General features: G+C 39.5%; 61 protein-coding genes and 1 pseudogene (1 of these 62 running past the window's edge). 13 read left to right on the top strand and 49 right to left on the bottom strand.

Annotated features, from left to right (window positions below; genetic code table 11):
* Positions 1-1,107 carry the 3' portion of a heavy metal translocating P-type ATPase gene (locus BMZ22_RS14820; protein WP_090087013.1) on the top strand. It extends 987 nt beyond the left edge of the window, so 1,107 of the gene's 2,094 nt are visible here — the last part of the coding sequence; the start codon falls outside the window, past its left edge; the stop codon is at positions 1,105-1,107.
* Positions 1,108-1,576: 469 nt separating this feature from the next.
* On the opposite strand, the gene BMZ22_RS17485 is transcribed toward BMZ22_RS14820, so the two are convergent.
* The 4 genes from BMZ22_RS17485 to BMZ22_RS14805 form a co-directional block, all read right to left on the bottom strand.
* Positions 1,577-1,657 carry a putative holin-like toxin gene (locus tag BMZ22_RS17485; RefSeq protein WP_425434289.1) on the bottom strand — a complete coding sequence of 27 codons (81 nt, stop codon included), beginning with the start codon at positions 1,655-1,657 and terminating at the stop codon, positions 1,577-1,579.
* 156 nt (positions 1,658-1,813) lie between these two features.
* Complete coding sequence (locus BMZ22_RS14815; protein WP_090087011.1) at positions 1,814-2,410, bottom strand: class I SAM-dependent methyltransferase; 597 nt, start codon at positions 2,408-2,410, stop codon at positions 1,814-1,816.
* Between the two features lie 79 nt (positions 2,411-2,489).
* Positions 2,490-2,810 (bottom strand): thioredoxin family protein, encoded by a 321-nt coding sequence (locus BMZ22_RS14810; protein ID WP_090087009.1) that lies wholly within the window; start codon positions 2,808-2,810, stop codon positions 2,490-2,492.
* 80 nt (positions 2,811-2,890) lie between these two features.
* Complete coding sequence (locus BMZ22_RS14805; RefSeq protein WP_090087007.1) at positions 2,891-3,706, bottom strand: DUF368 domain-containing protein; 816 nt, start codon at positions 3,704-3,706, stop codon at positions 2,891-2,893.
* Between the two features lie 167 nt (positions 3,707-3,873).
* Here BMZ22_RS14805 and BMZ22_RS14800 point away from each other — a divergent pair, with 167 nt between their 5' ends.
* The 6 genes from BMZ22_RS14800 to BMZ22_RS14775 all read left to right on the top strand — a co-directional run bounded on the left by BMZ22_RS14800 (position 3,874) and on the right by BMZ22_RS14775 (position 7,581).
* The gene (locus tag BMZ22_RS14800) at positions 3,874-4,209 is read left to right on the top strand and encodes a PadR family transcriptional regulator (protein WP_090087005.1); all 336 of its coding nucleotides are present in this window, start codon (positions 3,874-3,876) and stop codon (positions 4,207-4,209) included.
* Positions 4,206-4,898 carry a DUF1129 family protein gene (locus BMZ22_RS14795; RefSeq protein ID WP_090087004.1) on the top strand — a complete coding sequence of 231 codons (693 nt, stop codon included), beginning with the start codon at positions 4,206-4,208 and terminating at the stop codon, positions 4,896-4,898. Before BMZ22_RS14800 ends, BMZ22_RS14795 begins: the two co-directional genes overlap by 4 nt.
* An 82-nt stretch (positions 4,899-4,980) precedes the next feature.
* Positions 4,981-5,139 (top strand): YfhE family protein, encoded by a 159-nt coding sequence (locus tag BMZ22_RS14790; RefSeq protein WP_090087002.1) that lies wholly within the window; start codon positions 4,981-4,983, stop codon positions 5,137-5,139.
* Positions 5,140-5,467: 328 nt separating this feature from the next.
* Positions 5,468-6,388, top strand: coding sequence for an ABC transporter ATP-binding protein (locus tag BMZ22_RS14785; RefSeq protein WP_090087000.1), 921 nt, complete (start codon positions 5,468-5,470; stop codon positions 6,386-6,388).
* On the top strand, positions 6,381-7,331 hold the full coding sequence (locus BMZ22_RS14780) for an ABC transporter permease (RefSeq protein WP_090086998.1): 951 nt from the start codon (positions 6,381-6,383) through the stop codon (positions 7,329-7,331). The genes BMZ22_RS14785 and BMZ22_RS14780 overlap by 8 nt, the downstream gene beginning before the upstream one ends.
* A 70-nt stretch (positions 7,332-7,401) precedes the next feature.
* Positions 7,402-7,581, top strand: coding sequence for a hypothetical protein (locus tag BMZ22_RS14775; RefSeq protein ID WP_090086996.1), 180 nt, complete (start codon positions 7,402-7,404; stop codon positions 7,579-7,581).
* A gap of 12 nt (positions 7,582-7,593) precedes the next feature.
* On the opposite strand, the gene arsC is transcribed toward BMZ22_RS14775, so the two are convergent.
* The 8 genes from arsC to BMZ22_RS14725 all read right to left on the bottom strand — a co-directional run bounded on the left by arsC (position 7,594) and on the right by BMZ22_RS14725 (position 16,416).
* A complete protein-coding gene (gene arsC, locus BMZ22_RS14770) occupies positions 7,594-8,022 on the bottom strand; it encodes an arsenate reductase (thioredoxin) (RefSeq protein ID WP_090086994.1) in 429 nt (142 codons plus the stop codon).
* Positions 8,023-8,057: 35 nt separating this feature from the next.
* Positions 8,058-9,356, bottom strand: coding sequence for an arsenic transporter (locus BMZ22_RS14765; protein WP_090086992.1), 1,299 nt, complete (start codon positions 9,354-9,356; stop codon positions 8,058-8,060).
* 195 nt (positions 9,357-9,551) lie between these two features.
* Entirely contained in the window at positions 9,552-9,731 is a 180-nt protein-coding gene (locus tag BMZ22_RS14760; protein WP_090086990.1) for a YkvA family protein, read from the bottom strand.
* A gap of 672 nt (positions 9,732-10,403) precedes the next feature.
* Positions 10,404-10,859 (bottom strand): hypothetical protein, encoded by a 456-nt coding sequence (locus BMZ22_RS14750; protein WP_090086986.1) that lies wholly within the window; start codon positions 10,857-10,859, stop codon positions 10,404-10,406.
* A 91-nt stretch (positions 10,860-10,950) separates the two neighbouring features.
* Positions 10,951-12,072, bottom strand: a complete 1,122-nt coding sequence (locus BMZ22_RS14745) for a PQQ-dependent sugar dehydrogenase (RefSeq protein WP_245745466.1) — start codon at positions 12,070-12,072, stop codon at positions 10,951-10,953.
* A gap of 151 nt (positions 12,073-12,223) precedes the next feature.
* Positions 12,224-14,053 (bottom strand): translational GTPase TypA, encoded by a 1,830-nt coding sequence (gene typA, locus BMZ22_RS14740; RefSeq protein ID WP_090086982.1) that lies wholly within the window; start codon positions 14,051-14,053, stop codon positions 12,224-12,226.
* A 354-nt stretch (positions 14,054-14,407) separates the two neighbouring features.
* Complete coding sequence (locus tag BMZ22_RS14730) at positions 14,408-15,727, bottom strand: sensor histidine kinase (protein ID WP_090086978.1); 1,320 nt, start codon at positions 15,725-15,727, stop codon at positions 14,408-14,410.
* Positions 15,724-16,416, bottom strand: coding sequence for a response regulator transcription factor (locus BMZ22_RS14725; protein ID WP_090086976.1), 693 nt, complete (start codon positions 16,414-16,416; stop codon positions 15,724-15,726). Before BMZ22_RS14725 ends, BMZ22_RS14730 begins: the two co-directional genes overlap by 4 nt.
* 169 nt (positions 16,417-16,585) lie before the next feature.
* Between BMZ22_RS14725 and BMZ22_RS14720 the strand changes: the two genes are divergently transcribed.
* Together BMZ22_RS14720 and BMZ22_RS14715 are read left to right on the top strand one after the other, a co-directional pair.
* The gene (locus BMZ22_RS14720) at positions 16,586-17,920 is read left to right on the top strand and encodes a S1C family serine protease (protein ID WP_090086974.1); all 1,335 of its coding nucleotides are present in this window, start codon (positions 16,586-16,588) and stop codon (positions 17,918-17,920) included.
* A 139-nt stretch (positions 17,921-18,059) separates the two neighbouring features.
* Positions 18,060-18,857 carry a zinc ribbon domain-containing protein gene (locus tag BMZ22_RS14715; RefSeq protein WP_090086972.1) on the top strand — a complete coding sequence of 266 codons (798 nt, stop codon included), beginning with the start codon at positions 18,060-18,062 and terminating at the stop codon, positions 18,855-18,857.
* A gap of 276 nt (positions 18,858-19,133) precedes the next feature.
* Here BMZ22_RS14715 and BMZ22_RS14710 read toward each other — a convergent pair whose 3' ends face one another.
* From BMZ22_RS14710 to BMZ22_RS14690, 5 genes are all read right to left on the bottom strand, one after another.
* The gene (locus BMZ22_RS14710; protein ID WP_090086969.1) at positions 19,134-19,799 is read right to left on the bottom strand and encodes a TraR/DksA C4-type zinc finger protein; all 666 of its coding nucleotides are present in this window, start codon (positions 19,797-19,799) and stop codon (positions 19,134-19,136) included.
* Positions 19,800-19,907: 108 nt separating this feature from the next.
* Entirely contained in the window at positions 19,908-20,357 is a 450-nt protein-coding gene (locus BMZ22_RS14705; protein ID WP_090086967.1) for a GNAT family N-acetyltransferase, read from the bottom strand.
* Positions 20,357-20,689 carry a hypothetical protein gene (locus tag BMZ22_RS14700; RefSeq protein WP_090086966.1) on the bottom strand — a complete coding sequence of 111 codons (333 nt, stop codon included), beginning with the start codon at positions 20,687-20,689 and terminating at the stop codon, positions 20,357-20,359. Before BMZ22_RS14700 ends, BMZ22_RS14705 begins: the two co-directional genes overlap by 1 nt.
* 1 nt (position 20,690) lies before the next feature.
* The gene (locus tag BMZ22_RS14695; RefSeq protein ID WP_143069991.1) at positions 20,691-21,377 is read right to left on the bottom strand and encodes a class I SAM-dependent methyltransferase; all 687 of its coding nucleotides are present in this window, start codon (positions 21,375-21,377) and stop codon (positions 20,691-20,693) included.
* Between the two features lie 86 nt (positions 21,378-21,463).
* Positions 21,464-21,664, bottom strand: coding sequence for a cold shock domain-containing protein (locus tag BMZ22_RS14690; RefSeq protein WP_177183461.1), 201 nt, complete (start codon positions 21,662-21,664; stop codon positions 21,464-21,466).
* Positions 21,665-22,249: 585 nt separating this feature from the next.
* Between BMZ22_RS14690 and BMZ22_RS17175 the strand changes: the two genes are divergently transcribed.
* Both BMZ22_RS17175 and sda read left to right on the top strand, forming a co-directional pair.
* Entirely contained in the window at positions 22,250-22,420 is a 171-nt protein-coding gene (locus tag BMZ22_RS17175) for a hypothetical protein (RefSeq protein ID WP_218144066.1), read from the top strand.
* A gap of 42 nt (positions 22,421-22,462) precedes the next feature.
* Complete coding sequence (gene sda, locus BMZ22_RS14685) at positions 22,463-22,615, top strand: sporulation histidine kinase inhibitor Sda (RefSeq protein ID WP_090086964.1); 153 nt, start codon at positions 22,463-22,465, stop codon at positions 22,613-22,615.
* Positions 22,616-22,808: 193 nt separating this feature from the next.
* On the opposite strand, the gene BMZ22_RS14680 is transcribed toward sda, so the two are convergent.
* The gene (locus tag BMZ22_RS14680) at positions 22,809-23,264 is read right to left on the bottom strand and encodes a hypothetical protein (protein ID WP_090086962.1); all 456 of its coding nucleotides are present in this window, start codon (positions 23,262-23,264) and stop codon (positions 22,809-22,811) included.
* A gap of 86 nt (positions 23,265-23,350) precedes the next feature.
* A complete protein-coding gene (locus BMZ22_RS14675; RefSeq protein ID WP_090086960.1) occupies positions 23,351-24,373 on the bottom strand; it encodes a DUF3231 family protein in 1,023 nt (340 codons plus the stop codon).
* A 400-nt stretch (positions 24,374-24,773) separates the two neighbouring features.
* Between BMZ22_RS14675 and BMZ22_RS14670 the strand changes: the two genes are divergently transcribed.
* Positions 24,774-25,778, top strand: coding sequence for a DUF3231 family protein (locus BMZ22_RS14670; protein WP_090086958.1), 1,005 nt, complete (start codon positions 24,774-24,776; stop codon positions 25,776-25,778).
* Positions 25,779-26,189: 411 nt separating this feature from the next.
* On the opposite strand, the gene BMZ22_RS14665 is transcribed toward BMZ22_RS14670, so the two are convergent.
* The 29 genes from BMZ22_RS14665 to BMZ22_RS14520 all read right to left on the bottom strand — a co-directional run bounded on the left by BMZ22_RS14665 (position 26,190) and on the right by BMZ22_RS14520 (position 56,178).
* Complete coding sequence (locus BMZ22_RS14665) at positions 26,190-26,447, bottom strand: hypothetical protein (RefSeq protein WP_090086957.1); 258 nt, start codon at positions 26,445-26,447, stop codon at positions 26,190-26,192.
* Positions 26,448-26,666: 219 nt separating this feature from the next.
* Positions 26,667-26,972, bottom strand: coding sequence for a hypothetical protein (locus BMZ22_RS17170; protein WP_090086956.1), 306 nt, complete (start codon positions 26,970-26,972; stop codon positions 26,667-26,669).
* 803 nt (positions 26,973-27,775) lie between these two features.
* A complete protein-coding gene (locus BMZ22_RS14650) occupies positions 27,776-28,702 on the bottom strand; it encodes a Kiwa anti-phage protein KwaB-like domain-containing protein (protein WP_177183460.1) in 927 nt (308 codons plus the stop codon).
* Positions 28,703-28,948: 246 nt separating this feature from the next.
* A complete protein-coding gene (locus BMZ22_RS14645; RefSeq protein ID WP_090086950.1) occupies positions 28,949-31,918 on the bottom strand; it encodes a type III restriction-modification system endonuclease in 2,970 nt (989 codons plus the stop codon).
* A 1-nt stretch (position 31,919) separates the two neighbouring features.
* A complete protein-coding gene (locus tag BMZ22_RS14640) occupies positions 31,920-33,875 on the bottom strand; it encodes a site-specific DNA-methyltransferase (RefSeq protein ID WP_090086948.1) in 1,956 nt (651 codons plus the stop codon).
* A gap of 371 nt (positions 33,876-34,246) precedes the next feature.
* Complete coding sequence (locus BMZ22_RS14635; RefSeq protein ID WP_090086946.1) at positions 34,247-36,067, bottom strand: LPD25 domain-containing protein; 1,821 nt, start codon at positions 36,065-36,067, stop codon at positions 34,247-34,249.
* 61 nt (positions 36,068-36,128) lie between these two features.
* Positions 36,129-36,545 carry a hypothetical protein gene (locus BMZ22_RS14630; protein WP_143069990.1) on the bottom strand — a complete coding sequence of 139 codons (417 nt, stop codon included), beginning with the start codon at positions 36,543-36,545 and terminating at the stop codon, positions 36,129-36,131.
* 61 nt (positions 36,546-36,606) lie between these two features.
* Positions 36,607-36,834: a hypothetical protein gene (locus BMZ22_RS14625; RefSeq protein ID WP_090086943.1), complete on the bottom strand. Its 228-nt coding sequence runs from the start codon at positions 36,832-36,834 to the stop codon at positions 36,607-36,609.
* A gap of 81 nt (positions 36,835-36,915) precedes the next feature.
* Positions 36,916-37,275 (bottom strand): hypothetical protein, encoded by a 360-nt coding sequence (locus tag BMZ22_RS14620; RefSeq protein WP_090086941.1) that lies wholly within the window; start codon positions 37,273-37,275, stop codon positions 36,916-36,918.
* 384 nt (positions 37,276-37,659) lie between these two features.
* Positions 37,660-39,789: a type IA DNA topoisomerase gene (locus BMZ22_RS14615; protein WP_090086939.1), complete on the bottom strand. Its 2,130-nt coding sequence runs from the start codon at positions 39,787-39,789 to the stop codon at positions 37,660-37,662.
* Positions 39,786-40,247 carry a restriction endonuclease gene (locus tag BMZ22_RS14610; RefSeq protein ID WP_425434288.1) on the bottom strand — a complete coding sequence of 154 codons (462 nt, stop codon included), beginning with the start codon at positions 40,245-40,247 and terminating at the stop codon, positions 39,786-39,788. The genes BMZ22_RS14615 and BMZ22_RS14610 overlap by 4 nt, the downstream gene beginning before the upstream one ends.
* A 77-nt stretch (positions 40,248-40,324) precedes the next feature.
* A complete protein-coding gene (mobP2, locus tag BMZ22_RS14605; protein WP_090086936.1) occupies positions 40,325-41,569 on the bottom strand; it encodes a MobP2 family relaxase in 1,245 nt (414 codons plus the stop codon).
* Between the two features lie 3 nt (positions 41,570-41,572).
* Positions 41,573-42,034, bottom strand: coding sequence for a hypothetical protein (locus BMZ22_RS14600; protein WP_090086934.1), 462 nt, complete (start codon positions 42,032-42,034; stop codon positions 41,573-41,575).
* Between the two features lie 14 nt (positions 42,035-42,048).
* Entirely contained in the window at positions 42,049-42,357 is a 309-nt protein-coding gene (locus BMZ22_RS14595; RefSeq protein ID WP_245745464.1) for a hypothetical protein, read from the bottom strand.
* Between the two features lie 272 nt (positions 42,358-42,629).
* Complete coding sequence (locus BMZ22_RS14590) at positions 42,630-43,652, bottom strand: hypothetical protein (RefSeq protein WP_090086929.1); 1,023 nt, start codon at positions 43,650-43,652, stop codon at positions 42,630-42,632.
* 22 nt (positions 43,653-43,674) lie between these two features.
* Positions 43,675-44,802: a M23 family metallopeptidase gene (locus tag BMZ22_RS14585; protein ID WP_090086927.1), complete on the bottom strand. Its 1,128-nt coding sequence runs from the start codon at positions 44,800-44,802 to the stop codon at positions 43,675-43,677.
* Positions 44,799-45,479: a hypothetical protein gene (locus tag BMZ22_RS14580; RefSeq protein ID WP_090086925.1), complete on the bottom strand. Its 681-nt coding sequence runs from the start codon at positions 45,477-45,479 to the stop codon at positions 44,799-44,801. The genes BMZ22_RS14585 and BMZ22_RS14580 overlap by 4 nt, the downstream gene beginning before the upstream one ends.
* Positions 45,479-47,407: a VirB4 family type IV secretion system protein gene (locus BMZ22_RS14575; protein ID WP_090086923.1), complete on the bottom strand. Its 1,929-nt coding sequence runs from the start codon at positions 47,405-47,407 to the stop codon at positions 45,479-45,481. The genes BMZ22_RS14580 and BMZ22_RS14575 overlap by 1 nt, the downstream gene beginning before the upstream one ends.
* Positions 47,408-47,421: 14 nt before the next feature.
* Positions 47,422-48,048: a hypothetical protein gene (locus BMZ22_RS14570; RefSeq protein WP_090086921.1), complete on the bottom strand. Its 627-nt coding sequence runs from the start codon at positions 48,046-48,048 to the stop codon at positions 47,422-47,424.
* Between the two features lie 29 nt (positions 48,049-48,077).
* Positions 48,078-48,386: a DUF5592 family protein gene (locus tag BMZ22_RS14565; protein ID WP_090086919.1), complete on the bottom strand. Its 309-nt coding sequence runs from the start codon at positions 48,384-48,386 to the stop codon at positions 48,078-48,080.
* Positions 48,358-50,286 carry a pLS20_p028 family conjugation system transmembrane protein gene (locus BMZ22_RS14560; protein ID WP_090086917.1) on the bottom strand — a complete coding sequence of 643 codons (1,929 nt, stop codon included), beginning with the start codon at positions 50,284-50,286 and terminating at the stop codon, positions 48,358-48,360. The genes BMZ22_RS14565 and BMZ22_RS14560 overlap by 29 nt, the downstream gene beginning before the upstream one ends.
* Positions 50,287-50,359: 73 nt before the next feature.
* Positions 50,360-50,965 carry an exonuclease/endonuclease/phosphatase family protein gene (locus BMZ22_RS14555; protein ID WP_090087069.1) on the bottom strand — a complete coding sequence of 202 codons (606 nt, stop codon included), beginning with the start codon at positions 50,963-50,965 and terminating at the stop codon, positions 50,360-50,362.
* A gap of 48 nt (positions 50,966-51,013) precedes the next feature.
* Positions 51,014-51,268, bottom strand: a complete 255-nt coding sequence (locus BMZ22_RS14550) for a YdbC family protein (protein WP_090086916.1) — start codon at positions 51,266-51,268, stop codon at positions 51,014-51,016.
* A 21-nt stretch (positions 51,269-51,289) separates the two neighbouring features.
* Positions 51,290-53,572, bottom strand: coding sequence for a VirD4-like conjugal transfer protein, CD1115 family (locus BMZ22_RS14545; RefSeq protein WP_090086913.1), 2,283 nt, complete (start codon positions 53,570-53,572; stop codon positions 51,290-51,292).
* The gene (locus BMZ22_RS14540) at positions 53,556-54,596 is read right to left on the bottom strand and encodes a toprim domain-containing protein (RefSeq protein ID WP_090086911.1); all 1,041 of its coding nucleotides are present in this window, start codon (positions 54,594-54,596) and stop codon (positions 53,556-53,558) included. The genes BMZ22_RS14545 and BMZ22_RS14540 overlap by 17 nt, the downstream gene beginning before the upstream one ends.
* Positions 54,574-55,284 carry a hypothetical protein gene (locus BMZ22_RS14535; protein WP_090086909.1) on the bottom strand — a complete coding sequence of 237 codons (711 nt, stop codon included), beginning with the start codon at positions 55,282-55,284 and terminating at the stop codon, positions 54,574-54,576. Before BMZ22_RS14535 ends, BMZ22_RS14540 begins: the two co-directional genes overlap by 23 nt.
* 166 nt (positions 55,285-55,450) lie before the next feature.
* Positions 55,451-55,636: a hypothetical protein gene (locus BMZ22_RS14530; RefSeq protein ID WP_090086907.1), complete on the bottom strand. Its 186-nt coding sequence runs from the start codon at positions 55,634-55,636 to the stop codon at positions 55,451-55,453.
* Positions 55,637-55,648: 12 nt separating this feature from the next.
* Positions 55,649-55,882, bottom strand: coding sequence for a pilin (locus tag BMZ22_RS14525; RefSeq protein WP_010529064.1), 234 nt, complete (start codon positions 55,880-55,882; stop codon positions 55,649-55,651).
* Positions 55,883-55,887: 5 nt separating this feature from the next.
* A complete protein-coding gene (locus tag BMZ22_RS14520; RefSeq protein ID WP_090086905.1) occupies positions 55,888-56,178 on the bottom strand; it encodes a hypothetical protein in 291 nt (96 codons plus the stop codon).
* Between the two features lie 385 nt (positions 56,179-56,563).
* On the opposite strand from BMZ22_RS14520, the gene BMZ22_RS14515 reads away from it, so the two are divergent.
* The gene (locus BMZ22_RS14515) at positions 56,564-56,767 is read left to right on the top strand and encodes a hypothetical protein (protein ID WP_090086903.1); all 204 of its coding nucleotides are present in this window, start codon (positions 56,564-56,566) and stop codon (positions 56,765-56,767) included.
* Between the two features lie 710 nt (positions 56,768-57,477).
* On the opposite strand, the pseudogene BMZ22_RS17165 reads toward BMZ22_RS14515, so the two are convergent.
* A pseudogene (locus BMZ22_RS17165) lies at positions 57,478-57,671 on the bottom strand (group II intron reverse transcriptase/maturase); the annotation flags it as partial.

The following is a 57,671-nucleotide window of genomic DNA, read 5'->3' as shown; positions in this document are numbered from 1 at the left end:
GCTGTCATCCCGCCACTAATCGGCGGTTCGTGGGGAACATGGGTCTATCAGGGGCTTGCCGTTCTCGTTGTCGGCTGCCCGTGCGCACTGGTCGTATCAACACCGGTAGCTATCGTTACAGCAATTGGTAATGCCGCCCGCAACGGGGTTCTGATAAAAGGTGGCATTCACCTCGAACAAATCGGTGCCATCAATAAAATGGCGTTTGATAAAACAGGCACATTGACGAAAGGAACACCACAAGTTACAGACGTCCACTTTTTCACCGATCAACGTGACAGAGCACTCAGTTGCCTGAAGGGGCTTGAAGCTAATTCGAATCATCCGTTGGCAAAAGCAATCATGACTTATATGAATGATACGCATCAAACGATTCCAAAAGCAGATGTTCAATCTTTCCATACCGTTCACGGGAAAGGCATTCAAGGTGAGATTAATGGCGAGACCGTTTACGCCGGGTCGCCTGATTTCTTTAAAAACGTGCCTGCCGATCAGATCAAGGACTATCAGAAAGCCGGCAAAACCGTTATGGTATGCGGGACAGACGACGAACTGCTGATGGCTGTTGCCCTGCGCGACGAACCGCGGACCGAAAGTAAATCAGTCATTCAGAAATTGCACGCTCTTGGAATCAAACAGACGTATATGCTGACAGGGGATCATCAACAGACGGCCGAGGCATTAAAGAATGACTTGAAGCTGACCGATGTTAAAGCAAATCTTTTGCCCGAAGATAAACTAAGCTTCATTAAGACACAAGAAAACGGAAAGATCGCCATGATTGGAGATGGCATTAATGATACACCGGCACTCGCAGCATCCGACGTCGGCATCGCCATGGGCTCAGCTGGAACCGACAGCGCCCTGGGAACAGCTGATGTTGCCCTGATGGGAGATGACTTGGATAAATTACCCTACACCGTTAAATTGAGCCGCAAAGCACTGGGCATCATTAAACAAAATATCGGCTTTGCAATCGGTATAAAAATCCTTGCTCTCCTGCTCGTTATCCCCGGCTGGCTGACATTATGGATTGCCATCTTTGCCGATATGGGAGCAACACTGCTCGTGACATTAAATGCATTAAGACTCATGAAAATAAAGTGAAACTTCATTCAGCGGGACGCTTTTCCCGCTGAATGTTAGTTGAACAGAATCGGGCATTTAAGGCCAGTTAGCCGCCGTTCTTTGGCGGGTTACCGGCCTTTAGATGCGGGGAAGAGTGAAACTTCATTCAGCGGGACGCTTTTCCCGCTGAATGTTAGTTGAACAGAATCGGGCATTTAAGGCCAGTTAGCCGCCGTTCTTTGGCGGGTTACTGGCCATTAGATGGGGGGTGAAATGGAAGCATGCGCTCCAAAACGCAGCCACACACTCTCTATATTGTGTCTTATATATGTTTGTGTACAAAAGGGGCTTTTGTGGTATACTAAACATAGAAAAGGGGCAATCCCCATATAATAAGAAAAACCGCCGATAAACACCGGCGGTCAACAATAGACCGAACCCCATCAAAGGGGGCGGCTCTTGGAAGGTGTGTGAACCTCCCACCTCGAGCGACCAACTCAGGGGAGGTTTACTTCTTGCTTGGATAAGCAAGAATCGCAACCATTGTTCCAAATGAAATCATTAAAGACAACACCTGAAAAGTGGTCATAAGGCATCACCCCCTTTCTACCGGGGACGAGCCGCCCTCCCATGAGAAGTCGGTCTATTGTTTCTTTATTTTATCACACTTCCCTTGCTGTTTGCTTTCAGTTCACCAGTTATCATTCTCAACATATAAGCTGATCATCCGCAACGGGTGATCAGCTTATTTTGTGCCAAGCGCACATACCGTATCATTCGGTTTTGTCGGTTTCAGGAAAAATTCCACATCATTAAATCCGGCGTGGGTCAGCAATGCTGACAACTGTCCTCCGATCAGCTCGCTCGTTTCATCAGAAGCGCCTTTTTCGTGCGGCCTGATCGTTAAAGCAATTTTTCCGCCAATGTTCATCTGACTGCGAATGTTTTCAAGTGTCCCGACCGGGGCCTCCCAAAACGTGACATTGTTGATAACAAGCACCTTATCAATTTTTTGCGGCAAATGCGGCATGTTTTCCGCTTTCCCTTCAATTAAACGGATTTGCCCATTGATCAAACGTTTGTTTAATTGCCTTAGTGCCTGATAAACCATCACACCAGACGGGTCCATTCCTGTTATTGTCAGGTTCTCTCCCTGCTCCAGCACATATTTCATCGCTTTGCCGGAACCAAAGCCAATTTCGAGGATGTGCTCGTCATCCTGGATACCCAAAAAATCAATTGTCCATTTGTTAATCGCCTTATTTTCTTTGGACATAAACCAACCGGCCAAATACCCTGTTTTGCCATGCGGCTCTGCGAACTGTGAAAAAAATGTTCCCATGTACATCGACTCCTTATGGGAACGTTATTCCCCATAAAACAAAAAATAATCACCCTTAAAACAAGGGTGATTAACTATTCTACGCCAGTTGCTGATGAAGAAATTTGGTCACCGATTCCGGCGTTTTTGTATCAGCACTATGCTGGTGTGCAAGCTTCTCGCCATCTTTGAAAAGCAAAATACTCGGGATACCCATGACTTCATATCGCTGCGCAATGCCTTCCACTTCATCACTGTTAATCTCATACCAGTCATAGTTGTTGAACTCCTCCATGACATCCCCGATGAACATATCCATGCGTTTGCAGTCCGGGCACCAATCAGCGAAAAATTTCACAATCACAGGTGCATCCGATTGAATAATCTCATTGAATTGCTGTTCAGTTTCAATATGCTTCATTATCAAAAACCCCCCCTCATAACGTTTCTATTTACATTGTATCTATTTTAACCCGGTGTGTCTTTTACTTTGTTTACGCTTTACGCCTTATATTCAACTTTTCCAAGCAGATAAGCTCCAGCCAGTCCTGCTGCGAACGTCACAATACTAACTAACACGCGTGAGACCTCCGCCGGCCAGCCCGGAAACACGACAAAAACAGATCCGATTACCATGCCGATAACTACAGCAAACGTCCCGGTATAATAATGATTTAAAAAGAAATTAACAAGCTTGCTCATGAAAACAATGCCAAGGATAATTCCGGCAGCGGTAACAGCAATGATATCAAGCTGCAGATTGCTGATGGCACCTATAATCGTTGTATACACGCCCAGGATCAAAAGCATTAATGAACCGCTGATTCCGGGCAGGACCAACGCGCTGCTGGCAATAAACCCGGAAAAAAACAACAAAATATAAGTCGACGAGGTCATGTTTTCAATTACAGGTCCCTCACTGGCCTGCAGAAATGCCATCGAACCAACAATAACGGCACCTATTAAAAGCAATATAATATGTTTAGTCTTGAATTTATTCGTTGCATCAGCTTTATGGAACAAATACGGCAAGACACCCAAAATCAGCCCCAAAAAGAAAAATTTTGTCGGTCCCGGATAATTTTTAAACAGCCAATCGATCACATTACTTAACAAAAAAATTGCTGTAATGATTCCAATGCCAAGCGGAATCAAAAAGCCTAATTGTTTTTTCCACTCCTTACTTACAAACCCGTTGATGGCAGCAATAAGCCGCTCATAAATCCCGAGCAGAACGGCGATCGTTCCCCCGCTTACGCCAGGCACAACATCACTCGCCCCCATCAAAATGCCACGGTAAATATTTTTCCATTCCATTATTAATTAGCTCCTTTTTTCCAGCGCTCTTATAAAATCATAAGAACATCATATCAAATTATGCTTGTAAATCACATTGAAATTTTATATACTGCAATTAAGCTATTTTGTTATACAAGATAGCTTGATTATTATATAGTATCTTGCATAACAAGGCAGGTTGGATTATGAAATTACGAAGCCAGTTATTAAAGGGGATTCTCGAAGGCTGCATTTTATCTATCATTAGTCAGCAGCCCACATACGGCTATGAACTTTCCGTGAAATTGCAGGGATTCGGATTGGATGATGTGAGTGAAGGGTCCATCTACCCTATTTTATTGCGGCTGCAAAAAGAAAAACTGATAAAGGGTGAAATGAAAAAATCTGAATCGGGGCCGAAACGCAAATATTATTATTTAACCGATGACGGGCTCGAATCATTGAGGCTATTTATCCATCACTGGACAACCATTAAACAGCCAGTGGACAATATTATTGAAAAAGGAGGCCACCGGTTATGAACACAAAAGACCTTATCCAGCTCAACAATGAAAAACGAGAGCAGTTAACCAAAGAAAATAAACAATACTATGGTGATATGCTCGTCTATATCCGGACGAACTTTACAAAATCAGAACGTTATATCGAAGAAGTGCTGATGGAGTTACTCGACCATTTATTGCAGGCCCAGGCAAACGGCAGAACGGCCAAAGACGTTTTTGGGGATGACCCAAAAGCATACTGCAACGATATCGTCGGGGAAATTCCATCGGAGAAAAAGGCCAATCGTCTTTCGTTTATTTTTTACCTCGTCATGAACCTCGGTGGTCTTGTCAGTTTAACTGCCGGAACCGTTGGACTTGTTTTATTTTTCATTTTCGGTCTCGGAGAAGGAACGATAGCCTTTCCGCTGGGGTCTGGAATTCTGGTTATCCTTATCGACCTTATACTTTTATTGTTATTTGTCATGGCTATTTTAAAATGGGTCAAAAACTCAACTTTTAAAGAAAAACAACCCAGGAAATGGGTTGAATTCTTACTGCTATGGGCTTCGACTGCATTGTTCATCGGCCTTTCACTGCTCGTCCCACGGTTCATGCCCGATATCGGTCATGTCATACAAATTTCGTTTCCAGTTTTTATACTTACTGGAGCTGTGATGTATATCTCTTCGGTTGTAATGAACAAAAAAATGCAGCTCGTAAAGTGATGAGTCCTTTCTTTATCAATGTTTAATTTGATTCATACAGGGAAAAGTTTATTAAAACTTTTCAAAAGAAAGGAAATCCAATATGCGAAAAGCACAATATCAGCCAGCACAAGATCAGCAACTGACGGATGCTCAAGAAGTACATTTCGCAAAAGAATTTAAAAAAGCCGACATTGCCGGCGGATATCGCAGACCCAATGTCAGAGAAGCAAAACGCGAAAACCCCGACTTAAAAAGGTAAAGTGAAACTTCAATCAGTGGTGCGCTTTTTCCCACTGATTAAGATGAACAAAGGCTAAAACCGCAACGTCCGTTGCAACGCCTTTGTGACCTGCGTCCTGCAGGCCCGAACAGAATCGGGCATTTAGGGCCAGTTAGCCGCCTTTCTTCGGCGGATTACTGGCCGTTAAATGCGGGATAAAATATAGTTTTACCCTGTCCATAACGGTTGGACAGGGTATTTTTGTGTATTGCACTTCTTTCCAGTTTATGTAACGATGGAAATCATTTGAAACTTACCCGCATTCTTTTCGTAGTTAACTATAGTTACATATATTGGGGGACTATTTATGTCAGAAACAGCCATGGAATTAATCAATGTCAAAAAGACACTAGGAAACAAAGCGATTATTAAAGGGGTCTCATTCGAAATTCATAAGGGAGAAGTGTTCGGGTTTATTGGACCCAACGGCGCCGGCAAAACGACAACCATCCGCATGATGGTAGGGTTAATGGGGCTCTCAGGCGGCGATGTCCGCATTCAAGGCGCAAGTATTAAAACAGACTATAAAGAAGCTATCAGAGAAGTTGGGGCGATTGTTGAAAACCCTGAAATGTACCCATTCTTAACGGGGAAACAGAATTTAAAGCATTACGCCCGTATGATGCCTAACGTTCCGCATAGTCGAATTGAAGAAGTTATTAAGCTTGTCGGACTGGAACAAGCCATTAATGAAAAAGCCGGCAAGTATTCGCTGGGAATGCGGCAGCGGCTCGGTATAGCCCAGGCTCTCCTGCAGAAGCCTTCCGTGCTCATTCTGGATGAGCCCACCAACGGATTGGATCCCGCCGGCATCAAAGAAATCCGGCAATACATACGAAAGCTGGCACAAGAAGAAAATGTTGCTGTCATCATCTCGAGTCATTTGCTGTCTGAAATCGAGCAAATGTGTGATCGGATTGGTCTGATTAAAAATGGCGAAGTGATCGCAATTCAGGATGTTAATGCAGCAGCAGATGAGACTGAAACCGCAGAAGTTCAAATGGAAGTAACGCCACTGAGCACGGCCTGTGAGGTACTTCGAAACGATTACAATCTTGATGCAGATGCTTCTAACGCCACGCTGACAATTCGTACGGAACGTGAAATGATTCCCGATATTGTTGAGACATTTGTCAGGCACGAGATAAAGATTTACCAGATAAGCATGACGACCTCTACGCTTGAAGATAAATTCTTTGATTTGATTGGGGAGAATACGATTGAGTAACTTTTTTCAGCTGCTCATTAACGAGCAGATTAAATTGTACATACGCAAATCAACATGGATCATGTATATTCTCATAGCCGTTCTTGTCCTTGGTCTGGCTTTTTTATCTGATTATACTGTTGAACAAGCCGCGAAATATCAGGATGACAATTGGCAAGAGACACTCGAACAGGAAAATGCCGACCTGCAGCAGCAAATGGAAGAGGACGATATGATGCAAGGCTTTAATAACACGCAGATTGAGAAAAATAATTTCTATCTTGAAAATGATGTCCAGCCGCGCAGTTACGATGCCTGGCAGTTTGTCATGGGAAACGAATTTTTACTATCGCTGGTAAGTCTTTTTACCATCATAGTTGCTGCAGGGATTATCGCGAATGAGTTTAAGTGGGGAACGATCAAGCTATTGTTGATTCGCCCGATTACACGAACTAAAATTTTAGCTGCGAAATACGTATCCGTTTTATTATTTGCGTTGTTCACACTCTTATTTGTCTTGATTTTCTCATGGCTTTCCGGTGCACTATTTTTCGGTGTCAACGGAATGGATCCGTACATTGTCCTAAATGAAAGTGATGGGTTTGCCCACGTTTCCATCATTGGAGAAATCATCGAAGGTTATGGCTTACAGCTTGTGACACTTGTAATGATGGCAACGTTTGCCTTCATGATTTCTGCGATATTCCGGCAAAGCTCGCTGGCTATTGGTGTCGCTATTTTCCTGATGCTTTCGGGAAATGCGATTGTCTCATTTTTTTCCGAGTACAGCTGGGCCAAGTATATTTTGTTTGCCAACACTAATATGAACCAATATATAAACGGTTCACCTATGTTTGAAGGCATGAGCTTAGGGTTTTCATTAACTGTGTTGGCTGTATACTATGTTGTTTTCCTTAGCCTGGCATGGCTCTTTTTCACAAAACGGGACGTCGCAGGACACTAATTTTTCAACAGCATATAATTGAAACATATATTATAATAGGGTTAGATTGAATATACCGAGGTGTGAAATCATGAAACGTTATTTAACGGCCATTTTCATAGGCATTAGCGCTGTTGTGCTGATTATTGGCCTTGGTGTGGATCTTTATTGGAGCGGCATTGCTGCATGGGGAATAACGGTTATTTGCCTTATTTTCGCCGTATACTTCACAAAATATATTCCAAATGATGAAAATGACGAGAAACATTAACCGGGGAGCCGATCAGCGCCCCCGGTTTTGTTTTTGAAATTGAATAATGCGTGCTTCAATTTCATCACGTACGCGTTCGAAAGCTTGCCAGCGTTCGGCTTCTGTCCCTTCAGCTTTGGCAGGATCATCAAATCCCCAGTGCTCTTTCTTCACATGCGGCGGTGTCATCGGACAGTTTTCCCGTGCATCGCCGCAAAGTGTCACGACCATCTTAGCGTTATTCAAAAGATCAGAATCAATCGTGCTTGATTCCTGTTCAGAAATGTCCATCCCGGCATCTTCCATGGCTCTCACAGCCAGCGGGTTCAAACCGTGGGCTTCGATTCCGGCGCTCCTGACATCCCATTTATCACCGAGATATTTTTTCCCAAATCCTTCCGCCATCTGACTCCGGCACGAATTTCCCGTACAAAGAAAATAGAGGGTCGGTTTTTCAGCCATAATATTCCTCCTTAATGGTTTGTATTCCGAGAGGTTCACAGCAACAGCAACGTCAGATACAGCCCGAACAAGGTGATAAACAGTGTCGGGACAGTAAGCACAATGCCGACTTTAAAATAATAGCCCCATGAGATGTTAACACCTTTCGTCTTTAACACATGAAGCCACAACAGTGTTGCCAGCGAGCCAATCGGGGTGATTTTCGGACCAAGGTCGCTTCCGATAACGTTGGCGTAAATTAACCCCTCTTTTAAAACCCCGGTAGCGCTTGTATCAGCAATCGCCAGTGCATCAATCATGACAGTCGGCATATTATTCATAATCGATGATAAAATCGCCGCGATGAATCCCATCGACATCGTTGCTGCAAACAAGCCCTGATCAACGGCCGCATCAAGAACACCTGCCAGCAGATCTGTCAAGCCGACATTCCGCAAGCCATAGACAACGACATACATGCCCAGCGAAAAAAACACGATATCCCATGGCGCGCCTTTTATAACTTTACCGGTTGCTACTGCACTGCTTTGCCGCCCGAGAAGCAGAAAGATAATCGCAATTGTTCCGGCCACAAATGACACTGGGATTCCGAAAAACTCGCTTGTAAAATAGCCGGCTAAAAGAATGCCCAAAGCCAGCCACGACAAGCGAAACATTTTTTCATCCTTAATGGCGTCCCGTGGTGTCTTTAAGTCACTGACCTCATAGCTTCCCGGTATATCTTTCCTGAAAAATAAATACAATACCAGAATGCTGGCAAGAAGCGAGAATATATTCGGTATGATCATGCGCGTTGCATATTCCAAAAACCCGATCCCAAAGAAATCGGCTGAGACAATATTAACCAGGTTACTGACAACGAATGGAAGTGAGGTTGTATCCGCAATAAACCCGCTCGCCATAATGAATGGCAGTATGAAGGCATCCCGAAAATTCAACGCCCGGACCATCGCCAGTACAATCGGCGTCAGAATCAGCGCTGCCCCGTCGTTGGCAAACAACGCCGCAACAATCGCACCCAAAACCGAAATATAAATAAACATTTTAACGCCGTTGCCGCCTGCAAGCCGCGCCATATGTAAGGCAGCCCATTCAAAGAATCCGATTTCGTCGAGCACCAGAGAAATGATAATAATCGCAACAAACGCCAACGTCGCATTCCACACAATATCGGCAACAGCCATCACATCATCAAATGTGACAACACCGACAAGCAAGGCTATCAGCGCAGCAAAACACGCTGTATACCCTATCCCGAGATTTTTAGGCTGCCAAATTATAAGTACAAGTGTCGCAAGAAAAATAATGATTGCTAAGATTGTTTGTATGTCCATGCGTGTTCCCCCTAAGACGGATTAACATTGGTTTAATTGTTTAGCTTTATTCATTTCCTGGTATAATGGTTCTTGAACCGGGAGAGATTCCACGATTTGTTACCAATGTATAAAACGGTGCCTCACGGTTCAGAGGATAATAAATCCACTGACCGCAATGGTCTTCTGTTATAACTATTTGACGGAAAGATGCAATCATCTAAAATCATGTTTTTCTTTCAATGACGCCGGGGCAGCTTTTACCATTTGTTGAAGCAGAAAAGCAGCGACCGTAATATCATCCACGAAACCGAAAAAATAGAAGAAATCAGCTATAAATGGAATGGATTTATGAAATGTGAATAAAAACTTAAACCGTTTAATCAGTTTCTTCATCAGCAACACCCGATTCTTTAAGTCTCTTTTCGTAAAGTTTGTAGCTCTTTAACTGTCGCAGTTCCCATAAACTGCGAACTAGTTAGTGCTCCGTGCACCGCTTCGGAAATACAATTGAATGCTTAAAGCCGCCCCGGCAATATACTTCGCTTTCCATGGGCACGGCCTCGGGCCAACACGATGTTGGTCACAAAGGCGTTGGCTATTGACGCGGCGTTCTTAGCCTTTGAACCTTTCTTGCGGGGTCTTCGGACACGTGCGCATCCCTTGGAGTCTACGCATATTGCCTGCGCTGGGGATACTGCTGCTTCTGTGGTGCTATGCGATCCAACCATAGCGCAGGAAATACACGGAGACTCCAGCGGGAGCATAGGCATAGGTGAGACAACGAAGTGCCTTGGCACGAGTTGGCTCACCAGCCGCCCGCGGAAAGCGGAGTGTATTTCCGAAGCGGTGGTATAGCACTAACTGAAATTAGAATGAGAATTTTCACTACTTCGCAGTTTACATCAAATACGGAGCAGATAACAACCGTCTATGCGGAAGCAGCTTCCTTTAAAAAGAATAACATATAATTAACGACCGACGCTGAAAAAACCACCCTTTCTGCCGAAACAAAATATGCGTTAGTTCAGCCGCTATTCAGCCGAACTAACGCATTCACTCTTACTCTTATGTTGTAAGTTCACTTTTAGCTTCTTTGGCTTTATTCCCAGCTGATTTTAGCTCTTCCTTCGTTTCATTTACCGTGTGCAGCGCCTTTTCGGAGTCCTGCTTAATCTCCTTTGCGGATTGAACAGCCATTTCAGAGTCCTGCTTAACATTGCTTACTTCTTCTTTAAGCTCATCATTTGTTCTATCATAGATTTGCTGCACGCTGTTTGCTGCTTCTTTCAAAACACTGGCCGCATTTTTTGCTTTCGCCATTACTTCATCTTTGGTCTCCCGAGGGTTTTCTTTTATAGTGCTGGTAGTCTCAGCGATAGTCCCTTTGGCACTTCTTAAATTACGTCCCATTTTGCGGCGCGTATTTTTGTTTAGTAACGTAGCTGCTCCACCTGCTGCAGCGCCAATCACTGCACCTTTCAGAAACAGACTCTTTCCCTGTTTTTCCTGAGCTTCTTGCATCAAGGATCCTCTCCTTCGCGATTTAATCATTTAAAATTCATATTCTCTATACTCGTTTTGTACCACCCGCGCTTTTAAATTAAACGTTTCCCTATTTCAATAAACGGTTTGGCATAAACAACATTCTATCATCGTTTACACCAGGAGCGCCCCGGCCATCCGTGTTGTTAGTTAGAAAGTAAATTCCTTCTTCGGTCGAATAGACATCACGCACACGCCCCTCATCCGAAACAATGCGCTCTTCTGTTTCATTTTCCGGGTCAAAGCGATACAGACCTTCCCCGGCCAGTCCGCCAAAATAGAAAAAGCCTTCATGATACACCATGCCGGATGGTGCCCACGTATTGTTTCCGGAATGAATGAGCGGTTCTGTCATATCTGCTTCCGTTTCATCGCCCCGGATGACCGGCCAGCCGTAATTATTACCGGCTGCAATCTGATTTATTTCATCCTTTGCATTTGAACCATGCTCAGTCGCGTATAACTCGCCATCACCGTTCCAGGCAAGCCCTTGCGAATTACGATGACCATAAGAATAGACATACGAGCCCTCAAATGGATTATCGTCAGGAATCGTACCATCCAGATTCATACGCAGTATTTTTCCTGCTAAACTGTCAAGGTCTTGAGCCGAATCTTCCATAGTGGCATCACCCGTCGTTACATAAAGCTTTCCATCAGGTCCCACTTCAATCCGTCCGCCCTGGTGGACTTGTCCGCCCGGGATTTCATCAAGAAGGACTGATGTTTCTTCCCATTGATCCCCGGACTCTTCAATTGTTGCCACCCGTTGATAATAAGCTTCGTTTTCTTGATATGAATAATAAGCGATGGCTTCACGCGTCTCAGCAAAACCATCTGGCAGGAGGACACCCAATAGTCCTGCTTCAGGCTGATTTGAAAGATCTTTTGAAAATTGCACCGGTTTACGGGTCTGTTCCGCATTATCGATTGTCACGATGCTCCCTGTCCGTTCACTTACATAAAATTTGCCATCAGCGTGCTCGATTTCCCAGGGCTCCTCTAGATTTTCAGCAATTGTTTTTTTCTCCGTATCCTCATCTGCCGTTTTTGTTTCAGTGTCATCTGCTTCCTCTGCCTGTTCACTGTCTGATGGTGCCTGTCCTTCATCTGACTGTTCCGGACTGTCATCCTGGGAGCAGGCAGTCATCAGTATGACCAGGCTTGTGGTAAACGTTAGAAGATAGCGCATCATCATCACTCCCGTTGGTTATCTTATCACCATTTTAACATCTCAGATGAGGACAGCACCCAATTTATCTCCTGCTGCAGGCTCGTTGGGCTTGTTAATAAAATATGTAAAAACCGGCAAAAGCATTACCTGCCATTGCCGGTTTAATCCGTTAACCTAATTTTGCTTTTTTAGCTGCTTTTTCACGTTCATTTTGGTTCAACAATTTCTTCCGCAAGCGAACTTTTTCCGGTGTCACTTCACAATACTCGCCATCATTGAGATACTGAAGCGCTTCTTCAAGTGACATGTCACGCGTTTTTCTGATTGTCGCTGTCTGGTCTTTTGTTGATGAACGGACGTTTGTCAGATGTTTTTCTTTTGTGATATTAACCGTTAAATCGTTCTCCCGGTTATGCTCACCGACAATCATGCCGGCATAAACTTCGGTGCCCGGCTCAACAAAAATCACACCGCGGTCTTCAAGCTGCATGATACCATAAGTGGATGCTTTGCCATTTTCCATGGCTACAAGCACACCTTCGCGACGTCCGCCGACTTGTCCTTTGACGAGCGGTTCATACGTATCAAACGTATGATTCAGGATGCCGTAACCGCGTGTCAATGACATAAATTCAGTTGCATAGCCAATCATACCGCGTGATGGTACTTTAAATTCGATACGAACCTGGCCATTTCCTTGATTGACCATATCAATCATTTCACCTTTGCGTTCGCCAAGCGATTCCATCACAGGTCCTGTATAATCTTCGGGCACATCTACCTGCACATGTTCCACCGGTTCATATTTGACACCGTCAATTTCTTTAATAATGACCTGTGGTTTTGACAATTGCAATTCAAAACCTTCGCGGCGCATATTTTCAATTAAAATGGACAAATGCAGCTCACCGCGTCCTGAAACCGTCCACGCATCAGGTGAATCGGTCGGCTCAACATGAAGACTGACATCTGTTTCAAGTTGTTTCATTAAACGTTCCTCAATTTGTCTGGACGTGATATAGGTACCTTCACGCCCGGCAAAAGGGCTGTTATTCGTCAAGAATGTCATCTGCAGTGTCGGCTCATCAATACGAAGCCATGGCAAGCCCTCAGGATGATCCTGCGGGCAGATTGTCTCCCCGACATTGATGTCATCCAGTCCTGCGATTGCTACAATGTCGCCTGCCTGTGCTTCTTGAATTTCGACCCGCTTCAGACCGGTAAACCCGAACAATTTACTGATACGGAACGATTTCTGCGATCCGTCTTTTTTCATGACGACAACCTGCTTTCCGACACTGATTTCCCCTCGAACAACGCGGCCGACACCAATGCGCCCCAGATAATCATTGTAGTCCAGCAGCGTAATCTGAAATTGCAATGGGTCGTCTGTTGTATCAGGCGGTGCCGGGATATGGTTTAAAATCGTTGTGAATACCGGATCCATCGTTTCCGACTGTTCCTCCGGCTCTTCACCGGAAGTACCATTCAATGCTGATGCAAAGAGAACCGAAAATTCCAGTTGTTCATCATCTGCACCAAGTTCAATGAACAAATCCAGCACTTCATCAATCACTTCATTCGGACGGGCATTTGGCCGGTCAATTTTATTTAATACAACAATCGGTGTCAGCTTCTGATCGAGTGCTTTTTTCAAAACGAACCGTGTCTGTGGCATACAGCCTTCATAAGCGTCTACCACAAGCAGGACACCATCAACCATTTTCATAATACGTTCAACTTCCCCGCCGAAGTCCGCATGACCCGGTGTGTCGAGTATATTGATCGTTGCTCCATCATGTTTTATTGCTGTATTCTTGGATAAAATCGTAATTCCACGTTCACGCTCAATATCGTTTGTGTCCATAGCACGATCATCCACTTGTTCATGTTCGCGAAATGTTCCCGAGTATTTCAGCATCTGATCGACAAGTGTCGTCTTACCATGGTCAACATGGGCGATAATAGCAATATTACGAATGTCTTCTCTTAATTGCATAAAAAGTACGCTCCTCTATCATTTAAGAATGACTCAAAACTATCCAATTGTATCACAAAGCTAAATTTCGTGCAACGAAGGCTTTTCCCAGACTTTTATGTGTTTTGTTATGGTGTATGAGTCCCCCGGGTGCGCGACACGCCCGGCAAACGTCTTTAGTCACGTGGGGACGAACCAATATCGCGTGATGTGCGGCGGATTCCGCGTGGTCCACTTCACATTTAGCGTGAAGCTCACCGGATTTCGGTTGGTCCTCTCCGGATTTCGATTGGTCCCGCTCCCCTTTCGCGTGGTCTGCCAAAACAGCGCTGTTTCCACCATATGAAACATCATGTTCCGGGAAAAGTGGATATGCTATTCGTGAAACGTGATAATAAACTTTGCGCCACCAAGCTCTGAGTCTTGCACTGTAATTTTGCCGCCGGACTGCTCAACAATTGCCCGTGCAATTGCAAGCCCAAGACCGGTCTCTCCAGTTTTACCTTTAACAAACCGATGAAAAATATGCGGGATAAGCTCCTGTGGTACCCCTTCCCCGTCATCTTCAATTGTAATCATATTCTCCCCGGCTTTAATCGCCACTTGCGAACGGGCATGCCTGATCGCATTAAAGGTGATATTCGACAGCGCACGCAGCAATTTTTCCTGATCAGCGTAAAAGATGCTATGCTTATCCGCCGAATGATGCAATTCGATTCCTTTGTCACTCACTAACGGCAAAGCCCGGTCCAACACCTGTTCAATCAGTTCAGCTCCATTAATTTGTTCAGGCTGGTACGTCGTCTGCTCACTGTCGAGTTTTGCCAGTAAAATCATTTCATTGATGATGGTCTTCAAACGGCTGACTTCCGTTACCATCATTTCCAGCCCTTTTTCCCGGTCATCATTGTCAAAAACACCATCACGGATCCCTTCTGCATAGCCCTGAATTGTCATAAGCGGCGTTTTCAATTCGTGACTCGCATTCTGGAAAAACGCCTGTTGGGATTTCATATACCTTTCAAGCTCAGTTGCCATATCATATAATCCCTGTTCAACTTCTTTAATTTCACCTGTTGCTTTCACGCGTTCAATTTCATTAAATTTTCGTTTCTCAATTATTTTCAGCTGATGTTTCAACTTTGTCAGTGGGGTTACTAATTTATTCGTCAACAAATAGCTGAGCAAAATTGCCGCTATCCCCCCGATAATAAAAACAAGAATCATCCGCTGAAAGAAATCCTGCTGGACCGAATGCAGATCGGTCATTGGCGTCAACAACACCAATTCAAGCCCCGTTCGCTCCGGATAAATTAGTATCCTTGAGGTTACAAATTTACGATTACCAGCTTCCCATAATTCTTCCTGTTCATTGGCAAAATAATTGTTAGCTGAAAAATTCCGGACAAACTGCTGGGGCATCGTTGACAACATAACCTGGTCCTGACTGCGGTCATAAAGAAACAACTGCAGATCCTGTTCCTGCAAAAAAGTGCTGAACTCCTCCATGTTATCAACCGATCCATCTTGCTGGTTCAACACCTGGACGAGCAGCTCTCCTTTTTGCTGTAATTCGGTCCGCTCATTATCGATCAGCATGCCAAGGATTAATGAATAAACGACATAGCCTGTGACAGTGAGGATGACCAGCAGCAGAGCGGTAAAAGCCAGATTTAGCTGGGACTGAAGTTTCATGAAGATTCCTCTTCACTGCGCAGGCGGTAACCATAACCCCATACCGTCTCCAAGGGGAGATCGCTCATTTTTTTCCGGATACGTTTAACAAGGTCATCTACAGCGCGATCGCTGCCGAAATAATCTTCGCCCCAAATTTTTATCAGCAGCTCTTCACGGGAAAAAGCTCTGTTTACATTTTTAGACAACAGTAAAAGCAGATCAAATTCTTTCGTTGTTACATCCAGCTCCTCTCCATGCCAAAAAATCCTGCGTTCGGTCTCATGAATGAGTAATTGATCAACTTTAATATGTTCATTTGCCTCTTGACTGATTCCCGCAGGAGAACTGGCACGTTTGAATAAACGCTTGACTCTTGCTACAAGCTCTCGCGGGCTGAAAGGTTTTGTCAAATAATCATCGCCCCCCAGTTCAAGCCCGAGGATTTTATCAACTTCATCGTCTTTTGCGGAAATTATAATAATCGGGACATCACTTTCCTGACGAATTTTTTTGCAGAATTCATAACCGTCCATGCCGGGCAGCATGATATCCAGCACCCACATATCAGGCCGGCGTGTTTCCCAAAGTTTCCAGGCTTCTTCTGCAGATGCCATTACCGTAGCCTCATAACCTTCTTTTTTCAGGTAAGCTTCAACAATATTTTGGATATTCGTGTCATCTTCAACGACTCCGATATGATGTTTCACAAAGGACGCCTCCATCATTTATTTGTTATGATTATTATGAATAAGTACCGGGAATGTCAATAAAAGAATGCAATTTACACATTTTTGCCGTATTTTCACCAAATTCTTACCAAGTAACGGCAATATAATAAGAGTTGACTACATGATAACGTAAAGGGGTGAATTATTCATGGATTATAACAATCAGAACGATCATGAAAATAGAGACAATATGAATCAGGAATTTCCGGACAATCAGTCAGATCGTGAAACAACTTCTGCAGAAGAGGGCGGGATCGCACAGACAGCCAGACAAAACGCTCAAGCAAATCAGGATAAAAAAACAAACAACAGAAAACCCGGAAATTTGCTCAGTGGTTTAATCGGCGGTATTGTTTCAGCAGTCATAGTCGTGTTGTTATTTACGACAAATATTATACCAAATGATGGAACCAACTCTGGTTCTAATGGCAGTTCAAATGAAAATAATGACAACCAATCATCCAACACACCTGAAGTTACTGAAACGATTGCCTCAGACAATGCTGATACCGCTTCTAACATGGAAGAAGCCTCAAAAGCAGTCGTTGGGGTCACCCGCATACAACAGACAAACATATGGGAACAAGAAAGCTCGGAATCCGGCACAGGTTCAGGTATTATCTATAAAAAAGAAAATGGCGATGCTTATGTTGTAACCAACCAGCACGTTGTTGCCGATGCCCAGGAAGTTGAAGTAGCACTCAATAATGACGAGCGGATTGATGCTGAAGTGCTCGGTACAGATCAATTGAGTGACCTGGCTGTATTAAAAATTGACGGATCCAAAATCGATACCGTCGCAAGTCTTGGTTCTTCAAGTGATGTCGAGGTCGGCGAAACAGCGATTGCAATCGGTAATCCTCTCGGAATGGAATTTGCAAATACGTTGACCAGGGGCATCATCAGTGGCGTCGACCGTTCCGTTAATATGGATACAAATGGTGACGGACAGCCTGACTGGGTAACAGAAGTTCTCCAGACTGATGCAGCCATCAACCCCGGCAACAGCGGGGGTGCCCTTGTGAATTCCGAGGGAGAGGTCATTGGCATCAATTCGATGAAAATAGCCCAGACAGCTGTAGAAGGCATCGGCTTTGCGATTCCAATTGATACCGCAATGCCAATTATTGAGCAATTGGAAAAAGACGGCACCGTATCACGTCCATTTATTGGCATCAGTTCTGTATCAATAAGCCAAGTACCGCAGCAATACAGGGATCAAGTCCAAGTCCCTGAAAGTGTGGAAGGCGGTATGGTAATTGCCCAGACTGAAGAAGGATCACCTGCAGCTGAAGCCGACCTGCAGCAATTCGATGTCATAACCAAAATTAATGGCAATGAAGTAAAATCAATCGTTGATCTGCGTAAATATCTTTACAATGAAGCTGAAGCCGGCGAGACAGTTGAACTTGAAATATACCGCAATGGTGAAGCTCAAGCTGTTTCACTCGAACTCGCCGAACGTGAACAACCGTCTCAGTAAAGAAAGCAATTTGCTGATTAGAGGCCTGCAGTTTATATAAGCTGCAGGTTTTATTTTTAGGTTAGGATATTCAGGTGATGAAAAATACAACAAAAGCCTTTATACTTTTATTATAAGGTTTATAAGAGGATGTGATTGAATGGTATGCCCGTCATGCGGCAGGCAAACTTCTGAAGGAAAGTTTTGCACAAATTGCGGTGCGCAATTGGCTGTTGAAGAAAAGAATGAAGGTGTAACAGGCCAGCAGCATGAACAAACGCCTTCACAAAGCGATGATGCTGCTACTGCCAATTCCGGAAAAACAGCAAAAACGAGGGATTTACAGGAAAAAATAAAAACGGCAGGAGAGGATTTTGGTCACTTTTTCACAACACTGGTCAAAACGCCGAGTGAGGCCAAAAAAGCAAATCACACAGATACAATCTCCGGCCTTACAACAATTATCATAATGGCCTTGTTGCTTTCGGTCAGCTATTTTGTTGCGTTCAATAGTATCCCGGCTAATTTTTACGGAAGCATTTCACTTATTGATGGTTTAATTCTGCCATTTATATCATTTATATTGCTGCAGCTCTTGATCGCGTCGCTGACGTTTGCGGGGGCGAAATTGGCCGCCCAAGCTTTCTCATTTCCTGACATCATAGCCAAATATGGCGCTTATCTCATTCCGTTTCTTCTTTTATATGCAGCAGGACTTATTTTTTCAATCCTTGGGATACCGGTGCTCGCTGGTCTGTCGATTGTCATAAGTATACTCGGATTCCTTCTCTTTGTTCCGGCATTTATTCTTTTAGAGCAGCCTTCAGAAGGATTTGACATCATTTATGTTTTGCTCGGATTAAATATTATCATCGTTCTGGCGTTTGGATTCTTCAGTCAATCATTTGTAACGTCAATCGTCGGAAACATGATGGACACCATGTTCGGCGGATTTTAAAAGAGACTGAGAAAAAAGGTTTAAAAGTAAATGAAAAGACGAACGATTACTAGGAAAGGAAGCGGGATACACCGCTCCGGAAATATGCTTCGCTTTCCGCGGGCGGCTGTTGAGCCAACTCGTGCCAAGGCACTTCGTTGTCTCACCTATGCCTCTATTCCCGCAGGAGTCTACGCATATTTCCTCCGCTAACCTTGATTATCGTTCGTCTTTTATATTGGATATATAAGTTATGTCCCAACCTCTTCGTTCAAGCTAGAGGCTGATGTTCGCATGCTATTCTTCATATTTTTTGTGATTCGGCGTCACACCGGTGAAATTCCCTTCACGGTCAGCAGCTAAAAAGCTTTCCTCATCGGTCACGCTTCCGACGTTCTCATCGCTGTTCGGGTACATTTCATCGTAGTTATCGCGGTCGCCGTAAAAATCGGATGCTGTTTCCGAGGTACCATAACGGCTAACTTCCTGCCACGCGTCCTCTGCATCATAACCGGTCTGTTCCTCATCTGTTGCCTCATCAGGATTTATATTCGGGCTGAAAACACCTTCTTCAATTGGTCGATCGCTTTGTGCCATGTCGTCCCCGGTTTTAGCATGGTCAAAACAGCGGTCCGCTGTCGGGACGGCTTCCAAGCGCTCAAACGGAATATCCCGTCCGCATTCAGTGCAGATCCCGTATGTGCCATCGGCAATTGCGTGAAGTGCCGTGTTAATATCCTCCAGCTCGGTTTCGGCATGTTCATTCAGTGCTATATCTTTTTCGCGTTCAAACATCTCTGTGCCCATATCTCCGGGGTGGTTATCGTAATTAGACAGCTCATCCACTGATTGCTTCGTCATTTCTAATGAATTTCCAAAATGATCCTTTACCTGCCCGATTAGTTCATCTTGTCGCTGCTCAAGTGCGTTTTTGCATTGTTTAAGCTGCTCGCTTGTCATCATAGATGTCAGCCTCCATTTTAAAAATGAATCGCTAATCATACTATGTGCCGATATGGATGATTGATACTTCATTTCAACTTCCATATCATGTTAATCGGCAGAACAGCATCAATCCGAATTCTTCCAAAGCATATCAATATGTGGGATGCCGTCATCTAAATATGATTCGGAAACTTGCCGGAAACCCAAGTCTGTATAAAACTTCTTGAGGTGCTCCTGTGCTTCAATCTTAATTACGGTTTCGTGCCATTCATCCGTAATATAAGCAATGGCTTTTCGCATAATCTGCCGTCCAAAGTCACGGCCGCGGTATTTTTTGGCCACCGCCACTCTGCCTATCGAGACTTCATTAAACACCGTATTGGCCGGCAAAATACGCACGTTGGCCGCTATTTCATCACCATTTTTTAAAAAGTAATGAATCGCCTGTTTATCATAACCGTCCAGCTCCGGATATGCACATTCCTGCTCAACGACAAAAATCTCGACTCGCAGTTTCAGCAGCGCGTAAAGATTGTCATTTGACAGTTGCTGAAATGATTTTATAGACCAATCCATTAATCGTCCGCTCCCTCATGACTTCTCCCGCCATTCCGCTCAGCTTTGTCGATTTCCTCTTGGACAACAAAAGCGAGATCATTATTGCCAAACACTTGAAGAATATTAAGTATTGTCTCGTTGGGAATATGCTCTGATTCCTGCTTGGAAACCGTTAATTCCAGGGCATCTTTTAAAGCTTGATTATCAAATTGTCCAGGATATGCCTGCTCATATAATACCACTGGGTCAATATTATGATTGATGCACCACTGGGCGTATACGAGGATCATCATTTTTTCATCCTGTTGGTAGCTTTCAATTACCTTTTGTTCCATTTCATTTTTATCCATCTTATTCCGCCTTTCGCAGCATAAAAACCCACATAAACGTCAAAGCTTGCTGCAGATCCAGTGGCAAGCCTTTATAGTGACGCTCTTTTACATCTTTTTTATACACTCCGAACCCATCGGCATATTTAAATTTATTTTCGGCAGCAAGTGTTTGAAATTCCCATGGCATAATCGTATTGCAGATAGTCGTCTCACCTTGAAGCCGCGGATAACTATTCACTCTGGGGCCAGCTGTCGGTCCTAGAATCCCGGCAAAAAGTAAACCGTCTTTTTTCAGCACCCGGCTAAATTCTTTTAATGCTTTTTCCGGGGATGCCGTCCATTCAATGACATTAATCGCCATAATGGCATCTTGACTATTATCAGTTATCGGCATACTGGAAATATCCCCCTGTTTAAACGACATAGACGATTGAACAGGCATTTCATTTGCCCGCCTGATCATTTCGCCTGAAATATCCACGCCAGTCACATCGTATCCTGCCCGGGAAAGTTTATAAGATCCATAACCATCGCCGCATCCAGCATCTAGAATTGTTTTACCTTTTTCCAGGTTTTCTTTAATAAATGGGACTATATCCTTCCTGCTTCCCGTATCCCACATTGCCATACTCCGTTCATTCCAGAATTCCGCACGATTATCCCACTGCAGTTGTGCCTCTTGATGCCAATCGAATTCGCTTGGCACATGAACGCCTCCCGTCCGCCATAATAGCAAATAAAAAAGGCTTACCTCACAAATGAGATAAACCTTTTTGTTAATTTTTTAATGGATTATACAGCTGATACGTTAGCAGCTTGCGGTCCACGGTTGCCTTCAACAATTTCGAATTCAACGTTTTGACCGTCTTCAAGTGTTTTGAATCCTTCTGCGTTGATTGCTGAGAAGTGAACGAATACGTCGTCTCCTTCTTCGCGCTCAATAAATCCAAAGCCTTTTTCTGCGTTAAACCATTTTACTGTTCCAGTCATCATATTAAATGACCTCCTTATACAAATTGTGCAAAGTAATTGAACCATAAATACTTACACCACTTGTTAAAGAGATCGTAAAGTATTACTAATTTCAATTTCATTTGCTTAAGACATAGTCTACTATGGTTTCGGGAAAAACGCAAGGAGTTTTATAAAATTTTTTTAAAAGAATTTCGTTGCTGGAAAAATCAATCGAAAAATGATAAAATACCCTTCTGCAAGATTTAAATAAGCTACCCACTGCATTTGTATCTTGCAAATATTAATTGTACCAATAATAAGCAATGTTGGCCTATCTATGTTATTTATAAACTCATTGAACAGGCAATTTTAGGTAACAAAAACTTAAATTAGCATATATACAAACATGTATAATCCGTTGAATTTTCGTGGGCAACGTTGACAGATTGTGGACAAGACCAAAACCACTACCCAGCGAGTTAGCCGGGTAGTGATTTGTTTTTCCCTCCCCCTAATGGCTTCATTTATTCCATTAAATCGCCCGTTAGCAGAACAATGTAAATATAGCGTTCTAAGACCAACATAGGAAATAATACCCCCTTGCGAAAATATGTTATTATTCGTATGAACAATTATTTAGGAGAAACGCCACTAGGAGGATTAGTGATCACAGAAGTCGAGAAAATCCGCACAAGGCTGCTCAAAGAGTTTGAGCAGAAGTTGGATCGTACCTTAACCAAAAAAGAGTACGAATTTATTGATTGGATGGTTCGACAACAAGTGTCTGAATCCTGAATTAGAAAAATTTTAAAAAATAAAAGGGGTGTTTTATGAAAGATGAACGAGCTGTCGGATAAGCTTTTGGTTCAAGCCTATATCGAGGCAAAAAGACGCCATTTAAACACTGAATTCCTTTTAATACTTCAAGAGGAAATAGAACGGCGACATCTGCAAATTGATGATCAAAATACACTGCACGAAGAATTTTAAAAATGGCGTTTCTCCTATAGTCTTGCTTGAGGTAATCTCTTTCAGATCCTCCTTATACCCCTGTACATGTAACTGATATGCTTCCTCGGCACGCATTTCACCGATAAGGCGCATATTGCCATTACTTATTTTGTCATCGATAAGTGCATGGATTTTTTGTTTGAGGATACTTAAGAAAAAGCTGATTAAATGGTCAGCTTTTTCTTAGAATTCTTTGTAATAAAAATCCCACAAGCAAACCTGGTATGACACTTAATATTGGAAGCCAGATCGGACCGAGTAACACCCCGAAAATTTTTAGACTTGATGAAAAGATGGTTCCCACGGTCACAAAATAGGCTGAAAATACAAACGGCAAAAACGAATAAGGTTTTTTTCCTCCACCTGCATCTTTATAGGCATCCCACATCGCAAAAAAGTATAAACAAGGATAAAACATGAGCCAGTGGTAATCGGTTTGTTGAATGGCCTTTTCAATTTCTCCATGGAAACTTAGGAGGATGACCTCGTTAAAATTCCCCTGGACATTAACCAAAAACTCTAAAAATATTAATACAATTCCTTTGATATATTTTGCGTTTAACAATTGACCAAACCCAGGCAATGCAATACTCCAAAAAAGTTTTTCATACTTATTATTTTTGTTCATATTACCAGTCCAAATTTATCGTAGATGCTATTTTTGTACACTGCTTTTCTTTGTGCAATACGAAAGCATTGACAAAGATTTTGTCTTTATTTGTTGGTTTGTCCTTTTGATAATCTTCTTCTGTCCTGTGCTTGAGGGGGTTCTTCCATCCATCCATTTTTGATCATGACCTGCCCGCTATTTTTAGAAAAAGTGAATATGTCTTGTACGATTTTAGCCATTTTCAAAGGTAAATCGCTTCGTAAACTGAAGGATGAACCAATAGCATTGCTTGTCAGACCGAAGCTGGAGAATACACTGGTTTGGTACATCATCAATTTATCTGAAAAGGGAGCGTTAGTCGAATCAGTTGCTGTACCTGCCCACATAGAAGGGGTGTGTATATCACTTTGACGCAAAACGTCACTTAATTTGGTTACGATTTGTTTCGCAAGTTCCTTTCCATCAAAGAAAACTTTCGCTGCATCTTTATTATTGGCTGCTTGGGCGAATCCGGTCATGAGTGTCATCCCTATTGTGTTTGCCTCTATCGGTTGATAAAGATGAGCAATTTCAACTGAATTTAAAGGTCTTTTGTGAGTTAACAGATTAAATCCAGACATATATTGTTTATTTTTTGCAAATTCAACCTCTTTTGGCATCGTGACATAAGGAGGACGAGGGATTGCTGAGTGCTTTAAAAGAAAACCTGTTGTTTGGTCATAAGCTTCTTGAGCATCGGCTGTAAAACGCTGGTACAATTCTCTTATGTCTTCTCTATAAGCCATGGATAGATGTACTGTGAAAAGCCCCATATTTATGGCTGTAATCATACGCAAGTGCATGGTATCAAACATTTCATCGTACAAACGAGGTGCTCCCGGAGTAACATCTTTTTCGGTAAAACCTACAGGCAACACAGCCCCCTCGTCCTGAAATATTTTTATCAGTGTTTCTACATGTTCACTTTCCTTGTTGTAATAGGATTCTAAAATATCTTTGGCTTCCGGATTCTCTGCTTTTTCAATGTAATATTCCAAAAACCGCATGTTCATCGTCTTGTTTTGATACGCCATCCAAAGTGTTCCTAACTCTGCCCCTGAAATTGACAGATGGTCTGAAGTTGTCATGTTTCAATCCTCCTAATTTCACCTAGTTTATCTTTAACCTTCCTCTAACTTTTATTTTTATTATTTTAAAACAGCATTGTATATATTTGTTAAAAGTTAAAAGTCCATATATCAAAAATGTCCAAAGTTTAACTATGTTGAAGTGGTTTGATCCTTCAAATCAAAAAGATGCCGGGAGTATCCCCGCCGGCATCTTTTTAGTGATATTTTTCCACAGTGATTCCTGATCGAACGCACAGTACTTAAAGATTGTTCTTCCACAAAATGGCCCTTATATCCAAGTTCGGACGCTAATACTTATTCTTGATTAGCACCCGATCGTATTGCCTAAATGCTTCTTTTAACAATATTCTTAAATAAAATGAAAACATTTTGGGAAACATAAAGACGAGGTGATTATATGAGTAAAGAGGATTTAAAACTCACATCCGCTGAAATAGGGACATTATGGGGAGAATATGTAAATGGAACAGCTGTTGATATTATAAACAAATATATGTTGTCCATCATAGAAGATGAAAAAATAAAAACGCTTTTTGAAGAAGCAATACATATATTTAGCAATCAAAAGAAACAGATATCGATGTTCATTGAAAATGAAGGATTTCCAGTTCCGATTGGATTTACAGAATCGGATCTTAATAAAGGTGCAAAAAGATTGTTTTCTGACACTTTTTGTCTACACTATTTGCACATTATGACATTACATGGATTATTAGGGCATACGGGATCGCTCAGTTCCTCGGTAAGAAAGGATCTAAGGGATTTTTATGACGGGTGTGATGATAGTGGGAAAAAAATGTACCACCAAACGACTGAATTACTATTGGAAAAAGGGCATTTCCAAAGAGATCCATACTTTTATCCTGAATATAATCCTGAGTTTATATCGGGGCAACAGTTTATCGACGGCTACTTTGGTGATCACCGTCCATTGACCGCGACAGAAATTATCAGCCTATCGCTTAACATGAAGAAAAAGATAATGGAAAAATCCCTTTCAATTGGATTCAGTCAGGTAACGGAATCAAAAGAAGTTAGAAAGTTTTTAAAGTCGACAGAAAAAGCTTCGGATAAACAAATTCAATCATTCGGAAAAATATTACACAAAGATAATTTGCCTGTACCAATGTCATGGGAATCAGAAGTGACAACTTCTCAAGATCCCCCTTTTTCAGATAAGCTGATGTTGTATCATATAGGATTCCTATTGCAAACTGCACAAGCATTCCATGGGACAGGTCTTGCAACCGCAATGCGGACAGATCTTGTTGTGAATTATGAACAATCCATCTTAAAAAGTCTAACGGTTACGAAAGAATGGTTTAATATTATGACGAAAAATAGATGGTTAGAGCAGCCCCCTCTTGCTCCTGACAGGAAAAAAATTGCAAAAGACAAATGAAAATTATAGTGCCCTTTCAAACAGAGGGCATTTTTCACCTCAAATCCTTCATCAACAACTATTTTGATTCTATAATTTAAGTACATTTTCTTCACAATTCCATTATATTTTTACATAAATATCCAAAAACTTTTAAGAGTGATCTTCAACAAACTGGCCCTATTCTGGAATAGTAAATATCACCAAAAAATGAAACGGACAAATACTATCGGGCGACATAATTACATCATGCCGCCCATTCTCCATCAATATTTTTAAGCATTTACTTACCTTCGTACACCTTTAATAATTAGTGTTATTTCTTCAATAACAGAACAATTGTTTGTTTATGTTTGTTGTAAACTAGTAAGAATGTGGTCATTTAAGTGGTCAAATAATTTTACGTTATTCTGAAGCACACGCTACAGACTATTAATCGATTAATAGATTAATATTGGAACGAATAACTTTAACTAAGTTTTCTCTATAATGCGGAAACGCAAAAATGTTTAATTCCAAAAGTGCTTTATAATCATCTACACCAGATATATAACACGAAAAATTAACACTTGGAATTGAAACAATATATTCATCAGTGTCGTTAAGCTCTTCTTTAGTTATATACATAGATGCTGGCATTTCACTCTCGAATACAGAATCAGAAACATCAATAGTAATTGTTTTCAACATTGTATAACCTCTCTTATTAATAGGTTAAAAATTGTTTCCAATAGTTCCACTCAAACCTGACAACACTTAACACCTAAAACCAATAACCCATTTTTTAACTCTTCTTAATTCATAATGTTTTCTTTAGTCTTATCAAAAGTACGCTCAAAAGCTACATGTCTTGTATAGAACCTTCTCAAGTTGCTTTCTCCCTTGCTAGAGTATCTTGAGTTATACTACTCAGTATTTTCTCTTGTTTGGTTTAATCTTTAATCTATAACCTCTCCTGAGTATCCTATGGAGTTCGTCATTCGCTTTACCGTTAATGACTGATACAGCATATTCTCTACTGAGTGGCTCACCTTTAACAGTAAAACTTTCTGAGTTAGCTTTTTCTACTACCTTTTTAATGCTATTGGTATAAGCATACTCTTTAATAATCCACTTATTAAGAGTATCTGACTCGTAGGACTCAACAAGATCTATGAAATGTTGCAACCTCTGTATTTCTTTCTTGGCTCGTTCAACTGTAATAAGTTTGACCACAACGCACCAACAACTCTCTGATTTGTATTGTAGTAATTATTCGTAAGGGGGTGAAGAGTCAGCCTATTAGATAAGCTCAGGAGATGGACTAGCTCTAAGCATTGTTAAAAAGTAGCTTTAGTTGAGTTTTATTTAAGGAACCCAACATGCTGAAATCCGATATTTTAAATATCCTTATTCCATTAAAGTTTCGATTACAATAGTGGATTAAAGATAAACATTCCGTCACTGAAGTGCTTACTTTTTAGTATTGATAATATATATTTTATGCCCGACTTTTTTCACTTTCACGAACCTTCTGTTATTAATCTTATCTGCACTTTTCTTTGAAATAATTATTTTATTATCATTATCTGTATAAACATTAAACCCTGATAAAGTGAACAATACGTTTAAATAAAATAAATTACTCTTAACATAAAAAATTCCTATAACTATAAATAAAAGGATATTTACCAAGATTGAATTAATATTATTAACATTTAATGTTGTTAGTGGAACTATATAGGTCACGAAATAAGTGAGTATTTCACTATTTTTATTTTCAATTCCATAAAATGACTCTTCATGGTTTAGTTCACATGAATAAAAATACAAAAAAGTAATAATCGAGATAATAATAAGTAGTAAAAGAATAATAAACGCAACCTGGTTTGCCAGAAGATTATATCTAATGCTTTTATCAAAGTCGTAAAACTTAACAATAAGAATTACATAAAGAGGCAAAAACGAAGATATAAATAAAAACGTTTTATAAGTATTTGTAAGCATTAAGTCTTGCCTCCTTATGGCCTTAATGAATTTTAGATATTGTAATCATCGACGCCTTTTCTTTCAGCAAGAACCGTTCTATAATATGCGTCTCTCATCAGCATTGTTATATGCGTTAATTGTTCTTTGTCATCGTAAACAATTTTTGATTTATCTTCATTAAAAGAAATATTAAGGTCAAATAGCTGAACTACCTCTGGTGCATTATGAAAATGCTGATGAAATAATTCAATTATTTGAGGGTTAGATTGTATTTTAGTTAATCTTCTGATGATTCTTGCATCTTCTAAACAATCGTCCTTGAATTGATTAAAATTGGCAATTCTTTCACCTTTTTCTACTTCTCCAAGAACCACTCCTGCATTTTCCTTGAATTTTTCCCTCAAGTTAAAGATACGTTCAGCAGAAATGTGACTGAAGAAAAAAATCGTTCTCCCATCAGATACTGCATCTATACCACCATCTATCCCCATAAGCTTATTACCTTCTAGAATGTTAAAGGTATTACTGACTTTTCGCATCCAAAAACCTTTCCGTATATTTTTTAATTTATGGTTTTTTCTAAAGAAATACAAATATTTTTCAGTCTCATCATCATTATTAACCCTAAGTCTAAAAATCAAAAAGTTGACATTATCAGGTTCTATTTCTTCCTCCATATTTGGATTATCAAACAAATTAATTACTTCTTCAAAATTACCTACATAGTCAGTGCTGCATTCGGAATATTGATCATTTTCTTGGCCGCTAGGATTGAAAGAAATTCTTTCTAAATCTAAGTTTCTTTTTATTGATATAGTATCTAAGAAAAGGCTCGTAATTTCTTTTTGCACATCGTTTGTTACGCTTGGAAAAAATGATTCATACTTTGTCCCAGTTTTTTTCACAAATAAGACTGATAATCTTCCTCTAGGATCATTATATGTTTCTAACATTTGATAGATATAATCAAAATTCACTATCATGTCCCCCCTCTTCTTCCATATTCGACAATAAAAGAAGAAAGTCCTGCTACTTAAGACATGATAATTACAAAATTTTAAAAGATTATGTTATGTCGTGAATCTACTACATAAAGAACCAGTAACTTGATGCGGTATGCCATAACCAATAAAGACAATAGAAAATAAGGGCGACCATTAGATAAGACCGCCCATTTCTATCTATTAAACTTTTACTCGTATTCGATTAGTGACATCATTATATTACTTCACTAACTCTTTAATCATGTTTACAATATCATCATTTTTCATTTGTTTTTTGAATGTTATAGGAAGGCCTTCTTCTTTTAATGCCTCAAAGAAAACTTTCGCAGATTCAATACGATAATCTTCATCTTTTCGAGTCTTATTTTTATTTTGGATATCTTTTGTTTCTACAACAAAATTAACTACATATTCTCCATTTTTCTTTTTTAAAATAAACATAAAATCAGGACTTGTTGTTCCCCCATAATACAAAGGGATTTGAATACTTCTTCTAGGTATCTTTCCAAAAACAACAACCTCTTCTATATCACTATGAGATATCGTTTCTCTTTCTTTAGGGGAATCATAGACAAAACTATCATAGAGAAAATTTTCGGGGATTATTACGTTTTCATCCCTCTTGATACCTAAGTTACCTTGTATGATGCTATCCTTCATTGTTCCATCAGCATTTGTTAATGCTGTCTCTTTAGCTTCCACTCCTATTTTTTGATAACTGAAACGTTTAATAAATGAATCTTCTAGCCAAGTTTGGAAAGCATTAATAAAATTAGTGAGTGTTACTGAGTTGAAATAATCATCTGGTATACTATGATCTTTTGAATGTTTAATCATAGCTTTATGAAATATATTAGGCGATACTCCAGTATGGTTTTGGATTCTTTTAACGAATTCATTATATTGTAGTGTCTGTTCTGAGAAATGATGGTCTATATACTCTTCTTTAACCCCGACCTTGTTACTGTCTTTAAATGTTTTTTGCTCTTTTGTATGATGAATAACTTTTTTATAAAGAGATTTTTCATTTAGTATATTGAAAACTACTTCCATGAGGTCCTCATCAGTTATGTCATCCATCTTTAAGTAGTATTTTTCATTTATTTCACTCCAGAGATTTTGAATTTCCTTAAATTTATTCGGTCTAATCTTTACTTTCCCTTTGTTATCTTTATTTTCATCCACTATCTTATCCTGCTCAGTTCCACCATTTAATTCTGGATAAAGTGAAATTAGTTCGCTCCATTTACCCTCTTTTACATTTTTTTCAATGTCTACTAGGTTTTTAGATAACAACTCTGCAAATAAATTCTCTTCTGTTGTCTGGCGTTCTTGCGCTGCCTTAGAAAGTACTCCCGATAAGTTATAATATGATTCAACTTCTTTATTTACTTCTGATATTAACCTCTGAGCAAAATCTCTTTCTGAAAAATCAACTAAATAAGTTAAGTGAAATTGTTCGTCATCTATACGATTTCCATATTCATCAACCGGTAATCGTAAACCACGCCCTACTTCTTGTAATTTGCTTACTTCACTTCCACTTGATCTAAGCTTTGCTATTTGAAAGACATTAGGATTATCCCAACCTTCTCGTAAGGTCCATTTAGAAAAAATAAATCTCATCGTATTCCATTCATTATTTTCATTTTTGAATGAAAGCAAAGATTCTTTCTCTCGAAGAATTTTTTCTACTTCCCATTGTATGTCTTTATCATTAGTCGAGTTGTCTACTGAGAAGTAACCTCCATTTGTCTTGGAAATATCATTTAAAGAAGCTAATAAGTAATCTTTATATTCTACATCAATTGATGTTAGTGTTTCTTTGTTATTAAGCAGTTTAATTTCTTCTTTCAATCGTTGCCGTAACAAATCTTCAAAGGTGACTCTAAGTGGTCCAGGATCTTTCCCCCTCCGATAAGAATAGACACTTTCAATAAAGAATAATGATAAGGATTTAATTTTATTTTCTCTATAGAAATTTTCTTTCTCTTTTCTTATGTGATTATTAATCGCTTGTTTTAACATAAGCTCTTGATAGGTTTCCCCATAAACAGATGAGTATATGATATCATCTGCCTGAAGAACCTGACCATTTGAAAGTGTAACACCTTTTGTTATATCAGGGTGTGAAGTATTCCATATATTTTCTATATATATACCGCCGAATTGTTCATCAATTGTATTTAGAAAGCTACCGGTTTCTAAAGTGAATACTCTTTTAGTCTTTTCATTTCTAAAAGTACAGGTTCTAGGACGATAACTCATATTTGTTAACTTAATCTTTCCATCCTCCATAGATGCGCCTTCTATGGTTTGAACAGCTACTCCTTTTACTAAGTTATCGTTAAAGGCTTTAGAAGGGCCTAGGTCATAAACTAGATTATTATAGTCTTTACCCTCCTTTTCTGGAAGATCAGGAAAAGTTGCACCAAACCGTATAATACTTTGCGGTTTTAACTCTTCTTCTATACATTGAAACGCTTTGTTCTTTCTTTTAAAGCGATGAGGTTCATCTATTATTACAATTGGTTTTGTCTCTGCTAAAGCGCTATACGGTTGAGTAGAACCCCCAAATAAAGTTTGATCGTAATCATCTTTAGCCATAGTTTTTTTAGATAAGAGCATACTATCAGACATTAATAGCGCATTTATTTTATTTTTACTTTGCCTATTTCCTCTGATGAAATTTCCAATGCTCGTAGGAAACATTTTTCTTCCTGATTGCTGTGAAGGTTGTGCATTTAAAACCTCTAAACTCAGCTTTTTTGTTGGGTACAAATCGGAAAAATGCCGCTTTGAATAATCAGCTTTTATAAAATTTTTAGTACCTTCTTTTATTGGTGTAGATGGTACCAAGATAACAAATTTATTGAAGCCATACCTTTCATTTAATTCATACATAAGTCGAGTGTAAATATAAGTTTTTCCGGTTCCTGTCTCTAACTTAGCATCTATCCCTAATATATTTTTATTATCTTTTCGTCTTTTCTGCATATTTCTTGGAATGTTAAGATTGGAATCTTGCCAAATTCTATCTATGTTTTCTTGTATTTGGTTGTCATTTAAATTTATTATAGGGTTTTGATGAATAGGGTTCTCTGTTGTAATTTCTACATCCTTAAAAACCTCTGCAATTGTATTTAAAACTTCAGTCTGATGGGGTATAATGTTTAATTCTATAGCCATGTTAATACCTCTCAATCACAGTCACTTTTTTTCCATTTCTAAGGTTTTTTAAATTCTTTTTTAATTCATGAATAATATTAAAGCGAACCGAGTATGGGTAAATAACTACTCTTTTAATATTTAATTTATTTTCTTCAATAAGCTTTATAAGTTTTATAACATCTTCAGAATAAATATCTTCTTTAATAATGTATAAGGAACCATATAGATAAGGAGCTGAATAAGTATCAAGTGTTATATAATCTGGTATAGCACTTAATCCATATCCATCTTTATTTAACCAGGTTGCTAGCATAGTTTTATCTCCTGGAGTACCGTTAAAACTGAATATCGAAGTCGGATCATCAACAGCAAAGGTTTGTTGAGGATCAAAGCTTAACATTTTATCTACGGTTTTCATGGGTAACTGGTTTACATAAAAGAGTTTATATCCACCATCTATATCAACACCTGTTTCTTCTTTCACTTTTTCACCTGACTTTTCTATACGAGTGCGACCAATCTCATCTATTGTACGATACCCTTTTTTATAGGCAGGATCAGTACTATCAATCACCTCAGGTAACTGTACCATTATAAATTTTCTGTTTCCACCATCCTCAGCATTTAATGCCATAGTAGCGTGCGCAGTTGTTGCAGAACCCGAAAAAAAGTCCATTATAATTGAATCACTATCAACAATACTTAAAATTCTTTTCATAAATGCTAATTGTTTTGGGTTACTAAACGGCGTACCAAACTCTTTCATTAACTTATCGTCAGGTCTCTGGTCATCAGACATTATTGCTTTAGGTCGTTGGTTTAGATTTTCAGATAAGTATCTCTTGATCGTAGGCAGACTCCCATCCGTATGGAAGTGAATTTTTTTGTTTTTTATAAGTTCTTTCATTTTATATGGGTCATGTCGATATCCCCCCGGTGGAACACGATCCTCCTCTCCAGTTAAAGGATTTACGATAGGAGTCATATTTCCATTCTTTACTCCACCTAAATCGCCTTTCCTGTATAAATCATGATTATCTAAATACCAATAGTTTTCAAAGTCAATAAACCTAGGATACTTGGTTAGTTGTTTTAATTCCTTTGTTATTTCTTCGTTAGATAAACCTTGTTCTTGTAAATATTCTACTTTTTTAAGATATGCTTTGACATTATTTTTAGGAACAGACCATTTATTATCGCTATGTTTTTCTGTTAATACAGAAATGTTTTTCGAGTAAACTAAACAATAATCATGACTAGTAGATAGAAATAATGATTGGTTTTTGGAACTATTTGTATTTCTAACAATTTCTCCAATACGGTTTTCTTCACCAAATACTTCGTCACATAGTAGTTGCAAATTCGCCATTTCATTTTCATCTATGCTTATAAATATTACGCCATCATCTGTCAAAAAGTCTCTAGCTAATAACATTCTAGGATACAAAAATGTTAACCAAGCTGAGTGAGTGCTTTTTCCTGTAAGATTAAGAATTCTCTCTGCCTCACTTTCAGTAATTCCTATTGTTTCTGCTAGCGATTCTTTGTTAAAGTTGAATTTATCTGGATAGACAAAACCATCAGAACCTGTATTATAAGGAGGATCAATATATATACACTTGATTGTCTCACTGTAAGAGTTCAATAAGTGCTTAATAGAATCTAGGTTATCTCCAACTAAATAAAGATTCTCACTTTCTTTATTTTTATCTTTATTATTATGTTTTATGTCTGGAGTTAGAACTGTTTCTGTTTCAGTTGAAGATAAATATTTCGCATAATTTTTTCCTAAGAAATTTAATTCATAACCCTCTCCTTGAATATCTACTTCCTCTTGTTCTAGCATTCTATTAAAACGATCAATTAAGAATTGACCATCTTTGTCAAAATACTGTGGAAAGTTATTTTTAAGTTTTGTCATTTCTTTACTGTTAGGTTTAATTGACTGATTCCTTTCTAAGTTATCACTAATCATAATTCATCTTCCTTTTTTTAATAATTCAGCTCAATTCATAACCCAATATCAATAAATAAAAAATAAACTATTTGATTTATGGTAGAGCTGTTAATTTCTACAGTGGTTGGTTGCCTTCTTTAATGTTACTATAAGCTTACATTCACTTGTCTTCAGAACCTCAAGGCCCCCATGTTATTCCAAAAGGATTCCCCGTATTCCGTTTTATTTAACAAGATTGGTACGTTATATTCAACGAGCATTGAATTGAATTTTAGATAAACCTTTCGTATAAATAGAAGATATGAGCATTTATAATATTTTTTAGCTCATAAGAAAAGCATATCTTACTAGAATTTTTACCACCCTTAAATTATTTTATCAAAAATCTTTCATAATGAGTGCTCTTTTTTAGCCTTTATTTCCATTTCTAGTTTCTGTATCTGTTCTTTCTCCTTTTCTTTATCTTGCTTAAGAGTCCATTCTTTCATTTCAAAATCATGTAATTCTTTATCTGTTAATACTCTATCATAAGCAACTACTCCATTTTTTCCTTCATTATCATCAAACTCAATAAACCCTTTCGGCTGACATCCTAACGATACTGGCCGATGACACATTTCATACCAATACAAACCGTCATTATAATTATTTTGTACCTGCTCTGGCTGCTGTTGTATCTTCAACCCTTCTAATTCCATTTTTTCTGTTTCAATAAGATGATCGTGATAAGCATCATCTAAAATTTTTTGTTGATCTGATGTCATTTCGCCCATTTTCCGAATATGATGATATGGATAGACATATGCCCCATCACCAATATCCAATCTATCTGGTATACTCAAAACGTTTGGCATTTTTGAATGGTCATTTGCCGGGAGAACCACATGGTATCGTGTTTTACAATTACCTGTTTCCTGCTGATAATTTTCTTCCAATGCTTCTATCTTTTCATTACCCTTTGCAAAAGGGTACATCGTGTTATCTTCTAATTCCGGTGCTTCCGACCACTGAATCAACAACTGCGGTTCATCAATTGCTTTATCGATAATGGCATATTTACCTGCAAATATTTCATTAAACTGTTTCAGATACTCCTCTTCCGTCAGATCATCAGATGCTTGCACTTTGTTAAATGCGTTGCCATTTGTATTCTCTTTGGCAAAATCCTTTATTTCCTGTAAAGATACTTCCTTTATGTCAGTAACATGATTAAAACCGTACTCCAATAATATCATGTTTTTTTCGTGCTCTTGTTCTTTATCACGTTCTTTCACCAAATCAGGCTCTATTTCGTCTATAAATTCAATGGCCGTTTCACGTACATCTGCCAAAAGTTTTGCTTTATCTTTCATCTCTTTATCCTGTGTCCAATTGGCTAAATAGCGAAGAGAATAATCGCTTGTATCTATATCAAAATAAGATGCTACCGCATAAGCTGTCATTTCAGCTTGAAACTCCTTTTTTTCTGCCGGCATTACTTGATAATCTTTGTTCTGTGGGTTATGCAGCTTGGCATGTGCCAGCTCATGCAATAATGTTTTGACATTCTGCAGCTCACCATTACGGGGATTCAAACCGATATGGCCGTTATTTTTATCATGAACGCTATGATAAAATGCTCCTTTCGCTGTACCAAGTTCGTCAAACGGCTCACCAATTGTGACATCCAGTTTATCGCCGATTCGATGCATACTACCCAGCATCGTTTTATAATTGGCAACATCGCCTTCCATCCATTTATTCGGAAAAATCTCCGGCAAATCACTTGCTTTGGCATCCGTCTGACTTATATCAAAGACATTGCCAGTCGAAAAATACAATCGGCTTTTTCTTTCTTCCAGTTCCCCTTTATCTATCCGTTCTTTCTCCTGTTCCGTTGCGTACTTTATATTTTTCCACTTACCTTCGGCTGTTTTGAATTTCGGTGCCGTTTTGTTTGGCACTAATACCTTAAGAGCTTTTTCACCTTTCTGGACTTGAAACCCTTTTTCTTTCCAGAAATTATAACTGCCGACAGCCTGCGTACCCTCAAATTGACTGCGAATTAACGCTGCATTCTTCGGTGAATAATGATAAAACTTCAACATAAACGCCATTAACTCATTCATTTGTTCCGGCGACTCAAAATAATAATCAATGGCGTCATTCATTTTCGTTGTCAGCTCCTTAACTTCTTCCTTCTTTTGTTCCAATGTTTTACGTTTAGCCATACGCTATCACCCTTTATAAAAAATGATTGTAAATAATAAAGGACCTCCACGAAGGAAGCCCTCACATCTCCATATCAAATTGTTGTTCCTTCTCATTCGATCTCATCTGTTCTTTAGCCGATTCACCTTTCAGTTCATCGTCCAATATTTCAGTCGGATGAATTGAAAAGTCTTTTTCAGTTAATGCGATCTCAAAATGCGCCTCATAATCAAAAAGCGCACTTTGTAACTGACCATAGGCATCTGGTGTCAGAATGTCGTCCATTTGAAAAACATCTAATGCATCGTCCCAGTCATTCAACCCTGGTGTTTCATATTCAGCCGGGTTAAATAAGCAAACATACAAGTCATCCCTGTCATCCGGCTCTGGATTCCATATGCCTATAGTCACTTCTTTCTGTTTCTTTCCATCCTTCATGACGAATTTAGCCGGACAATTCGCTTCAAAGGATGAAACAATCTTATAAACGTTTTGCACCATCATCACCTCCAAAATAAAAAAGACTCCCTAAATGGAAGTCCTCTTGAAAAACGTCGCTTTATTTGGTTGGCTCACCATCTAAGATGACAGTTTTCGTCTCCAAATCTAAGGGAATCAAAGCATCTTCATCCACTTGAATAATCGTTTGAATTGCATCCAGTGTAACAGGATCAATAGCTATTTCGACTTTACCGTCATTGACAATGAATACGACACTGGATTCTTTAATTTCTTTCACATAACCAATATCAACAGACTGATATGCGCCATTTACATACAAATCCATATAATCACCCTTTCGAATACACAAATACTAGTCTGCATCAAATTCACCCTTCTGACAACGAGGCGAAAAGAGTATCCCTGCTCACATGTCCATATCGTGCTTATATTCTTTCTTACTTTTATCAGATAGCTTATTTCGCTTTTCTAATAGCTGTTCTGTTCGATGATCTTTTTCTAAGAGATCTTGACCATAAAAACCAACAGCATAATCAATCTCCCCTGTTTTGGGAATATAAACAATCGTATCTTCCTCCGTATCAACAAAACCGTTCTCACTTTTAACTGGATGTATGCCTTCTTCCTGTATATAATCCTCTAATTCAAGGATTGCTGCTGTGTGTTCTGTCTGTGAAATATAATCAAACTCAACATCTAACTCCAATCCATGAATAAGATATACGTCAGCTTTCCCCACATATATTTCTCTTTTATCTTTTTCCACAATTCATTCATCCTTTCTAGTCATGAAGAAAGGACTCCCAACCGAAGTCCTCACATTTTCACATCATAATTATTTCTAATTTCATCACCTAGCATTACTGCCGAAACCTCGGAAAATCATTTTAATTCAAATGTTAATGGATTATCCCTATCAAAGAAGACCGTTTGCAACTGCTGACACATAATAATAAGCTGTTTTAATAATTCTTCTAGTTATATACATCCAACATATCTTCTAATGCACCAGATTCTTATACAAGGATACTGGTGTGAATTCTACAAACATATAAATTACGGATTCCAGATTCCGCGTACAATGCTTGATTCCTTACCCAACATCAACTACTCGATACTCACCATTTACGTACATCATATCCATGCCATATCATCCCTTCTCAAACTCAGGTTTTATTCGCTGTTCTTCGCTGTCATAGCGTAAATATGCATCAAATTTTTTCCCTTTCTTGCTTTTGAATCCTTTCATTAAATTAGTTTTGTTACCTGCCAGCAGCTTTTTAATATTGGCTTCACTGATTGTTTTACCTAAGAATCGTTTAGGAAGTGTAAACGTACAGCCATCTCGATAATGGGAACAGCCATAAAACTTTCCTTTGTCTTCAATTTCACCTCCGCAAATAGGACAATCCCCTAAAGTAGACTGTTCTTTCACCTCTTGAAATTGTGACTCAAGCGTCTGCAATTTTGCTGGTGCTTCCTTCAAAAGTGATTCCAGCATCTGTTTTATTTTGGATATAAAGTGTTCTTGCGAGCCTTCATTTTGCCCGATTTTGTGTAAATATGTTTCCCATTTGGCCGTCATCTCCGGACTAGCTAAAAGGGTTCCTTCAACCGCCTGACATAACATTTGGCCTTTCTTCGTAACCGACACTTTATTCTTGTTAATCGCGATATATTGCTGTTTTTTCAAAGTATCAAGGATATTTGCTCTCGTCGCTTCAGTCCCAATGCCTTCATTTTCTTTCAATGTATGCTGCAATGATTCATCATCGATTTCTTTACCAGCTTGTTTCATGACGTTAATTAATTGACCTTGTGTATAGGCCTTCGGAGGTTTTGTTTTTCTTTCAGATATGTTAATGGCAACGTTACAAGATTCCCCTTCTTGCATAGACGGAAGTACAGTATCTTCTTGTTCATCCTTGTTCTTTGTATCATCTGTATCTTCCTTAAATAAAGCTTTCCAGCCTTTCTTTAATTCCACTTTACCGGTTTTCTCAAAGCACAAACCGTTTGTTTCAACCTCTACCTTTGTTTCTTCAAATTCATAGTCTCCGGCAAACATCGCGAGCGTTGTAGCAACAACTTCCCTGTAAATCGTGCATTCTTTATCGGTCAGATCCTGTTTATCCGGTACCTGTTTTGTTGGAATGATGGCATAATGCTCCTGTACTTTGGAGCCATCTACATAACGTTGGCGTGCATCGGGATAAACAATCTCCATATCCACAGCTAAACAGGATTGATAGTTTGTAAGGTTATTTTTTAAATAAGCAAACTCATTAGCCGTAATATAATGACTGTCCGTTCTTGGATAAGATATCACCCTTTTCTCATACAATGATTGTGCCGTTTTTAATACATCAGACGGGCTATACTTCCATTTTTTATTGGCTGTTGCCTGCAGCGTTGATAACGAATGCAGTTTCGGTGCTTTCTTTTGCTTCTGTTCTTTTGTAACCTTTTGTATCGTGCCTTGATTGTCGCCAGTTGATAGGTGATAAGAATCCAAGGCGTTCATAGCTTCCTCTTCCGTTTGATAACGCGCTTTCACCTTTGCATCAAACGAACCGTTCATAACGTTCACCTTGCCAACCAATTCGAAAAAAGGTTTGGAGACAAAGTTCTCGATTTCCTGTTGTCTTTTATACAATAAATTGAGTGTTGCCGTTTGAACTCTGCCAACACTAAAGACACCTTTCATCCCGTTTTGTTGCAGGAGCAACGTATATAAACGGGACGCATTCATACCGACCAGCCAATCACTCAATTGTCGTGTTTGGGCTTCTTGATACAACGACACATAGTTTGTCCCATCCTTTAACTGCTTAAATCCTTTTTGAATTTCATCCACTTCTAATGAGTTTATCCATAAACGCTTGGTTGGTTTGTTGGAAGCGCCGGCCATTTTGATAATACTTCTGGCGATATTTTCACCTTCACGGTCGCAATCGGTTGCGAGAATAATTTTATCTGTTTCCTTCAATAATTGCTTCACTACGTTGAACTGCTTCTTTTTATCCTTACCTACTTGAAACTGAAATGTTTCCGGAAAGATTGGTAAGTTGTCTAAATGCCACTGTTTCCACGAGTCGTTATAGGATTCCGGTGGAGCAAGCTCCACCAAGTGACCAATTCCCCACGTAATATATGTTTTGCCTTGAAAGAATCGATCATCGTTCACCTCCATATAACCATCTTTTTGACGGACATGTTGAAACGCTTCTGCATAGTGCTTCGCCTGACTTGGTTTCTCGGCTAATACCGTTACTGTCAACGCAATTCGCTCCTTTTCCTTGTGAATTGTTTCGGCTGCTTCGTTGGATTAATTTTTACAATAAACGCTTCCAATTCATAACGATCTAATAATGTAACACCGCATGCTTTGGCTAATGTTTTAGCTTGTTTGGTAAAAAAGGAGTTCGTAATCACCCACGCTTCCTCTGCCTTATAAAAAAACATGGCTGCCAATACTTCACGTACGGCATCCATGCTCACTTTGTGTTTAGTACCATAGCGCTTTGCCTGTATCACAATTTTATTTCTGCCTTTCAGCACCACATCAGCTCCGTAGTCACCTGATTTTTGTGTCACAACCGGCCGATACCCTAATTCTTTAAACAACACTTGGAGGTACACTTCAAATTGATAGCCTTTCATACGATCAATATCTCTTATGCCTGATCTTTTCATTAGGTTAATCCGTTTTTTCTTCTTAACGTATTTTATAATCATTGGAAAAACAAATAGCGCCATCACTATAATACTAAATAAGAAGTATACATTGTCCACTCACGCCACCACCTTTTTATTTATTCGTAGCCATCCATTAGCCGGTCAAATTCCTGCAGGTTTCGGTCTTTTTGATAGTCATGAAATGTTCTCCGCATGGCTTTACTTAACTTCATCATAGAAGCATTAAACGCATAAACAGTCTGGTTTGAATTAGTAAATGACTGCTGCTGATTGAAAGATTGCCATCTATTTAATCGTTTTGGCTGAAACGATAAATCGTTTTGCGCTTTCGCATAGTTACGCATCTCAGACAGCACCGCATTCCCCATACGCTTCTTCAAATCATCGAGTTTTGTTTGTTTATATTGCTCATAGTCACTTCCTCCACCATACATCTCTTTCATGACGTTCACTTCATCATCCAATTGCTGGTGCAGCTGTTCCATATCATCACCATGAAATTGCTGCAGATAAATCGTTGTTATGTCATCTATATACGGTCTTGCTTCATTTATCGATTGATAACCATATCGCCATTGTTTCTTATCCGATGGAAGATGGTTCATGGCTTCCTGAAATAATGTTTTTGTTTTGCGATAAGTGGCCAAGGAAACACCATGTTCTTTTTTATGATGAACGGTTCCACGAACAAGGTCATCAATTTTATGCCGTTCATGCGTTCTATCCAGAATCATGTTGGCCACTTTGGATTTCATTTTATCCAGTGTCTTGGGCTTACGTTTTGCACGGTATTCTTTCCGCCATGTTTGACTTTCCTTATCGAATACATCCATTCTTTCACGAGTTGGATGTGTTTCAGTAGAAGCAATATGGACATGAATGTTGTCGGTATTATAATGTAACGATGCTGTCCATACAGCTGATTTTTCCATACCTTCTGATCGGAGGACAGTGTCCATTGTTTCACGGACAACCTTGCGCATGCTTGCTTCATCGACAGAATGTGTTGTCGGGTTATAGAGGCCCTGTTTCGCCAACCATTCATTATCAAAACTAATCACATCCTGCCACATAGGTGATTCATTTTGTTGTGCTTTTTGAAATTGTTGCTTCAACGTTTTCTTGTCATTCGCATTCAATTGATCGTTATCTTTAGTGAATAAATCACCTTGTTTTGCTTCATCATCCATATAATCCATGAAGTTATGAAAGACAAAAAAATCATCCGTATCTTTGGATGACTGGTTCACATGAATATGACGTTTGGCATCTTCACGATCGATATAATTAATGTAATCGTTAAAAGTATTGGACCCAGGTGTAACAAATTTGCTTCGTAACACAACCGCAGGACTACTCATGTTTTAAGCCTCACTTTCCTGTTGCTTGTGTGCCTTTCGCTTTTCATAATCGAGTTTCTTTTGTCGATGTTTATGGATACGTTTTTGAATTAAATCTTCTGCTTGCTGCATCCCATTCGTTTTATATTTTTCAGTGGTAATCAAATCTTTAAACTCATTCATCAAGTAATAATGGTTCATAAATTCCAACAGAATTTTCGTGTCACGGTCCACCACATTGCCGGTAACCTGAATACGTTGTAATTTGTCTTGCATGGCTGCAAGCTTTTCATCCATTAAATCCGAGATCATGTTTTTAAACACACCATACTTTTCATCACAATCTGCATAAAAGTGATCAATGGCTTCCGTAATCACATCGGCTTGAGACACATTTTTCTCACCTGCAATGGTCTGTATCTTGTCTTTCGTAACTGGATTTAACAGGAAGTATGAACCTTTCTTTGTTGTCTTTTTTTCATTCATTTATCATCATCTCCTTATATATTTATCTTGAACACCTTCTCCAAATAATCATCTACTTCTTCAGGATCAACATCCAACACAGTGGCTAGTAACAAATACATTTTCATGGATTGTTTTTCTAATTGGTCGAGTCGATTGTACGTCATCTCTAATGCATCACCTACGCGACTTATCGTAGAATCCAATTCTTTTTCAGCACGTTTGATGCCATTAAACTGTGCTAGATCTTCAATGTGTCGTTTTAATAATTCATTCCGTGACACGTTTTGTTTTCGTGCTTCGTCATTTAAAACGTTGACGGCACCGGTATCTACATCGCGCACTTTGATTTCCATTATTGCATCATTCCTTTCTGTTTATTTGCTGCATGCTCACACTACAATAGGATGTGAATGCCTTCCCTCTTTGGCAAATCGCTTCAATAAATGGAGCATCTTCATGAGAGCGCAAATAGTGTTGAACAGGATAAGGGGAAAATGTCCCCACACAAGGTGGGGAACTAGGCAGCGCCTAGTTTTCCGGTAAGCCCATTTCCTCAAGCGATTATATAGCTATTATATAGGTGTCTATATAGGTTTTATATAGGTTTTGACTGCTACTTTTCATCCTTTTTGGCGGCATGGTTGTTATCATTTTGTTTGTTTTGGTGTGCATCTTGTTGACCAGTTTTCACATTTTCGGCATTCGTTTTCTCGTTCTTGTTTTGCTGTTTGTCATCCTTATTTTGTGTTAAAGCATTCAGTTCTTCTTCACGATTTTGATATTTATCCTGGAGTTCCTTCACGTTCTTTTTCAGTTTTTCGATTTCACTTTTCGCTTCTTCGATAGCTTTATCCTTTTGTTCAATCTCACGTTTTGTGTCAGCTTGCTCTTCCTTTGTTTCGAACGCCATGTCTTGTTTCAGTGATTCTTTTTCTTTTTTTAGTGTCGTAATTAACTCTTCCTGAAACGGTATATCTTCTTCAACAATGGTAGTGATTGCTTGTTTCGTGCGTTCCATATCGGCTATAATACTTTCTTTTTTGTACCCTTTATCTGTCTTCGTTACCAATGATTGAGTGGTGTCAATTATTCTGTAATCTCCAAGGATAATGACTTGTTCTGGTTCAGGCAGATCAGATTTTTGGATGCTCTGATCGGTCACCGTAGCTTCACCATCTTTATTTTCCAGCTGCTTTTTGTATTCTTGTTTGAGGATATTTTGATCCCGATGTTCTGTCACAAATAACCCGATAACCTCAAAAGATTCTGGGACATCTTCAATTTGAACCACCATATTATTGTCGGATTGGTACACCAATTCTGCTTTATATTTTTGAGTGGCATGCTGCTCTTTCGCATAAAAAGAAAATGTCGGTTCGACGGCATCTGTACCGGTATGGTTACGTTCCAATGTCACTTCCATCAATTTATTTTTCGGATTATACTCCCAATCACGAAGTGTTAATGTCGTTTGACTAAGCCCATTAATTGATTCATTAAAAGACGTTTGGGCTATTGCACTGTCATCATACATCCATGTTTTAGACGTAAAAAAGACGCCAAACGCAAGGCCGGCGACAAGTAATAAACTAATATAGGTTTTGTTTTCACGTCCGCGATTCAATTTATTTTTCAAAAAATCATCACACCTTCCATGTTCATTGTTCACCGGTTAAAAATGGTTTAACATATGGCATTGGATCGACTTTTTCACCATTTACAATGATTTCAAAATGTAAATGAGCACCAGTCGATGCACCGGTTGAACCCACTTTTCCAATGACCTCACCTGCTTCAACGTTTGTGCCTACTGGTTTTCCCTTTTCTTTCATGTGTGCATATCTTGTCCTTAAACCGTCGTCATGTTTAACTTCCACATACCAGCCATACCCTGATCCCATGTTGTTGCTGCTTGATTTGAATGTCGTGCCATTTGCTTCACTGATGACAATTTCACCGTCCGCAAATGCAGTGATTGGCGCTCCCCGAATACCACCCGATGCGACATCTATACCAGCATGAAATGACGAACAACCACCACAACTTCGATTACCAAATCCAGATGTAATTCTTTTTGTATGTGATGATATCCATGATTTATCACCAATCACTTCCATGTCTGGTTGATTAGATGGTTCACAATTCATCGTTAAACCACCCAGCTTTTGGGCAACTTCTTTCGTTGTCGGCACCCAATGTTCATTTAAATTATTGGGATCGTTCTCAGCACCAACCGGCGCATACACACTTCCTAATTGTTCAATCGTTACCAAGCCATCAACTTTAATACGGTTATATAATGTTTGCGACATGGACTCCAATCCATCTTTCAATGTTGGAAAAGAAAAAAGACCACTGCCATCCGGATTCATTAAACCTCCCGGATTGTTTTTTTGTTGAATGGCATTTGATTTCCCCCAAGCGGTTTCATGTAGCGCAATAGAAGCAAACAAAACAGGATCAAGATCTTTTTCTTCTGACAGTTGAATAATGTCCTCACCATGACCTTTTAAGGCACCGGAACGTTCTTTATTTTGAAAAACAGACGTCCACTTTTCCTGATTAATCTCACCTGTTGCCGAGCATACATAACCGGCAAATGGATGATTTTGGTTTGATTGTTGTTCGTCAACGCTGCCACCTAATGCGCCAATAATCGCAAACATAATACTCATTAGGACTAAGCCAATGAGTATCGGAATGATATTCGCTGCAGCTAGACCAACAATCCATCCAATCGCTTTTTTCTTACCAATGGCTTTCACAGCACCCCAAATATGTTTCATTTAGCCTTCTTTCCTTCCATCCCGTCATCAGGGGTTACCATGTTGTTCACCAGCCATTGATCGTTTTGTTGCACCATGGTCACGTAAAAAAGCTGCGTGCGCTGATTGGTTAGTCGTCCATTTGATGTGACATGCCATGAAGCAAATGCACCGAATGTCATGTTGTTTTTTTGTGTTGCATCAGAAGCAAACAGTTCAATCGATTCAATACGCCGTTCAACATTTGCTTCTTTCACTTCTGGAATGTCTTGTTTGATTTCTTCCAGAAATGAAGCTGTAACAACCCCGTCCCATTTATCCCAATCGGTGATTTGCGATAAATAAAGCGCAAGCCCTTCCTGAGCCTGCTCCTTTGCAGTAGTGACAGCCTGCGCACCAAATTGTTTTTGATAGGTGGTTTCATGTTGATCTTCCGTTTGCTGATTAGCCTTATTTTCTGTGTCATTCTGTGTATCATCTGCAGCATTTGAGTCTGGTTTAGCATCTAATGCTTCATTAATTTTGTCTTCCTGAAGTGCTGGCGGTTGCTCGGTTTCTTGCTGTGATTCATCGAATAAACTCTCAGGATTTTGTTGCTCTTGTTCTTCATCGGCTGTCCATTTCCAGACATATACGGCTATGATTAACAAAGCAACGATGAGAAGAAATATAAACTTGTAAAGAACCCGTTTTGCCATTACAAGCCCCCCTCAAACAAATGCAATTCTTCATCTGATGCTTCAATGGATAACATTAAATTGCCAACACCACTGATACTTAATAAGCATTCTCCTTGTTGGAGTTGCGGAACATGTTCTAATTCACTGTCTGTCAGCTGCCCTTCAAAAACGGTCCGTAACGTATCCAAGGAATTAGAATCCTGCTGCATCACAAATTTATATTGGGTGAGTTCAAATAACGTCCGTATTTTGGTAACCGTGTCTGTATCAGAATGGTCTGGCACAAAATCACGGATGGATTGACTGGCCAAAATGAGGCCACCGAAATATTTCCGTGCTTCACGTGCAAAGTCTGTTAAAAACTTAACCGCCAGCATATTTTCCGAATTAACCAGTCGATGAGCTTCATCAATCATGACCAAAAAACGTGTCGCTTCATCAATATCAAACGATTCATCATCATACATGAGCTGCTTTTGTGACGAGCCTATTTGAATCAAGTTATCCCAAATTAAGTTCAATGCGTTAAACATTTGGGCATTGAACACACTTTTTTCGAGTCCGGTTAAATTACGGATTGAAAAGAAGATTACTTGTTCATTCGTAATGTCAGGAATTGTTGTATGGCCATTAAACAAATACGAAAAACTGTTCACCAGATTATCAATTACCAATTCAATTTTTTCGAGTCGCTTAACCCTCGTGGATGATAGTTCTGAACGAATGATTCGTTTTTCAGTACTGACATAGAGTTGATCACGAATGAATCTTAAAAAGTCACTGAAAATGGGATAGTCCTCATTAGCCAGTGACGTAATACCTATTGTATGAATTTTATCCGTGAAACCAAGTGAATCATAAAATAGGCGCAGTACCTTTTTGAATTCTTCAATTTCTTCAGAGGAAGGGCTACCGGCCAAAAACATATAAAAGGTTGCCACCTTTGATATGTGCTGCATAAAACTGATTTCTTCATTCTTTTCCGGATTACTATTGTCTTCTGTACGAAAGATTTGCAGTGGATTGATGACGCCATCACTGCCATCGAGACTAATCGTGTGGCCGTTCACGGACTGAACAAGGGTCTTAAATTCACCCGTTACGTCAAAACCGCGAATAAAATGGCCACGTGCTTCATTATCCATCAATAACTTCTTGAGTGTCGTTGACTTACCGGCACCCATCTTTCCGACAACCACTGCATTAAAAAACCGTCTCATTTTATCCTTATGAAAGAGATCAAACAGTACATTTCCTCCTGTAAACGATGTCCCTAAATAACTGCCGGTTCGATCATTTAATTCTGAGAAATGATACGGCAGACCTGATGCAAGTGTCACAGCCGGCATGCCTTTTCCTTCTCGTTTGTTTGGAAGCGCCAGTTGTTGTTCGTAGGGTAAAAATAGAGACTGCCATTCCCAATACGTTTCATTCAAAAAGATTTGACCTTTAAACCCGAATGACTGTAATTTGGACATGGTTCGTTCCACTTTCTTTTCCAGTTCCCATATGGTTGGTGACGCCACGAATAAGCGAATATGCAGTAATTTAATGATCTCCCCCATTTCACTTATTTGGCGATATAAGTCTTCCATCTCCTGATAACCACGTTGCGCATCCATCCGTTCTGATTCATGCTTGGAGCTTCTGAACCGGACATCCTGTTCCACCATACTTTTATTAATGGCGCTCACCGTCTCATCCTGATTCATTGTTGCGACATCTGTTACAACGGTCACATCATACATGGCCATAATTTTATCGAGCCATAACACATCGACACTGGATGGATATTCAAAAACATGGATACACGCTTCATAGCCGTCTCCTTTTTTAATATATTTGTCTTGAAAACGAATACCGCCTTGTGGTTGGATTGCTGTCAGAAAATCCTTATCCAGCTGAGGTGGTTTCGGTTTTCCTGTTTGTTTCATCTGCATTGCCATCGTTTTCATCCTTTCTACAGTTTCGTGTTTTGATTGTTTAATAGAAACAGAATCTGTTCCTTTTTCGCCCGTGAGAGTTCTGTTAACGGAAAAGACTGCTGCATTCCTTGTATGGCATCATTTTTTCGATCAGTCAGTTCCTGCTTATCATCGGCATACACCAAAATAAAAAATTCACGGTTGGAGCGTTCACGTTCTAAAAAATCAAACTCAAGTAATTTTTGGTCAATATATTCCAATCGAATCGGGCTGGTTGTCTGTTTGCGCTTTTTAAGCCAATAAGTACGTTGGGCTTCTGTATTCGCTGGAAAGTTTAAAATGATCTCTTTATAGGACCTGAAATAACTTCGTAAAAAACGGGTTCGGTTCAGCAATAAAACATTCAAATCCGTATCATTCAAAGCATGAATGTTTTTCGTTTGAATCTGAAGAATATCCATCACACCATTCTTCAACAAAATATAATCATTGTGTATTTGAAGAAACGGCAGGACCTCCGGTGTTTGCCGTAACATTTTTTCTTTCTTTGTGCTCGTAGTTTTTTTACGCTGAAAAACTTTTTTGATTTTAGTTGCCCATGACCTTTGGTTCGTCTGTTTGCCGTCAGACTTACCGGAAGTCATGTTTTCTTCATGAGTCATGGTCACTGCTAACCTCCTTCCGTTACACGTTATTCACGCAATTGACTGTTCTCTTGCTTGTGTTTATCCATGGCATAGTAACCAGTTTTTTTATGACGAAAATATAGAATGAGTGATTCATAATGTCTTTTTTTCGGATTGTGCCCGGATGGCATAAACAGATAAATCATGAAGCCGATCACGGTCAAAAAGTACGGAATCATAAAAACGCTGTGAACTAAATCCCGCAAAATCGTTAAAACTAAAAGAGAGCTAATCAATAGAATGACTAGCTCTCGCATTTCCAATCCTAAAATCTTCGGTTTGGCCTTAATCTCTTTTGGAATCTCGTATGTCATTGTCTCTCAGGCCCCTTTGCATATCTTTTGGCTTTTGCACATCCTTTTTATCCTTAATACTGCCACGAACATACTTCATTTTCTGTCCTGCATCATAACCAGTGTTATGTGCCCGTGTCAGGAAGTGGCCGGCTCGCTGCACTGTACGATTTCCACCAAACAACGTATGTTTTGGCTTTGGATAAATATGGCCATCTGAATGACCAGAACCTGGCTTATTCGTCATCTTAGGTGCTGTCGGGATATTAACTTGGCCAGATGGTTCTTGCGACTGGCCACCATGAATTGATGATGGTGTGACACCACCTGAATGCTCGGAACTCATAGTGGAAGATTGTTGACTTTGCGAATTAACAGATGACGGTCGAGCTTCCTGAGTCGGTTGGCCTTTCCCAACCGTACTCCCTCCGTTGTTTTCATAACGTGAAGCATCTCCGTTCATCATATTTGTCGAAAACTGGCCTTCTTGACGTGGTGATCCAGCTTGTCGACGGGAAGGCATTGGTTTCAGATGGCTGTTATTTTTCAATGCTCTTGTCATGCCAGTGCCACCAGCAACCGCGCCACCGCCAATTTTGCCTCCTGCTTTAAGGGTTTTACCCCCTGCTTCGGCTGCCATTTTACCACCTGCACCAACCATACGACTTGCAGCATAACCGCCCATCATAGCCTGCCAGCCAGAGCGCAGTCCGGCATCAATTCCCAACAACCGTTGCACAATATCAGGCGCATCAATTAATGCCCACGCACCAGCAATCAACAGTAAGATAGTACCGATAATGCCAATATGTTGTTCCATGTTATTCGCCCATTGGGCATAAATGATAAACATCCGTAACAGCACCATCATCACAAAAATGACAGCGAATGTACTGGAAATCTCGACTAACACTTTCTTCAAGCGTTGACCGCCCGTTAAGTCCGTTGCCGCGGTGAACATGGCAAATAATTGATGGAATGCCAAATCAAACATGGCACGCCCGATTTTGATGGTTGTAATCACTAATGCAAATGCCGTTACAGCCAATGTCGCTATGGCAATACCCCAGTTAACATGATACCTGTAATAGCTTTGTTGTCCCAAATTGGTAGCTGGTACTGTATTTTCGTTTAAATCAACTATCCTTGTGCCACCATCACCTGTTGAAACAAGGCGTTGTGTTAAAAAATCATATCCTTTCCCACCGTTGTCTTGTTTTTCTTTCAATTCATCTACCCACGGCTTCGTAGTCCAATTAAACCAGCCTTCATCTTGTTGAACATCCAGTTTTTCATTCACTTCAATTGAAGAAGGATCTTCTAATTGATTTCCGAACGTATAATCCGTTGTCCCGATGTCTTTATTTTCGGGGTCTGGTGGATGTGGAAGCAAATTTTCATTGCCTGCCACGGTCTCCTCATTGCTTCCATTGGCATAATTAAATCCAGTATTAACATAATACATCACATCCGCGATATTCCGTTTAAGGACATTATCGGATAGTGTTCCGGGTTCATCTAATGCGGTTATGCCTTCGTTCAATAAATCATCCATCATACTCATCATAGTCGGTAGAATGACAATGACACTTACAGCAATTAAAACATTCATCAATACTTCATTTCGTTTTTCAATTTTATTCAGCATAAACTGAAATCCTACAACGGTTAGTGTGACAACAAACATGCCAAACACATAAGGCTGAATCGTTTCGATAAAGCGATTCATGGCTGGATTATCATACACCCCGCCTAGTGTGACAACATCCGTTGCCACACCTTCGATCCAGTTGTTAATCCAAACTAATGCTTGAATAATTCCCCATCCAATGTTTCGTAGGAGGTCATCATAGAGCCATCCACTGCTCAAATCTAATATTCCTGCTAAATCTTCATACAGCTTTTTCAGATTATCCTGCATTAATACACTTCCTTCCATTTTTGACATAAAAAAGAACCTACCCAGAGGTAAGCTCTTTTTTATAGTTACTTAATTAGTACGTTAATTCAATTTCTTCTCCCTTTACATAATCAAGATTATATTGGATGCTTTCTTGTATAATACTGTTTCGATCATCGTCAAAGAAAGTATCTTCTTCTGAACCCATCTCACCTATCAATCTATTTAAATTCCATGATTTCCCGTGATACTCAAAAGCAGAATTAAAATCTCCATTAAACACAACGGATAAACCACCATCTTCAAATGGATTATGCGATGAGCCTGAGTGAGATTCATATTCTTCATATAGCTGTGATATTGTTTGTTCATTAGCATCTCTAATATTCAAATGAAAAACTTTCATATCTTCTTTTTTTAATGCTTCATCATATGCTTCAAGCAATTTAGTGTTTTTCACATATTCTTGTTTCGCATCATAGATCAACACATAAAACGCTTCGTCATTATCCTTTTTTGTCATCACATCATCTAATGTCGTTTCATTGAGTCCAGCTTTTGGTTTATTTTCAGTCGCTTCATCGCTATTATTTTCTGCAGCACTATCCGTTCCACTACAGGCACTTAACATCAGTAAACCGGCTATTAATACCAAGGTCAATAACGTTCGTTTCCGTATCAAGTTACCATCATCTCCCATATACCCTTTTGACACCAGTATAACAGCCCTCTTTAGCACTTGAAATGGTTAACTTGTCCTATCCACATCGTCCGGTAATCTTATATTAATAATCGATTTTAGCTTACCTAGCTCTTTTTCCGTAAACGTAAATCCTTTGCCGAGCCTCGTTTTATCCGGATTCCACCACCTCACATCATATTTCGGTTCATCACCGTTCCAGCTAATAATGTTAAGTTCTTTCGTCCAGCCTGCCTGACTTTCATGCAATACGGCAATTTCTTCAATTACACGCCAATCGACACGATATTTTGGTTCTTTCACGATTGTTCACTCCCTTCCCTATTAAGATAGTGCCTGTTCCCGTAATTTTTCAGCTTCTTGATCTTCATGGGATTGTTCATCTGATGCATGATGATCGGCTCTTTGATTAGCTTTCTCATTTTGATGCACCTGTTCTTCAATTTGTTTCGTTGCTTTATCCTGCCATGTTTGCATCACGTCTGCCGGAAGATAATTCTGTAATGCTGCCAATATTTTTAAGTGTATGCGTGAAAAATGAGGATGATGGACAATGAAACTCATATAATGAAGAAACGACCAGTGATCAACCTCTTGAAGCAATGCTTTGGTTTTTTCTTCATCCAGTTCACCCTGACTTTGTTCAATCTGTAAGATGTGTCGTTTAAATCGTTCAAATTCCTTATTTGTCAGTACGTCAGCCATTCGTAAAAATAAATCATCATTTGATTTGGCCGAATAAACCATACTGTTTAAATCCATATCATGATACGTTTCGGACATAATTGGGAGCATCATGATGGAATGGTCTGTATCAAAGTCATCGGCTAAATACTGATAACGGAATTTATGACTGGTTTTATCTTGGTTAAAAGTCGGTTTTGGCTCAATCTTTTTTCGGTTCTTGTCCTGCCGTTTATTCACGCGTATCAATACCGACTGACCTTCTTTTAACCGCATCAATTCATCAGACGTTAAAAGCGAGCGTTCTTTTGTCGATTCACTGTGCGACTTATCAAATGAATGATAATCACCACTGCGGCTGACATCGGTAATTGTTTTAGCTCCAAGCATGCTCGAATAATGTTCAGCCGTACTCTTATCTTCGGTGAGGATATAGATTTGATTGGAACAGTTGCCAATAATCGTGTCCGATTCTTCACCATAAGCCGATTTCACTTGCGAATAGGCTTGAACGATTAAGTGATACCTGAAGCCGCGTCCAGCCCCTACCGTTACCATACTTGCCATCCCATCGATCGCCGGCATATTCCCAAACTCATCCAAAATGAATTGCACATGCCGTTTCATTTTGCCGTTCTTGCTTTTAGTTGCTTTTTCCGAATTGACACGGTACAACTGACTAACAAAGATACTGGCCAATACATCATTTGACTTGTCTGAATCAGGTGTCGCTAAAAAGACAGCTACTGGTTTATCACCAAAACCGATTTCAGTTAAATCCAAACTGTTATGACCAGTTACTTTCGCGTTCGGTTCAAGTGTAAAGATTTGCAGTTTATCCATCGCAACACTGAAGATACTGCCCCTTGTATTGCCGGTTGAAAAATTACTTGTGGCATACATTAACCGTGCCGGATTATTCTCATCCCGTGCCTGGAAGAATTCGTCCAAAGCATTATTCCCTTCTTCATCCGTTTCACTTCCCTTACTGGAAAGGAAATTAGCAACAGAGTACATGGTCACCCGTTCTTCCTTGCCGATTTTCACCATGTCCTCCGTTAAGGCTAAAATAATAGCTGTCACCAGTGATTTTGCACTGTTTGACCAGAACGGATCTTTGGCATTTGGATTATGATACAAACTGAATGCCACACTGTTGGCATATTTTTGCGCGTCACTCACCCTGCCCTGTTTCCATGAATCAATCACTAACTGTAAGGGATTGAATCCCATGCTCATGGCATGCTCTATCAGATTAAACACGTACACGTCATAGCCACGATTTTTTAAAGTTTCATAAGAGGCACCAGCCAGTTCCCCTTTCGGATCATTAATGACCATGGAGGGTTTCTCTTTCGCCCTGCTTTGGACATCAATCATCGGAACCACAAATGTCTCACCCTTACCGGAACGTGTAATCCCAATGACCATTGTGTGAACAGGGGCATCGTCCAGTAAAAGGCGGTATGGTTTACCTGCCTCCTGCAATCCGCCAACAATTGTACCGCCCTTTCCGTCATATTCTGTTTTGGATGCCGGAATAATTTGGTACTGTTTCTTCATGTTTTTCACGGATTCAAATTCATTCGTACCATGTTGCCCACGGTTAATGGTTTGATAATTCATTTTGATGTTATACAAGAGTTTTAGAAGACTGATCCCGATCAGGATATAAAAGCCTATATAAAACTCAAGCCATTCTTTCTGAAAGATGAACACGTATTCCCAATCAACTGAGAATGTGTTCAAGTTGACTTGTTCCGGATTGTTGGCAAAACCCTCAATCAAATGCAGCACTTGCTGGAAAAAGTGTAATAGAAAGTTTGCTAGAAAGAAGCCCGATATGACGATAAGCAATATCAAAGGCACAATAAACTGCCAATTACTTAATCGTTCGGTCAATGGCTTATGGCTCGTGTTCAAGGTCCATCACCCTTTCATGTTGCTTCGTACGTGCTGCCATCTGTTCATATGTTTTGGTGAATGCTTTGCGGTTTTGCTGCAAGTTTTCGTTCGCATCTTTCGTTCCTGGAGAATAAGCAAAAGTTGACCAATCCCTGCCTATTCCAGCCTCTTCGATTGTATTCACGATATCTCTTGTTGCCTTCCATCCAGCTTGATCATCATCCATGGCGATTAAAAGCTGTTTGTCCGCAAACTGTTCCTTATGTTCGGCCAAATAATCGTTGATCTGTCTTGTTTTGGTTGCCCCTGTTAGGGCGATAATACCAGCATTCTCATCGATCTCACGAAAGGACAACGCATCCAGGATGGATTCACTTATCACCACATTTTTAGCATCCTGCGGAATGTCCATAAAAAAATCCCTCGTTTCTTTTGAGGGATTGAAAATAAGCTGTATTTCTTTAGGATCAAGGTTTTCATCAATGCTGGAACGGAGTAAAACACGATCTAGCGTACGGTCTTCGCCGTATAACGGAAAAATCAAGTTTCGCTTGCACATCCAACTATTATTGGAATAATCTTTGTTCAATAAGGTCTTAGCTTTTTGAAAGACATGCTGAACGATAGCCTCATGTTGTAAATCAGCTACAAAACCACGTGTTGTCTGTTTTGACAGGCCACGATAGCCATTGTCTAATGCTTCACTTTTAAAATAGTTTTTCGCATAGGAGAATACGCGGTGTGACCAGCCCAAGGCCTGCCGTTGTTCCGTCGTCAGGTCGGGATACTGTTTTTCGACCCTTTGCTCATAAGTTGACATGTCTCCCTTCTCATAAAATTCAAGCATCATCCGTGAGCCACAATGGTTTTCCCGATTACATTGAATGAACCGTGTATTATTCTTATACATAAAGGCTTCATGCTGGTTACATTCCGGACAGTTGCAGATAAAATAACGCCCTTTATCTTCGGCATTCAAATCACTTAAAGCGTCTTCGATATTTTGAAAAACAAGTTTCTTATAGGGATTCGACTTGCTCATAACTGTCACCCACTTTAGCAGCTAGTTTAGCGTCAAATCGTTTTAATACGGGTGCAAGAACTTGTTCTTGAATAGCTTGGTCTGATTTCAGGACTGTGCCTTTAGCTAATAAGTCATCGAAAGCTGTGTAAAAGGCATGCATCAATTCGTTATGAAGATGATGAGCTGTCCTAAACCCGTGTTGTTGTATGAAGGACTCACCAAATAACGTCAGTTCAAGATGCTGATAGCCTTCATGTTTGATCACCAGTACATCAATTCTCTGTTTTGGGAGTGATTGATAATTTGTAACTACATGTGTGATAAATTGCTTGAATGATCCATGTTTACTTTGATATTCTTCCTTATTCAAATTAGAAAATGACTTATGACTCCTCAATGTTCCATCATTGGTGTACTTGTTTGATTGATTTTGATGTTTCTTAGAGAGTTTCACGGTTTCTTCTATCACCCAATTTATATCCGCGTGGTAGGTGTTTCGTATCGCTGACAGGACATCTTCCATTTCCGCATAAATACTTGTTTCAACACAGGATGAAATCCCATCATAAATTTGTCTTAATTGGTCATCCGTCAGGTCAAATTGATCGCCCATTACGGTAGAAAATCGTTTTTTAAAGGCCTCATATGACTTATTCGCCGACTTAACACCATTGTTATTGGGAAGTACTTTATGCTTTATTTTCATTTATGTCACCTCCAATAAAAGGACTCCCTGAACAGAAGCCCTACGTGTTCACCTCTTGTTTTTTCATTATTCACTGCCTTCTTTTTTGTTAGAATGTTAAGTTCTTGTCCAGCATCAGCACTTTTTCATTAAAAAAAGCTTCCATACGTTTGGAAGGCCAATTAAATTAATTGTTTAACTTTATAAAGTTTTGAATGGTGACAGAATCACCCAGATTAAATTCATCACTGATTGCCTTTTCAATACCACGAATGTCATCTATCGATTGAATCGGCTCCTCCAATGTTATATCGACATTCCCACCACCATCTTCATAAAGATAGCTTATGAAATATTTGTACGCAGCACTCATCACTTTACCTCCTTAAAATCCAACAACCCGACCGCCCAGCCAAGAAACAAGACTGGCAGCCAAATAAACAATACCAAAGCCGATTGCAACGTTTACCATCCATCCTGTGTACATTTCCTTTTTCTGTGGATCTTTGGCAAACGTCCACAATAACCCAATGACAACCAGCACCAGTCCGGCTAAGACTGGTGCAATTGGCTTAATACCATCTGTGATATTCTGTATGGTTTGAATAGCGTCTTGCACGCAACTCACTCTCCTTTCTTCGCTACATTAGTAATCTGTTTCTGATTTGATACATTAAAGTTCAAGATGATTTCTTGGTGTCGCTCATGAAGCCATTCATAATATGAAGACCCGTCAGCTTCGATAATGCCTTTCGCCAGCTCTTCAAATTCCTTGAACCCTTCTGGTTTAACTGGTCTGCGCCTTCTTTTTGATGATGCTTTGCTCGATGAAGATTCAGCAGATTCTTTAGTAGCTGTCTTAACGTTTTTATCCTGATTATTATCCATTGCTTTTCCAAATTCATTATTAGACACGGTTTACACCTCCTTATCTAGCAAAAATAAAAACCCTTTCCGTGAAAGAAAAGAGTTAATAGGAAGCTATAAACTTCCTGATACTAATAATTTAACAGCTTTTTGAAGCATTTTTGTTCGTCATTCGTTCGCCTTTTCGTTCGTTTTTTGTTCGCTTTTCGTTCGGAACTACTCATATATTATTGACATTTGGAATTAATAATAATGAAGAGAATTGATGCTTTGTACATCCGTATTCAAGATAAATATAAAGGCCTCATTTTGAAATAGTTTAATCAAAATAGAACCTGCATTACTAGCCGTACATAAGTGTATAAAAAGTTTTCGGTTTCATGCCCCCCTTTTGTTTCCAATTTCGAATATAGGGGTAGGAGGAGATATATTCATGGAAAAAATAATTGAAGGACACCTAGTTGGATTTGGATCTCTAAGGGATATGGAACATTTGAAAGATGATTATCATGGCGAATTTACTGATGGGGGAATGTCTGAAATAAATATTCATGTTTATAGTAAAGTGCCAAGCAAGGAACAATGTGAAAGCATGTGTGCAAAGAAGTCGGGAGAAGTCACGTCTTATACATTATAAACGTTTTATGGTATGCTCGTTAACTTTCATCAAAAAATTAAAGAGCATATATCTCTCGAAACGCTTTTTTCATAAACAGATCCTGCCACCTATCGTAAAACTCTTACTTATAAATTGCACCGCAAAATGCGGTGCTTTTTGCATAACCCAGTTCGACCAGAACTGAGCTATATATAAAATTTACTTTTTAGTTTCAATCTTAAATTAACGCGCCCGTTAACATAATATTCCTTTCAGCTATTGGCTGGTATTCCGGAAGATTGATATTGATGAAAAGTATATTAAGAACTCTCCGCTTTACGTTTACTTTTATTTTTGGCAGCTTTATATAAATCTAACCCAGAAAAAACAATTATAATAATGCTAGTAATTCTTAAATACAAGTCATCATAATTAGAAATTAAGACAGAAATACCAATTAGAAAGTAAAGAACTCTTAAAGATGTACCTAGCATAAAATACCACCTCTCCTTCATTATTCTTAAAGAGCATTAGTATTGATTATAGGCTAAGGTAGCCCACACGTTGCTTATTCCATTAAATGGCCCTAAAAAGAAGCACTTCTCCTTGTTCATACGAATAGGTAAGGGTTTGAAGTTATCGCTCCCTTTTCCCCTCGCCCACACCGTACGTGAGGCTTTCACCTCATACGGCGTTCCAACTAGTCCAATTCACTCAGTTCTATGTATTGTGAAATGAAGCTGTTTATCCTAATTTAAGATTAAGTCATTTTCGCATTGTTTCCGTAATTCATTTACCTTTTGAATTTGCTTTTTGCTAAGCTCCAAAATTTTGATTAGAGTTTTGATTTTCTCATTGTCTTTTAAATGTATCAACCGATGAACGGACTCATGTAATATAATCAAATTTGAGTATGCGTCATCCTTTGAGTGCTGATACGGAT

The sequence above is a fragment of the Lentibacillus persicus genome (assembly GCF_900112705.1).
Taxonomy (GTDB): domain Bacteria; phylum Bacillota; class Bacilli; order Bacillales; family Amphibacillaceae; genus Lentibacillus; species Lentibacillus persicus.
This window is presented reverse-complemented; position numbering and strand designations above follow the sequence as displayed.

Excerpts from the sequence above, each read along its gene's own strand:
- BMZ22_RS17485 (WP_425434289.1), bottom strand. The coding sequence starts at position 1,657 with ATGACCACTTTTCAGGTGTTGTCTTTAATGATTTCATTTGGAACAATG.
- BMZ22_RS14815 (WP_090087011.1), bottom strand. The coding sequence starts at position 2,410 with ATGGGAACATTTTTTTCACAGTTCGCAGAGCCGCATGGCAAAACAGGG.
- BMZ22_RS14810 (WP_090087009.1), bottom strand. The coding sequence starts at position 2,810 with ATGAAGCATATTGAAACTGAACAGCAATTCAATGAGATTATTCAATCG.
- BMZ22_RS14805 (WP_090087007.1), bottom strand. The coding sequence starts at position 3,706 with ATGGAATGGAAAAATATTTACCGTGGCATTTTGATGGGGGCGAGTGAT.
- BMZ22_RS14800 (WP_090087005.1), top strand. The coding sequence starts at position 3,874 with ATGAAATTACGAAGCCAGTTATTAAAGGGGATTCTCGAAGGCTGCATT.
- BMZ22_RS14795 (WP_090087004.1), top strand. The coding sequence starts at position 4,206 with ATGAACACAAAAGACCTTATCCAGCTCAACAATGAAAAACGAGAGCAG.
- BMZ22_RS14790 (WP_090087002.1), top strand. The coding sequence starts at position 4,981 with ATGCGAAAAGCACAATATCAGCCAGCACAAGATCAGCAACTGACGGAT.
- BMZ22_RS14785 (WP_090087000.1), top strand. The coding sequence starts at position 5,468 with ATGTCAGAAACAGCCATGGAATTAATCAATGTCAAAAAGACACTAGGA.
- BMZ22_RS14775 (WP_090086996.1), top strand. The coding sequence starts at position 7,402 with ATGAAACGTTATTTAACGGCCATTTTCATAGGCATTAGCGCTGTTGTG.
- arsC (WP_090086994.1), bottom strand. The coding sequence starts at position 8,022 with ATGGCTGAAAAACCGACCCTCTATTTTCTTTGTACGGGAAATTCGTGC.
- BMZ22_RS14765 (WP_090086992.1), bottom strand. The coding sequence starts at position 9,356 with ATGGACATACAAACAATCTTAGCAATCATTATTTTTCTTGCGACACTT.
- BMZ22_RS14760 (WP_090086990.1), bottom strand. The coding sequence starts at position 9,731 with ATGAAGAAACTGATTAAACGGTTTAAGTTTTTATTCACATTTCATAAA.
- BMZ22_RS14750 (WP_090086986.1), bottom strand. The coding sequence starts at position 10,859 with ATGCAAGAAGCTCAGGAAAAACAGGGAAAGAGTCTGTTTCTGAAAGGT.
- BMZ22_RS14745 (WP_245745466.1), bottom strand. The coding sequence starts at position 12,072 with ATGCGCTATCTTCTAACGTTTACCACAAGCCTGGTCATACTGATGACT.
- typA (WP_090086982.1), bottom strand. The coding sequence starts at position 14,053 with ATGCAATTAAGAGAAGACATTCGTAATATTGCTATTATCGCCCATGTT.
- BMZ22_RS14730 (WP_090086978.1), bottom strand. The coding sequence starts at position 15,727 with ATGAAACTTCAGTCCCAGCTAAATCTGGCTTTTACCGCTCTGCTGCTG.
- BMZ22_RS14720 (WP_090086974.1), top strand. The coding sequence starts at position 16,586 with ATGGATTATAACAATCAGAACGATCATGAAAATAGAGACAATATGAAT.
- BMZ22_RS14715 (WP_090086972.1), top strand. The coding sequence starts at position 18,060 with ATGGTATGCCCGTCATGCGGCAGGCAAACTTCTGAAGGAAAGTTTTGC.
- BMZ22_RS14710 (WP_090086969.1), bottom strand. The coding sequence starts at position 19,799 with ATGATGACAAGCGAGCAGCTTAAACAATGCAAAAACGCACTTGAGCAG.
- BMZ22_RS14705 (WP_090086967.1), bottom strand. The coding sequence starts at position 20,357 with ATGGATTGGTCTATAAAATCATTTCAGCAACTGTCAAATGACAATCTT.
- BMZ22_RS14700 (WP_090086966.1), bottom strand. The coding sequence starts at position 20,689 with ATGGATAAAAATGAAATGGAACAAAAGGTAATTGAAAGCTACCAACAG.
- BMZ22_RS14690 (WP_177183461.1), bottom strand. The coding sequence starts at position 21,664 with ATGATGACTGGAACAGTAAAATGGTTTAACGCAGAAAAAGGCTTTGGA.
- BMZ22_RS17175 (WP_218144066.1), top strand. The coding sequence starts at position 22,250 with ATGAACAATTATTTAGGAGAAACGCCACTAGGAGGATTAGTGATCACA.
- sda (WP_090086964.1), top strand. The coding sequence starts at position 22,463 with ATGAACGAGCTGTCGGATAAGCTTTTGGTTCAAGCCTATATCGAGGCA.
- BMZ22_RS14680 (WP_090086962.1), bottom strand. The coding sequence starts at position 23,264 with ATGAACAAAAATAATAAGTATGAAAAACTTTTTTGGAGTATTGCATTG.
- BMZ22_RS14675 (WP_090086960.1), bottom strand. The coding sequence starts at position 24,373 with ATGACAACTTCAGACCATCTGTCAATTTCAGGGGCAGAGTTAGGAACA.
- BMZ22_RS14670 (WP_090086958.1), top strand. The coding sequence starts at position 24,774 with ATGAGTAAAGAGGATTTAAAACTCACATCCGCTGAAATAGGGACATTA.
- BMZ22_RS14665 (WP_090086957.1), bottom strand. The coding sequence starts at position 26,447 with ATGTTGAAAACAATTACTATTGATGTTTCTGATTCTGTATTCGAGAGT.
- BMZ22_RS14645 (WP_090086950.1), bottom strand. The coding sequence starts at position 31,918 with ATGGCTATAGAATTAAACATTATACCCCATCAGACTGAAGTTTTAAAT.
- BMZ22_RS14640 (WP_090086948.1), bottom strand. The coding sequence starts at position 33,875 with ATGATTAGTGATAACTTAGAAAGGAATCAGTCAATTAAACCTAACAGT.
- BMZ22_RS14635 (WP_090086946.1), bottom strand. The coding sequence starts at position 36,067 with ATGGCTAAACGTAAAACATTGGAACAAAAGAAGGAAGAAGTTAAGGAG.
- BMZ22_RS14625 (WP_090086943.1), bottom strand. The coding sequence starts at position 36,834 with ATGGATTTGTATGTAAATGGCGCATATCAGTCTGTTGATATTGGTTAT.
- BMZ22_RS14610 (WP_425434288.1), bottom strand. The coding sequence starts at position 40,247 with ATGATTATAAAATACGTTAAGAAGAAAAAACGGATTAACCTAATGAAA.
- mobP2 (WP_090086936.1), bottom strand. The coding sequence starts at position 41,569 with ATGAGTAGTCCTGCGGTTGTGTTACGAAGCAAATTTGTTACACCTGGG.
- BMZ22_RS14600 (WP_090086934.1), bottom strand. The coding sequence starts at position 42,034 with ATGAATGAAAAAAAGACAACAAAGAAAGGTTCATACTTCCTGTTAAAT.
- BMZ22_RS14585 (WP_090086927.1), bottom strand. The coding sequence starts at position 44,802 with ATGAAACATATTTGGGGTGCTGTGAAAGCCATTGGTAAGAAAAAAGCG.
- BMZ22_RS14580 (WP_090086925.1), bottom strand. The coding sequence starts at position 45,479 with ATGGCAAAACGGGTTCTTTACAAGTTTATATTTCTTCTCATCGTTGCT.
- BMZ22_RS14575 (WP_090086923.1), bottom strand. The coding sequence starts at position 47,407 with ATGGCAATGCAGATGAAACAAACAGGAAAACCGAAACCACCTCAGCTG.
- BMZ22_RS14570 (WP_090086921.1), bottom strand. The coding sequence starts at position 48,048 with ATGACTCATGAAGAAAACATGACTTCCGGTAAGTCTGACGGCAAACAG.
- BMZ22_RS14565 (WP_090086919.1), bottom strand. The coding sequence starts at position 48,386 with ATGACATACGAGATTCCAAAAGAGATTAAGGCCAAACCGAAGATTTTA.
- BMZ22_RS14560 (WP_090086917.1), bottom strand. The coding sequence starts at position 50,286 with ATGCAGGATAATCTGAAAAAGCTGTATGAAGATTTAGCAGGAATATTA.
- BMZ22_RS14555 (WP_090087069.1), bottom strand. The coding sequence starts at position 50,965 with ATGGGAGATGATGGTAACTTGATACGGAAACGAACGTTATTGACCTTG.
- BMZ22_RS14540 (WP_090086911.1), bottom strand. The coding sequence starts at position 54,596 with ATGAGCAAGTCGAATCCCTATAAGAAACTTGTTTTTCAAAATATCGAA.
- BMZ22_RS14535 (WP_090086909.1), bottom strand. The coding sequence starts at position 55,284 with ATGAAAATAAAGCATAAAGTACTTCCCAATAACAATGGTGTTAAGTCG.
- BMZ22_RS14530 (WP_090086907.1), bottom strand. The coding sequence starts at position 55,636 with ATGAGTGCTGCGTACAAATATTTCATAAGCTATCTTTATGAAGATGGT.
- BMZ22_RS14515 (WP_090086903.1), top strand. The coding sequence starts at position 56,564 with ATGGAAAAAATAATTGAAGGACACCTAGTTGGATTTGGATCTCTAAGG.